The organism is Aliidiomarina minuta (assembly GCF_003987145.1).
GTDB lineage: Bacteria > Pseudomonadota > Gammaproteobacteria > Enterobacterales > Alteromonadaceae > Aliidiomarina > Aliidiomarina minuta.
Genome location: NZ_PIPL01000001.1, coordinates 805,013 through 861,343 on the forward strand (window position 1 = coordinate 805,013; position 56,331 = coordinate 861,343).

Consider the following 56,331-nt stretch of genomic DNA (forward strand, 5'->3'; position numbering starts at 1 on the left):
TGACTTGAAATCAGACGTGGGTTTATTCCCACCGGGGGTTCGAATCCCTCCCTCTCCGCCAAATTAAAAAGAAAAGGCCCCACCTTGCGGTGGGGCCTTTTCTTTTTGGTTTTGTGAAGTGGGAGGTTTTGATGAGAACCCCCCGGTTCGACCAAACGGCAGGACGCCGTTTGGGACGTTGCCAACGGCAACGCCCGCAGGGCGAAGCCCATGGATAGCGCGAGATCACAAAACGGCAGGACAGCCGTTTTGGACGTTGCCAACGGTAACGCCCGCAGGGTGAGCGCCAGGGATGGCGCGAATCAATCCCTCCCTCAACAGCGCACAGCGCTGTGAGCACCACCCCTAATCATAAAAGCGAAGGGGCTTTTTTGTTTGATTTGTTGGTGAAGGCGGATTGGTTCGAACCCCTCGGTTCGACCAAACGGCAGGACAGCCGTTTTGGACGTTGCCAACGGCAACGCCCGCAGGGTGAGCGCCAGGGATGGCGCGAATCAATCCCTCCCTCAACAGCGCAAAGCGCTGTGAGCACTATCCCTTCATTCTAAAATATCACCGCCGTTTTAAACATCGCCACGGCAGGTAAAACCTGCCCTACCTCCAATTCTGCCGTAGGGCAGGCTCAGCCTGCCGTGGGAACCTCCCGGTATCCGGTGGGATCGGACGGCAGGTGGAACCTGCCCTACCTCCAATTCTGCCGTAGGGCAGGCTCGGCCTGCCGTGGAAATCTCCCGATATCCGGTGGGATCGGACGGCAGGTGGAACCTGCCCTACCTCCAATTCTGCCGTAGGGCAGGCTCGGCCTGCCGTGGAAACCTCCAAAGCAAGCCAATCACCAGCCCCTACGCTTCGCCTTTTGATGCAACTTCTCCCAATCAACAACCCCCTGTTTATAACGCAACTCATTCTGCTGACGGGAAGGAAGCGAAAGACCCGCAGTTTCATCTTCAATCGGCGCATCCAGCGTATCCAGAACTGTCGAGTGGCATTCAAAATCAAACCATTCACGAAAGAGTTTATAACTGCGATGTTGCGGCCAGGCTCCCTGATCAGCAAAACGACTTTCCAGCTCAGCCACAAAAACCTCTTCATAATTAAGTTTTAACCAGGCCTCCGGCGCTTCCGCGTCCTCAAGACTAATCAGGTAAACAAGCCGTTGCTGGTTTAAATCCGCTAAAGTTAATTTAGTTGCACCGGTTTCTTTACCGCTCAGATCATTAATCCAGTCCAAAGCAGGTTGTCTGTATTTAAGCAATAAAACACCACGGTTAATCATCTTTCCTCCGTTATCACCCTGTCCTGCAAATCGACTTGTACACAAGGGGTTATTATAAGGTAGAATATGGGAACTAAATGAAGTGAGTTAAGTCAGTATACAAGCTCATATGTGCAAGGAAACTGGAGTATAACGACTATGAACAATCCAACAGTCCATACAACTCGTCAGGACGCTGCGGCGGTCGAGACAAATAAAGTACTGCGTAACACTTATTCATTGCTGGCTCTGACTCTGGCATTCAGTGCCATCGTTGCTGGTGTCAGCAGTGCCATGAACCTGCCACACCCTGGCATTTTACTGATGCTGGTTGGTTTTTATGGCTTATTGTTTCTGGTTCATAAAACCGCTAACAGTTCAGCGGGTCTACTTTCTGTATTTGCTCTGACCGGTTTCATGGGATATACGCTAGGCCCTATTCTGAACATGGTCTTAGCCGGCGGTGGTGGCGACATCATTATGCTTGCGATGGGCGGTACCGCGCTTATTTTCTTCGCTTTATCCGCTTATGTGCTGACCACCAAGAAAGACATGTCTTTCCTGGGCGGTATGATGGTTGCTGGTTTCGTGGTTATCGTAGTTGGTTTTGTCGCTAACCTGTTCCTCGCTATCCCGGCCTTAGGCCTGGCGCTGAGTGCATTGTTTATCCTGTTCTCATCAGGTGCCATTCTGATGCAGACCAGTGCTATCATCCACGGCGGTGAGCGCAACTACATTCTGGCGACTGTGACTTTGTTTGTATCGCTGTACAACATTTTCATCAGCTTACTGAACCTGTTAATGGCATTTACCCGCGATTAATATAAGAGTTTAATGCCGAATAAAACGCCTCGTCTACAGACGGGGCGTTTTTGTTTATACTTCTACTTATTAAAATCTTAGCCGGTATTCTTTATGGCCAGTTTTACCTTAATCATTCAGCATGGCCCTCATCAGGGGCATCACAGTTACAGTGCACTGCAGTTTGCCAAAGCGGCGCTGCAAAAGCAGCATGAAATCAAGCAGGTGTTCTTCTACGGCGACGCCGTACAACACGGCAATGCTCTCGCCCACCGTCCCGGTGATGAACAGGACAGCGGTGCTCTGTGGCAGGCATTTGCGGAACAACATGGGATTGAACTAGTGATCTGCGCGACCGTCGGTGCACGCCACGGTGTAGTACCAGCCAATGATTTACCAGACTTTGCTCAGGGCAACCTGACGCCAGGTTATCAGGCTGGCGGGCTGGCTGAGTACATGGCAGCTCAGGCTGAAAGCGACCATCTGGTACAGTTTTAGAGGATCCTATGCTGACATTTATCAATACACAGACCCCGCACAGTAGCGATGTCGCCCGTAACGCACTGGATATGATCATGATGGCGGTAAGCATGGACCAGCCGGTGCAGGTGTTTTTTATGCACGACGGCGTCTGGCAGCTTATTAATCAGGATACCAGTGCAATTGAACGTAAAAACGCGCTGGTTAAGTACCGTATCCTGGCTGAAGTCTTCGAAATGGAAGAGCTCTATGTCTGCGCTCAGTCGCTTGCTGAACGAGGGCTGAACGCTGACGCTTTAAGCCTTCAGGCAACAACGCTGGATAGCGCGGCATTACAACAAAAACTGGCGCTAAGCACTAAAGTGGTGAGGTTTTAATATGGCCCTGTTGCATGTCTTCTCTTCATTTGAAAGTTTTCAGCGCGGGATCAGCGTGATTCACAGTATGTCCGATGAGGACAGTGTTTTACTGCGCGCCGATGCCCTCTATCAACTGGTGGGCGACGCTCAGTTCGGGCCCCGCTGCCATGCGCTCAAAACTGATGCCCTGGCACGCGGACTCAATCCAGAGTTATTTGCCAGTGTGCAGTGGATCGATTATGCGGACTGGGTTGATTTAGTCGTTGCCCATGATGCCAGCATTGACTGGTAAGAGGTTATTTCGTGATTGAATTTAACGGCACTGAATATGCTACAGATAAACATGAATATCTGCTACATCTGGACGACTGGTCGCCAGAGCTGGCTGAATATATCGCGAGTCTTGAACAGATTGAGATGACGCCTGCACACTGGGAAGTGGTGACTTTTGTGCGCGAGTTCTATAAAACTTATGACACCAGCCCCGCTATGCGGGTGCTGGTCAAAGCGGTCAAACAGAGCATGGGCGAAGATAAAGGAAACAGCCGTTATTTATACAAGCTGTTTCCTAAAGGGCCGGCTAAGCAGGCAACCCGGATTGCCGGGCTGCCTAAACCAGCCAAATGCATCTAACTAAAAGTGCATTTAACTGGCTGCAATGACCTCAGTACCACCCATGTAAGGGCGTAATACTTCAGGCACTATGACCGAGCCATCCGCCTGCTGATAGTTCTCCAGCACAGCTACCAGCGTGCGGCCTACCGCCAGCCCGGAGCCATTCAGGCTGTGCAGCAACTCCGGCTTTTTCGCGCCCTGACGGCGGAAACGAGCCTGCATACGACGCGCCTGAAAATCGCCCATATTAGAGCAGGAGCTGATTTCACGATAGGTATTCTGCGCTGGTAACCAGACTTCTAAATCGTAAGTCTTGCGGGCACCAAAACCCATATCACCAGTGCATAACAGCATTACCCGGTAAGGCAGCTTAAGTAACTGCAGCACTTTCTCAGCATGTCCGGTCAGCTCTTCTAAAGCCGCCATCGAATGTTCAGGTTGTACTAGCTGTACCAATTCGACTTTATCAAACTGGTGCTGACGAATGAGTCCGCGGGTATCACGACCATGGGAACCGGCTTCGGAACGAAAACAAGGCGTATGCGCGGTCAGTTTCCACGGCAGCTCTGATTCGTCGAGAATTTCATCACGGGCCAGATTGGTCAAAGGCACTTCAGCGGTAGGAATCAAGGATAAAGCGACCCGATCCTGGCTTTCCCCTTCCACATGAAAGAGATCTTCGCCAAACTTAGGTAACTGGCCTGTGCCGTACAAAGTGTCATGATTGACGATATAAGGCACGCTGGTTTCTTCATAACCGTGTTGTTGGGTATGCAAATCCAGCATAAACTGAGTCAAAGCACGATTCAGACGTGCTACGCCGCCTTTCATGACCACAAAACGGGCGCCGGTCAGCTTAGCACCGCTATCAAAGTCCAGACCATTGCCCAGACCCGCCGCCACATCAACATGATCTTTGACTTCAAAATCAAACTGACCTGGTTCACCAAAATGGCGCACTTGCTGATTTTCATCTTCATCGGCGCCCACAGGTACCGACTCGTCCGGCAAGTTAGGCACGCCCTGAAGGATACTTTGCAGCTCGCCCTGTAATTCATTCAACTGCTGCTTAGCCTGATCCAGCTGCTCGCCAAGATCGCCAATAGCATCCAGCAACGGCTGAATGTCTTCGCCTTTAGCTTTCGCCTGACCAATGGCTTTGGAACGCGTATTACGTTCGTTCTGCAGCTCTTCGGTTTTCACCTGCAAGTCTTTGCGCTGGGTTTCCAGCGCCGCCAGTTTTGCCGTGTCCAATATAAAACCACGGGTTTTCAGGCGCTCTGCGGTTTGTTCTAAATTATTATCTCGAAAAAGTTTTGCGTCTAACATCAAGTTCTCACGTGTCGGCTAGCCCAATAAAAACCCAGCCCGGCCGCTGCAATGCTCAGCAGTACCGAACTAAAACCATAAATGCTCATTAACAACCAACTGCCGTGCTGGGCAATCAGTACAATATCCAATGCGAAACCAGAAAAGGTCGTATACGACCCCAGACAGCCTACCCCAAGCAACAACCAGAGCCCTTGTTGGCCGCTACTGGCAATACGAGAAGCCAGGTAACCCAGTGCCAGTGATCCGGTGATATTCACCGCCAGCGTCGGCACCCATACCCATATTACACTTGTAGTATCCGTCGATAACCAGCTGTATGCGGTTAAGGTTACCAATAAGCGCGCGGCGCTGCCAATAAAAGCTCCGCAACCTACCAGCCAGGCAATGCTTAACTTGCCACGCCAACTAGCGGGATTAATCTCTCTGGGCAGGATCCGGCTCATCATAACAAAGCTCCGAGCTGATACCCAAATAACAAGGCCAGAACACAGGCAAAGACACTGCTGCCCACATAGAGTACAGCGCTCAGCCAGCGGCCTTTTCTTAATAATTTCAAGCTTTCCAGAGAGAAAGTAGCAAAGGTGGTGTAAGCCCCCAGTACGCCCAGTTCCCAGAAATAAAATGCCAGGGTGAAGCTTTCATTAGCCCACAAGCCAGTGCAGAAGCCCAGCGCTAGTGCGCCGGTGACATTGACCAGCCAGGTCGACCAGGGCCAGCGCTCACTGTAGCTTAGTGTTAGCTGAGTAATTGTATATCTGAGGATAGCTCCAACGCTGCCGCCCAGACAAAGCGCGGCAAGCTGCCACAATTCAATTTCAGGTAACGAGTTAATCACCATCACGTTTGTTTCCGCTGCTTTCATCCAGCGCTTTTAAACGACGCATTTTCTCTGCAATCTGCTTCTCCAGCCCACGCTCTGAGGGCTGATACCAGTCCTGATTAGCCAGCTCTGGCGGCAAGTAACGCTCACCAGCGGCATAAGCATGCGGTTCGTCATGGGCATAACGATAGCCAGCACCAAAGCCTTCATTTTTGTGCACCTGGGTGGGCGCATTGCGTATATGTTCAGGAACCGGGTAATCAGGCCCTTCTTTCGCCTGTGCCAGCATGGCATTAAATGCTTTATATACAGCGTTGCTTTTGGCGGCACTGGCACAATAAATAACGGCCTGGGCAATGGCCCGTTCGCCTTCTGATGGGCCTACCCTTGTATAGGTATCCCAGGCATTTAATGCCAGTTGCAGGGCTCTGGGGTCGGCATTGCCGATATCTTCAGAGGCAATAGCAAGCAAACGCCGGGCGACAATTAAAGGGTCGCCACCACCGGCCAGAATACGGCAGTACCAATAAAGCGCGCCGTCTGGCGACGAGCCCCGTACCGACTTATGAAAGGCCGACAGGAGGTCATAATAAAGTTCGCCCTGATTATCAAATTGAGTGGTTTTTTCACCAATGGCATCGCGTAGTACCGGTAAGTCCAGGCGCATGCTATCACCATGCGGTTCTGTAAAATCAGCGCCTACTTCAAGGTAATTTAAAAGCCGGCGTGCATCGCCATCTGCAGTTTGGATCAGATAGTCACGTGCGTCGTCCGTCAGTTCAATATGCAAGCTGGCTAAGCCTCGCTCAGTGTCCTGCAAAGCCTGCTGCAGTACCTTGCCAAGGCTTTCTTTATCCAGCGAGCGTAAACGGTACACACGAGCTCGGGAGAGCAAAGCGTTATTCAGTTCAAAGCCCGGGTTTTCGGTGGTGGCGCCAACAAAAACTATGGTGCCATCTTCAATAAAAGGCAGAAACGCGTCCTGCTGACTTTTATTAAAGCGGTGCACCTCGTCTACAAACAACAATGTACGAACACCGCTTTTGCGGCGCAGAGAGGCTTCATCTATGGCTTTACGGATATCTTTAACACCGGAGGTTACCGCTGATAAACGGGCAACGTGGGCATTGGCAGCATTAGCAATGATTTCCGCCAAGGTGGTTTTACCGGTACCTGGCGGTCCCCAGAAAATCATCGAATGCAAATGGCCCTGCTCTATCGCGGTGCGTAGCGGTTTACCGGCCGCCAGCAAATGCTGCTGACCTATATATTCATCTACTGTACGCGGGCGCATACGAGCCGCTAATGGGGCCGTTGGGTCAAAGCTTAATGCGGAATCAGGCGCCGAGTTATCAGCACCCAGATCCAGGCTCAGGTTATCGGCCACAATGAACTCCTTTAAGCGGGCGTTTAAGGGTTCGTCCGCTGATCGTCTATTTCTGCCCCTTCAGGCGCGCTGAAAGTGAACTTATCCGCGGCGACATTCTGATTTAAAGTAACTTCAGAAAGTTCAAACACACTGATTTGGCCCTGACCATCGTCTACACGCAACCGATTCAGCAAACCTTCTTCGTCAAAAGCCACCGACAAAGCCACGGTAACCTGACCCTGCGTACGGTCACGGATGATCCAGTAGTCGTTTTCCCGGGTCACTGCAAAATCGCTCCAGGCTTCATCACTGTCGCTTAATAAAACCAGCATCGGATTCTGCTCCAGGCTTTGTGCCTGATCGAAAATACTCAGCTGCTCAATAAATGAATTGTAATACCAGACACTTTCGCCATCGGCTACCATCACTGAATGATCCGGCTGCGAGGTTTCCCAATGCAAATAATGAGGGCGTTTCAGAGTCAACTCGCCCTGCAGTTCTTCCTGCAACAGATCACGCTCATCATAAACACGCTGCTCAAACTGAGCCTGCAAAGTGTCTATCTCCTGCAAACGATCACGCAGTTCAGCGGTTTCATCGGCACTGGCAGCGCTGACTGCAAAGAATGACAAGGCTGCCATCAGGCTTACAACTGTTTTCATCTTAATCCCTCGGTGGTGGTGGAGCTAATACTTCACGGGCGCCATTATGGCCTGCGGTAGATACGACCCCAGTCATCTCCATTTGTTCGACAATGCGCGCGGCGCGATTGTAACCAATACGGAACTTACGCTGCACACTGGATACAGAAACGCGACGGCTTTCAGTCACAAAAGCCACAGCTTCATCAAATAAAGCATCCGCTTCTTCATCACCAATGCTTGGTTGCTCACCCGGCAATAACCCATCTTCGTTACTGTCTCCGGCTAAAATTTCATTCAAATATTTAGGTTTCTGCCGCGATTTCCAGTCCGCCACAACCGCGTGTACTTCATGGTCGTCAACAAAGGCACCATGCACACGGGTTGGTACACCACTACCAGGTGGTAAATAAAGCATATCGCCCTGCCCCAATAACTGCTCGGCACCGGACTGATCCAAAATAGTGCGCGAATCAATTTTTGAAGACACCTGGAACGCAATGCGGGTTGGAATATTGGCCTTGATAAGACCGGTAATCACATCCACGGAAGGACGCTGTGTGGCCAATATTAAGTGAATGCCCGCTGCCCGCGCTTTTTGCGCAATGCGGGCAATGAGCTCTTCGACTTTTTTACCGACAATCATCATCATGTCAGCAAATTCGTCAACAACCACCACAATGTGCGGTAAGTGCTCCAGCTCCGGCACGCTTTCATGCATGCTATCGCCAGGTTTCCAGGTAGGGTCTTTCAGCGGCTCACCGTCGGCAATACCCTGTGCCACCTTCGCGTTGTAACCTTTCAGATTACGTACACCAACCGCTGACATCAGTTTATAACGACGTTCCATTTCACCGACACACCAACGCAGTGCATTGGCGGCATCTTTCATATCAGTCACTACTTCGGTTAACAGATGCGGAATGCCTTCATAGACCGACAGCTCGAGCATTTTAGGGTCAATCATGATCAGCCGCACATCTTCCGGCTGCGACTTATACAGCAGACTCAGAATCATGACGTTAACGCCCACAGATTTACCTGAACCTGTAGTGCCGGCCACCAGTAAGTGAGGCATTTTTGCCAGATCAACAACCACAGGCTTTCCGGCAATGTCTTTGCCCAGCACCATAGTTAAGGGTGACGCTGATTTTTGAAAAGCATCACAGGAAATAACTTCGCGCAGCCAGACTATTTCGCGGGATTTATTCGGCAATTCCAGACCCACATAAGATTTGCCTGGTATCACTTCAACCACACGTACCGCCAGCGCAGAAAGACTGCGGGCAATGTCTTTTGCCAGGTTAGAAATTTTGCTGACCTTAACCCCTGGAGCCAGGTCCAGTTCAAAACGAGTAACTACAGGGCCAGGCTGTACCCCAGCGACCTGAACTTCAACGCCAAAGTCTTTCAGGACAGCTTCCAGCGTGCTGCTAATCTGATCCAGCTCTTCCTGGGTCAAGGGATTAGTGGTTTTATTAGGACGATCGAGTAGCTCAATAGTAGGTAGCAAACGCTCCTGCAAATCAGTCTGATCCCGCTGCACTACCGGTTTAGGCTTCGTTTTTGTTGGCGAGCCTGCATCCATTTTTACGCTGCGTTTTGCCGGTGATGCCGTTTTACCCTGCGTAAAAGGTTCATCTAAATCAGACAGATCAATATCATCTGCCTCGTCATACGCTTGCAGTGAAGGCAGGTTATCGGGCTCTTCATGAAAATCTGATGTTGCCGATGGCATTTCATCCCAGCTGTAGTCTGTGTCCCGTTGTTCGCGATTGATACGCTCTTTTTTAGCGGGCAATAAACGTTTCCACCAACTTTTCTTATCAGACTTCGGCTTACCGCTGAAATCATCATCCAGCGTAAAGTCAGCTTCACCGTGATGTTCCAGCGCAAACTCCGGATCCTGAGCCTTTTTATCCGAAGTCTTTATTAAAGAGGTTCCAGTTCTATGACCGCCCTGCCCACGAACTTTATTCACCAGCCATAACGAAGCAACAATGCAGTAATGACCAATACGGTCAACGATAGTTAACCAGGACCAGCCCGTCACCAGAGTGAAACCTGTCATCATGAAGGTCAGTAACAGCAAAGTCGTACCGAGCAGGTTAAAATAGGGCAACATAGCGCCACTAACCACATCCCCAAGCACACCGCCGGAGGAAAAATAATAAATATCAGAGAAGTTGAGGCTGGATAACGCCGCCGCACCAGTCAATAACAATAAGGCACCAATAATACGCAAGCTGACACCCAGGTAGTCCAGGCTTAACAGCTCATGAGGCCGATGGAAAAGCAGATAACCAAAACTGATCACCACAAAAGGCATCAAGTAGGCCACAAAACCCAGCACAAACAATAATATATCAGCACACCAGGCACCAATAGCGCCCGCTGCGTTCTGAATATCGCCGGTATGCCCTGACTGCGACCAGCTCGGATCAGCCGGATGAAACGTCACTAAGGACACCAGCAGAAAGACTGCCAGTGCTCCGGAGAGCAATAGCCCAACTTCCAGTAATCTTTGCACACCTGTCATATACTTTCCGTTTGCCATAGGCGCTTTTTAATTCCTGTCTTGATTGTAACTGAATGAGGCATGAAATCAGCCCTTTATCAGGACTTTATTTTCCTGCTTTATTGCTTCCATCACCACATAAGTACGTGATTCATTAACACCAGGCATATTTAGAATAGTCTCACCCAGTAAACGGCGGTAGGCAGCCATGTCTGCAACTCTGGCTTTTATCAGGAAATCAAAATTCCCTGACACCAGGTGGCATTCCAGTATTTCGTCGGTCTTACGTGCTGCATCGCTAAATTCCGCAAAAGAATCGGCTGAAGTCCGGGTTAAGGTGATTTCGACAAAGACCAGCAGCGGTGAGCCTAGTTTATCAGGATTTACCCGGGCAAAATAACCCTCAATAACGCCTAACCGCTCCAGCTTACGAACCCTTTCCAAACAAGGCGTTGGGCTTAACCCCACGGCTTTAGCCAGGGCTACGTTTGAAATTCTGCCATCTCCCTGCAGGATGCGCAAAATTTTACGGTCGGTCCTGTCAATAGTCATTTTATCCAACCTATTCGCTTTTTAGGGTTTATTGTACTGATTTATTCTATATTTATAGCATTTTTACCTAATTTTAACCATAAAAAAAGTGAGTAAGTCCGGCCCTCTGTAGGCTATACTTTTGCCAAGTTTTTACACGTCTATTGAGGCAATTTTTATATGTTAATTGGTGTACCAAAAGAGATTAAAAACCACGAATACCGTATCGGCCTTTCGCCAGCAGCAGTGCGCGAATATGTTGAAAACGGTCATCAGGTTATCGTGGAAACCAATGGTGGTACCGCCATTGGTTTTACCAACGAAGACTACATTCAGGCCGGTGCCAGCATTGCTGATACACCGGAAGAAATTTTTGCCTCAGCGGACATGATCGTAAAAGTAAAAGAACCGCAGCCTAATGAGTGCAAGCAACTGCGCGAAGGTCAGATTCTTTATACCTACCTGCATCTGGCACCGGATCCTACACAAACTAAACTGCTGGCTGAAGCTGGTGTTACAGCAATTGCATATGAAACGGTTACTGACAACCGCGGTGGTTTGCCACTGCTGGCTCCGATGAGTGAAGTGGCTGGCCGTATGTCTATCCAGGCCGGTGCCCACCATCTGGAAAAAGCCCATGGCGGCAGCGGTACTCTGTTAGGTGGCGTTCCTGGTGTGGCCCCTGCTGAAGTACTGGTTATCGGTGGCGGCGTGGTAGGTATCAACGCCGCGAAAATGGCCATTGGTATGGGTGCTGAAGTCACTATACTGGACCGTTCACTGCCACGCTTGCGTGAGCTGGATGATATCTTCAACGGTCGGGTTAAAACTATCTACTCAACAGTAGATGCCATTGACCACTATTCCAGAACTGCAGACCTGGTAATTGGCGCTGTGCTTATCCCCGGCGCTGCAGCACCTAAGCTGTTGACCCGTGAACACCTGAAAAACATGAAGCCTGGTTCAGTAGTGGTTGACGTTGCTATCGATCAGGGCGGCTGCTTTGAAACTTCTAAAGCCACCACGCATCAGGATCCTACTTATGTGATCGAAGATGTAGTGCATTACTGTGTTGCCAACATGCCAGGTGGTGTAGCGCGTACCTCTACTATCGCGCTGAACAACGCCACATTACCTTACGGTATTGCTCTGGCTAACCACGGCCTGGAAGCTATGCGTAACAATAAAAACCTGCTTGACGGTCTGAATATGCACAAAGGTAAAATCACCTATAAAGCTATTCATGACGACCTGGGTGAAGAACTGAATCTGCAATATATAGACCCGCTTGAAGCTCTGGGTTAATCCGTTCATTTTTCTGCACTAAAAAGAGCCAGTGATTATTATCACTGGCTCTTTACCCCCCCTGCATAAGCCCCTACAATGAGTCCACTTTTTTGTAGATTGAAGATAGTGGAGTAGACTCTTCATGGCTGATGCAAAGCATTGTAAATTACTAATCCTTGGTTCCGGACCTGCTGGCTACACTGCCGCTGTCTATGCCGCCCGCGCCAACTTAGACCCCGTACTTCTTACCGGCATTGAACAAGGCGGTCAATTAACCACTACAACAGATGTAGAAAACTGGCCTGGTGATGCGGAAGGCCTGACCGGCCCCGACCTTATGGTCCGCATGCAAAAACATGCCGAGCGTTTTGATACTGAAATCATTTTTGACCACATCAATGAAGTGCAGTTGAAGCAACGCCCTTTCGTACTCAAAGGCGACAGTGGTGAATACACCTGTGATGCGCTGATTATCGCGACCGGTGCCTCTGCTAAATACCTGGGACTGCCTTCAGAAGAAGCATTCAAAGGCAAAGGCGTCAGTGCCTGTGCTACCTGTGATGGTTTTTTCTACCGCAATCAGAAAGTCTGTGTCGTTGGTGGTGGTAATACTGCCATTGAAGAAGCTCTGTATCTGTCAAATATTGCCAGTGAAGTGCACCTCATCCATCGTCGTGACACTTTCCGTGGAGAAAAAATACTCATCGACCGTATGATGGATAAAGCTAAGAATGGCAACATTACTCTGCACCTGCATAAAACTCTGGATGAGGTATTAGGTGACAATATGGGTGTTACTGGCGTGCGCATTAAAGATACCCGCAGTGACGAACTGAATGAACTTGAAGTTCAGGGTGCCTTTATTGCCATTGGTCATCAACCTAATACCGATATGTTCGCCGGGCAGCTGGATATGGAAAACGGCTACATCAAGGTACAAACCGGAAGTCATGGCAACGCCACTCAAACCAGCATCGAAGGTGTTTATGCTGCAGGTGACGTCAGTGACCATGTTTACCGTCAGGCGATTACCTCTGCCGGTACTGGTTGCATGGCCGCACTGGATGCCGAACGTTTCCTTGATCAGCTTGAGCATAATAAATAAGTGCGAGGCTAACAATCTATGTTAGCTCAGCTATCCAGCCACCAACACCTGTTTCCTGACCCCAGGACAGCGCTGCCAGAACCCAATGGGTTGCTGGCGGTTGGTGGCGATTTATCCCCACAACGACTATTAAAAGCCTATCATCAGGGCATTTTCCCCTGGTTCAGCCCGGAAGACCCTATTCTTTGGTGGAGTCCAGACCCCCGCGGCGTGATTATGCCCCACCAGCTGCATGTTAGTCGCAGTCTGCGTAAGTTTCTTCGTCGCTGTAATTATCAATGTTCTATCAACAAAGCTTTCCCGGAAGTTATTCAGGCCTGCGCCGATCAGCGAGCTGAACTGGAGGGAACCTGGATAACCGGTGAAATGGAACATGCTTACACACAGCTTCACGAAATGGGCCATGCACACTCAATCGAAGTCTGGCAAGGTGACAGACTTATTGGTGGTTTATATGGTGTGTTGGTAGGCCAGACATTCTGTGGCGAAAGCATGTTTCATCGTGCTGATAATGCGTCTAAAATTGCCTTACTGGCGTTGCGCGAACACTTATTAGCCGGCGGCTTGCGCCTGATTGATTGCCAGCTGCCCAGTCTTCATTTAAATAGCCTTGGTGCTATCGAAATGCCTCGTGAGCGGTTTTTACACACGCTGGCACTAGGTGTAGATCGTCCTATGGACCCGAATTTACTGGTTCCTCAGGCAATAGACTGTGCTTTCATTGGTAATTCTGTTTAAAAAGCGTTAGAATTCCTCACAGTTTTTTCCAGCGCGATTTTTAATACAAAATTTAGAGGGTTTAATGGCGAAAGAAGATAGCATTGAGATGCAGGGCGTGATCCTGGATACCCTGCCGAACACTATGTTCCGCGTTGAACTGGAAAACGGTCACGTTGTGACTGCTCATATTTCCGGTAAAATGCGCAAAAACTACATCCGTATCCTGACTGGTGACAAAGTTACAGTTCAGCTTACGCCTTACGACTTAACAAAAGGTCGTATCGTTTTCCGTGCCCGTTAATTAACAGCACCTTGCAAGATAAAATCAAAAAACCCGGCTGACGCCGGGTTTTTTACGTTTTAAGCTTCACTGTTAAGCTTTAAGCTAATGCAGCTTCACTTTCATTGTCATAGGTGAAACTCAGGGTTTCCGAGTTTTCACTTTCAACAGTAACCTCGACATTACCGCCTTTGAGCAATGAACCGAATAAAATTTCATTCGCTAGCGGTTTCTTAATGTGTTCCTGTATGACACGGGACATCGGCCGGGCACCCATTTCTTTATCGTAGCCCTTAACTGCCAGCCAGTCGCGAGCAGCAGAGTCCACTTCCATAGAAACGCCTTTCTTATCCAGCTGCGCCTGTAGTTCACATATGAACTTGTCCACCACCTGCTCAATCACCTGAGTATCCAGATGATTAAACCAGACAATGCTATCCAGACGATTACGGAACTCCGGTGTAAAGACTTTATTAATTTCCGCCATGGCATCGACGCTGTGATCCTGTTGCTGGAAGCCGATCGACTTACGTACCGTTTCACGAACACCAGCATTGGTTGTCATCACCAGAATCACATTACGAAAATCAGCTTTGCGCCCATTGTTATCGGTTAAAGCACCATTATCCATGACCTGCAACAGGATATTAAAGACATCGCTATGCGCTTTTTCGATCTCATCCAATAGCACCACACTGTAAGGTTGCTTAATGACAGCGTCGGTTAATAAACCGCCCTGCTCATAACCCACATAACCTGGAGGTGCACCTATCAATCGGCTCACCGAGTGACGCTCCATATACTCCGACATATCAAAGCGTAGTAACTCCACGCCCATCGCCTTAGCTAGTTGCTGCGTAACCTCAGTCTTACCCACACCGGTAGGACCCGCAAACATGAAGGAACCCACAGGACGGTTCTCACTGCCCAGACCGGAACGCGAAAGGCGGATCGCAGCGGTCAGATTATCAATCGCCTGATCCTGACCAAAGACCACCATTTTCAGGTTACGGTCCAGTTGCTCCAGCATACTTTGATCGGTGCGTGACACTGACTGTTCAGGAATACGGGCAATGCGCGATACTATGAGTTCAATATCCGAAACACCAATGGTTTTCTTACGCTTAGAAGGTGGTAGCAAGCGTTGACTGGCGCCCGCCTCGTCCATCACGTCAATCGCCTTATCCGGCAAGTGGCGCTCGTTAATGTACTTGGCCGCCAGCTCTGCAGCGGCGCGAATCGCCGGCTGGGTATAACGAATGCCATGATGCGACTCATAACGCTCTTTCAGACCCAGCAGAATTTTGGTGGTGTCTTCAACCGACGGCTCAGGCACATCAATTTTTTGAAAACGACGAACCAATGCCCGGTCTTTCTCAAAAATATTTTTAAATTCCTGATAGGTGGTAGAACCTATGCACTTGAGCTCACCATTAGTTAGCAGTGGCTTCAACAGGTTTGACGCATCCATAACCCCACCGGATGCCGCCCCGGCACCAATAATGGTATGAATTTCATCAATAAACAGAATCGCGTTCTCTTGCTGATCCAATTCTTTTAATAAGGCTTTAAAGCGCTTCTCAAAGTCGCCGCGATACTTTGTACCGGCGAGTAATCCGCCCATATCAAGGCTATAGATAACCGCGTCTTGAATAACTTCCGGCACATCTTCATTAACAATGCGATACGCAAGACCTTCCGCAATAGCGGTTTTACCTACCCCAGCTTCGCCCACTAACAACGGGTTGTTTTTACGCCGGCGGCAAAGTACCTGAATGGTTCGTTCGACTTCTCTTTCACGGCCAATAAGAGGATCTATTTTACCCTTCTTCGCCAGGGCATTGAGGTTGCTGCAAAAACGCTGTAAGTAACTTTGTTCTTCCTCAGCACCTGCAACAGCAGCCTCTGGGTCCTGTTCGTCACCCGGCCCTTCTTCTTCAATGCGGGAAAAGCCATGGGAGATATAATTCACTACATCCAGGCGACTAATATCCTGTTTGTTTAACAGATAAACAGCCTGCGACTCCTGCTCGCTAAAGATAGCAACCAGTACATTAGCACCCGTTACTTCAGCGTTGCCTGATGATTGCACATGGAAAACTGCGCGCTGTAAAACACGCTGAAACCCCAGTGTCGGCTGGGTATCCAGGCTCTCGTCGTCATCCGCAAACTTAGGAGTGCTACGATCAATATAACTCAGCAGCTCTTCTTTCAGCTGTTCAAAGTTAAGCCCACAAGAGCGAAGAGCATCGGACGCATCCGGGTTGTCCAGTAACGCTACCAGCAGGTGTTCAACCGTCATCAATTCATGACGTCGCTCGCGTGCCAAACGAAAGGCATCATTCAGGGTTAGTTCAAGTGCTTTGTTCAGCATGGGCCACTCCTTACTGCTTTAAATTAGGCTTGCTCCATCGTACAGAGCAAGGGATGCTGGTTTTCACGGGCAAACTGATTTACCTGCACCACTTTAGTTTCAGCAATCTCAGCAGAATAAACGCCACAGACAGCTTTGCCTTGATAGTGCACTTTCAACATAACATCTGTTGCAGCCTCCTGATCAAGTTTAAAAAATCGTATCAGCACTTCAATAACGAAGTCCATCGGGGTGTAGTCGTCATTATTCAACAGCACCTGGTACATAGACGGCGGCGCAATTTCCTGCTCAACGTCTTCGTCCAGGTGATGCTGGGGTATTGAATCACTGAATCTACTCATAGTTACTACTATAGACCCTATTTGGCTCTCTGTTGAGAGGTTAAAGTTAATAAGAGGTTAAAAAAATGTTCTTTTTTTGCGATCTTTTCTTGACTAATTTTTGCACTTATCTATTGTAGATATTGTACCTTAATTGTATTAATTCAACGGGTGCTCCATAACAAAAAGAAGGCACTTTTAGCTTTCAGACAAAACAACTTGTTTAAAACAAGAAGGATGTAGAAGTATGGCTACCGGCAAGGTTAAATGGTTCAATAACTCTAAGGGTTTTGGATTCATTGAAAGCGAAACAAAAAGCGGCGACATTTTTGCGCACTACTCGACTATCGAAATGGAAGGCTACCGTACGCTGAAAGCAGGGCAGGAAGTTCAGTTTGACCTTGAAGAAGGTCCTAAAGGACTGCATGCCGTGCATATCGTACCTCATTCGACAGATATCAAGTCATAAAGTGCCCCAAGCCAACTCATAAAATGCCAGCCCTCTTCAGGCTGGCATTTTTATTTGCTTATCTCAACTACCCACACCACTCAACTATCTACACCATAAAAACGACGTAACTGATCACGTAAGTTAGGTGGTGTTCCGGTAACCGTCAAGGTATCTGTCTGCACATCATACTGCACCCGTTCACCTAACATGTTTTGTTCAAAAGCAAGGCTCAAGCCACCACCTTGCCCCTGAAACTTCATTAACTTACGTAAACTGGTACGATCCGCAGGAAACTCTTCTGCCAACTCAGACTCATTCTGCTGGGTAAAAGCACTGAATGAGGAAGTTGCACCCTGCCCGGTCAGGCGCTCATCCAAATCCGTTAACCGCACCTGCTCACCCTGTTGCCACTGCTCGCCACAATAGTCATAAACTTCTTTGCGCACCGCACTGGCCTGTTCCGGTTCCAGTTCTTCAGACTTCACAAAATCATGCACTGACTGTACCAACTGCTCCGTTTCTTTCTTCGCGTTAACACGCTCAGCACAGCCTAAGAAATCGAGGAAAAAGTCAGCAACTTTGCGTCCTGTGCGACCTTTAATAAAAGAAATATAGTGGCTGTTACTAATACCGGTCTGATAGTCACTTAAATTAATTCGCGCAGCTAACTGCACCTTACTGATATCAAGCTGAGATGAGCGGTCTACCGAAAGATCCGGCCCCACAGTCACACCATCTTTCACCGGTAAGAAGCTCACCAACAGGTAATCATCGCCAGTTTGCTGGTAATTTGCCAGGAGTAAAAAACCCGCATCCAGGAACTGATAATGCTCCAGTTCATTTCTAAGTAGCCGTGCTACCTGTTGTGAAAAATCAACAAATTCAACTTCCTGTTTCAACCAGCCATTCAGCAGTTTAGGGAACTCTGGTTCAGGTATGCTTTCTTCACCTTCCTGTTCCTGAAATATGGGATCATCCGCAGCCACGAAACTGGCATAACCTTTCGCTGGTTTGGCGTTATATACCTGAGTTAATTCTTCCAATAACACTTCAACTTCCTGCTCCACGCCCAGGCTCTCTGGTGCCAGACGTAATCCGAAGTTACCCTCAGGGTCCTGAAAAACATGGTGAACAATACTGTTCTCAAGGCTTAATTTCATAATATGGGTCTATCCTGCACAACTGGTTATGATATTATCAGGCTATTCTATCACGTAGCTAGCGTAGCCTTTATGCCCATTGTTTCAAAATATAGCCAACAACAGCAAGATCAGCTTTTAGAAGAAGTACTTGCTCCCCTTGAGAATAACCAGGTTCCTGTCGACCTTTGTATGATGACCCTGGGTAACGCGGTCAGCAACGTCATTAACCGCGGCATATCAGCCGATAAACGTGAAGCGGTTGCTGAACAATTCTCTCGCATCCTGCTACAATCAGTGCAAAGTAGCAAAAAATAACAATAATTCTTATGGGAAAACACCAGAAGCGCGACAGAATTGCTCGTCTGATCAGCTGGGGCCATTGGTTCACATTCAGCAACATAGTGCTGTGCCTGGTTATCGGGCTGTTATATATAGAAACTGCAGATGCCACAGGTAGCTTGCTGGGTAACCTGTATCTGTTTATCAACTGGATTGGTCATTTCGCTTTTCTGCCGTTTGTCTTTTTTATTATCCTCTTGTTTCCGTTCTGTCTTATTCTTCCATACTCCCGAGTGTTAAGAGGTTTAGGTGCACTGGTCGCTTCCTTTGGTATCTTTATCCTCCTGTTTGATGCCTTCTTCTTCCGACAATACGGTTTTCACCTGAATACCTATTCGCTGGCGCAAATGGCCCGCGACGCCGAAACTCTGTTTGCCGGTGCCAGTTTTGTTGGTCTGTTGGGTGTTATTTTTGGTTTTCTGCTGATTCTGATGCTGCAAGTGACGTTGGCCAACCTGACCTGGAAACGATTGGACAATATTCGCGATAATCACACTGGCGGCGCTATTACTGCAATACTGGTAAGTTGTTTTCTGGCTAGCCATATGATCCACATCTGGGCCGATGCCACCTTATATACCCCTATTACACAACAGGATGACCTGTTGCCGTTATCCTACCCAACCACTGCTAAGAGTCTAATGGCAAGGCACGGTTGGATAACACCAGAAACCTATCAATCACAGCGTGACCGACTAACTGATGGCGAACAACTGCGTTTGCGATATCCACTGAGCTCACTTTTGTGTGCCAAACAGCCCCAGGCCCGCTCAACCTTAATTGTTGCTTTTGACCAGCTCACGCCAGCTCAGCAAATTCAGATGAATAATCAGGTGGCGGGTATACAGCCGTTAGCCAGACAAAGCATTAGTCACAGCGATGTTGAGGCGGCCGCTTTCCAATTGGTCTACAGCCTTCCTGATTTATATCAACAACAAGTAAAACAAGCTGAAATTGCTCCAGCCTATCAGGAAACCATGCATAACTTTGGCCATCAGATACATTTTTACCACAGTCTGCAATGGCCAATAGACCAGGCCCCCAGTGCTATCCAGTCGCAGCTCGTACTGTGGCCGGAACAAAGCCCGGCAAGCCCGCACATGACCGTTATTTTTGCCACCCAGGGTGATTTTGAAGCCATGCTAACGGCTATCCGGGCTGCGCAACTGAATAACCAGCGTATTTTGATTACAGCACTGACCCCAGCAGCTGATTTGACCGAAGAACAGTCAGACTTTCCTGTCATAAGTCAGCAATTCACTGTACCCATGTGGAGCGCTAACATTGAAATGCCTGAGCATGAGTTCAGTCATATCAATGACATCATGCCAACAGCCCTGTCGGGGTTCATGTCCTGCGCTGAAGACTTCGATACCTTTACGTCAGGCCGGGACTTAACGCGAGAAGTTGGTCGTTTACCCCGAGTTCAAAGTATCAATTCACGGATTTTTATATTTGAACAGCAACAGATCACGCTGCTCGACAGAAACGGGGAAATGGCAGTCTACAGCACCGAGGGCGAACTTAAGCCGGGTGCCACCCCTCCGACCCCGGTTCTAATCCAAAGCTTGCAGGAACTGCAGCGCTTTAGCGCTCCAAATAACTAAAGTTGATGAGAAAGTAGGCAAACAGCCGCTAAACACAAACTGGCGCTTGTCTTTTTAACGGATTTCAGTAAGATACCCAGCACGGTCGGCGTGTGGCGCAGCTTGGTAGCGCACTGTCATGGGGTGTCAGGGGTCGGAGGTTCAAATCCTCTCACGCCGACCAATTAAAAACCTGCTTAAAAGCAGGTTTTTTTGTGTCTGGAATTTAGCCCCGACAACTTTCTTCATAGCTAACGCTGTTTATACTGCATTCAGCGAATTGCTTTCAAAGAACAATCCAAGCTGCCAGGAATCACGTATTTAAAAACATTAGCAATAATTTATTTAGGGCAAGTGCATGTTACGCAAAGAGCAGAAAACAAGAGTGGTCGCTGGCGATGCTAAGCGCGAACAGGAACTGGCCCGTTTTGACCAGATGGCGCAAGCCTGGTGGGACCCTGATGGCGCTTTCAAACATGTACTGGCTTTTAACGATGCCCGCCTGAAAATTATTTTACCCATGCTGCAGCAACACTTTAACGCCCCTCTTAGCGATAATGGTGAAGTTAATCTCAGCGGACTGCGTATATTAGACATAGGTTGTGGTGGTGGGCTTATCAGTGAGGCCCTTGCCCTTCATGGTGCCAGTGTCACTGGCATCGATGGCAGTGACGTAAGTATCGAGGTTGCCAAAGCCCATGCCCGGCAGAGCAATGTGGAAGTTGATTATCAGCATAAGTTGGCTGAAGAGCTGGTGGATGAAGGCTGGTCAGCTTTTGATGTGGTTTTGAATACAGAAGTGATTGAGCATGTTGCAGATCAACAGGGATTAATCGACACCTGCTGCACCCTATGCAATGCAAAAGGGCTCATAGTCATGGCAACACTGAACCGCACATTAAAATCATGGTTGTTTGGTATCATTGGCGCTGAATACGTATTGCGGCTGTTACCTAAAGGAACTCATGACTGGCGATACTTTGTGCGCCCTGGTGAGATGGCTGAAATGCTGGCAAAACATGACTTTAGCTTGCAAAGCTTGCATGGTCTGAGCTTCAATCCCTTCACTAAGCATTGGCGTGAAAGCGAAAACACTCAGGTGAATTATTTATTGAGTGCCAAAAATAACTCAGCACAGCTTAGAAGGCTGTAAAGACCCTCTAAGCTGTATGAGTAACTTAATCGAGTTCGCTACTTGCCAGCTCCGCTTCTTCACCGATATAGCGATTCAGAAAGTCTAGCATGCGCTCCCAGCGTTCGACGTTATTCTCAGGTTTGACAAAACCGTGTCCCTCACGCGATTTAACCAACCATTCATAAGGATGGTCTCGCTCCTCCAACGCGTCACGAAGACGGTTGGCATGCTCAATGGGAACCCGCTCATCCCTGGCTCCATGAATAATAAAAACAGGGGCTTTTAATTCGTCAATTCGATGTAAAGGCGACTGCCCTTCCAATGCTTCCTGATCATTACCCAGGACAAGATTTAAGTAGTTCTGGCCAAATCCGGACTCAGGAATATCGCCTGCATCAAACATCAAGGGCAGATCATAAACTCCCACGAAACCAATAGCGCACTTATATAGCTCCGGCTCTCTTACTGCACTCATTAACGCCGCATAGCCACCGTAAGAGCCGCCATACACACAAACGCGCTCCTGATTTACAGTTCCGCCTTCTATCAGGTGCATTACCCCATCGGTCATGTCATCAATCATGCTCGTGCCCCAGTTTCGGAAACCAGCTCTTAAAAACTCACCACCGAAACCTCCCGAACCACGGAAATTAGGCTGCAAAACAGCATACCCATGACTTGCCAATACTTTTGCATCACGGTCCATACTGCGAATACTGTCACGAACCCCGTGCGGGCCACCATGCGGTAGCATCACCAATGGCAAGTCTGAAGAAGCATTTACTGGCAGGGTTAATAACCCCTGAATTAACAATCCATCACGTGCTTCATAAGTTATGATTTCAGTCTGCGGCAATGCCTTTTCCGCCAACCAGGGACTACCTGTAAATAGATTTACGAGTTGGCCAGCCTCAATATCAAACAGATAAAACTGACGAATGTGATTTGCCGAACCTACTGACACCACCATCAGATTATCATCCCGGGTCGCCGACGTAATAGTTACTTGCTGATCGGGAAATGCCTGCTCCAAACCCTGATATGCCTGGCTGAAACTTACGTCTTCAATACCGCCAAAAAACACACTATCCAATACGTCGAATTCATAGGAAGCTCCGATAATCTCATTAGCACGGCCTCCACGAAGACTGAATATAGGTGACAAATCAACGTAAGGATGGCTAACTAAAACTTCTTCCTCCCCCGTCTTCAAATCAAATAAAGACAGTGCAGTGGTGTCTTGCTGTAGTTGGCTAAGTGCATAAAGACTTTGATTGTCCTCGCTAAAAGCCAGGGGTTCAAAAGAATTCTGAAAGCTCACTTGACGCTGCAGTTCTTCCCAGTCGGCATCCGGTTCCGGACGGAAAAGAATGACATTCTCATTAACTTCAGCGCTGCTATCCATCCCTATGGCTACTCTCAGGTTTCCATCACGATCCGTTAACACACGAACCCCACTACCACGACCAGCTCGCAACGGCGCGCGATCCACAAGGCGTTTATGACCCGTATCCACGCGCATGCGGTAAACTTCCATAACAGGTTCACGACTTTCCCAGGAAAAACTTGAGATCAGCACCCTTAAGTCATCATTTGGCAACCAGTCCAGCACAGAAGTTGATGCACGATCTCGTGATTCAGAACGTCGACCGGTCAGCATTACAGGCCGCGTACCATCGGCATTCATAGCATAAAGCTCGCCTGTTGGTCGCGCGCCTTCAAAAGTGCCTCGCTCACGAGCTACGTTAATAATCAGGCGTTCATCCGTTGCCCAGTTAAAGTCACTAATGGAATCATTACCTGTCAGTTCTGCATTTGACAGCGGCTCCATAGTTTCACGCTCAAGCACAGCGAGGCGCACTATTCCTTCGTCATCTCGATTAGTAAACGCCAGGTAAGTGCCATTAGGAGATATTTTCGCTGTTATTATATGGGCGTGACGTGCGTAGTCTTCAAGTGTAGGCACAGCCTGCGTTTCCGCTGAAGCAGTACTGGTTATAAGCAGGCCGGCCAGTAAACTTAATATTCGTTTCATAAGGAACTTCCTTGTTAACGGTTTTATTTATAATGCCAAAGATACTACTGAACTTTGTTCTATAAATCCAGATTGAGATACGACGCTTTTTAACAGAATATTGACATTAATTTAAGCTAAAGCCTAAATAGAAAGCATCTTTCACTTACCCGCTACTTCCGCTTCAGCGGCCGATTCGCGTTTTTCTTCTTCCTGTTCCTGTAGCTGACGTTGTTCTGAAAAAGCAGTAATCACCGCTTTTACCAGACTGGCCAGGGGTATAGCGAAGAAAACGCCCCAAAAACCCCAGAAAGCACCAAACACCAGCACTGCTGCAATGATATACACCGGGTGCAGACTGACCGCCTCGGAGAACAGTAAAGGCACCAGCAGATTGCCATCCAGCGCCTGAATAATAAGGTATGCCGTAATTAACCAGAATAAGGTGCCAGAAATACCAAATTGAAACAGCCCGACTAACGCCAGCGGTACAGTAACTACCGCAGCACCGATGTAGGGGATTAATACAGAAAAACCAACCAGAGTTGCCATTAATGCCGCATAACGCAGGCCAAACAAGGTAAGCACTATATAAGTAACCACGCCGACAATGACAATTTCCAACGCCTTACCTCGAATATAGTTGCGAGTTTGCACGTTCATTTCCCAGCCAACCTGAGAAATAAGACGCCGCTGAGCCGGCAGGATGCGGTTAAAATGCTCCAGCAGTATGTCTTTATCTTTCAACATAAAGAACACTAACAAGGGCACAATAATTACATAAATCAAAATAGTGAATACATTGACCAGCGAAGTTACTGACTGAGCCAGCAAAGTCTCACCAAAGCTTAATAACCGGTTGGTTATAGTTTCTGTAAATGCCTGTATTTGTTGCGGCTCAATAAATGCGGGGGCATACTCCTGTGCCTGGTCCATTAAATCATCCCAGGCCTGGGCTATTTGTGGCAGCTCTCTGATAAGATTAAAACTTTGTTCCCAGACAACAGGCACGAGGAAAATAGTCAGCAGTAACATCAGGGTGATGAAGGCGATAAAAACCACCATGGCCGCTATAGTGCGTCTGATACCCAGACGCCGCAAGCCACTCACAGGCCATTCGAGTAAATAGGCAAAAACAGCGGCGACCAGAAAAGGTGCGAGGATATTGCCCCAGAAGACAATCAAACTGAAACCAATTACCAATAAAATCGTCAGAGTTATGGTATTAGGGTCAGAAAAGCGACGTTGAAACCAATTTCGAATATAATCGAACATAAGGCACCTGTTTAAAATCCAATAACTACATCTTAACACCGAGCTATCGACATCAGCCAGTAACAGTCTTAGACTTTTACATGTTTTAAAGGGAATCGAAGATCTGCATGGGTTTCAAACTAGCTTCAAAATTTATAGTCTTTGCTACGACTTATCTGCTGCTTATTCTGGTAACTATAGACCCAGTAAAAGCTAACCAACGCTCCGAGTTACCCACTATAGGTACCGCAGGTGCTGGCACTATGTCTATCGATCGTGAGCGATTGCTGGGTGATTTTTATATACGTCAAATACGAGCCCAGGCTCCGTTGGCAGAGGACCCAGTGTTGCGAGAGTACCTCAGCGATTTAGGCAACCGCCTGGTGCTGCATGCCGATAATGTGCGTTTTCCGTTCCATTTTTTCTGGGTTCGCGACAGCAGTATCAACGCCTTTGCCTTTCTCGGTGGGCATGTAGGCATTCATACCGGTCTTATTGAAAATGCCGAAGATGAGTCCGAACTCGCCTCCGTCGTTGCGCATGAAATTGCGCATGTTACCCAGCGTCATATAGCCCGTAATATGGAGCGTATGAATGAAGCCGCTCCAGTATCTTTTGCACAAATAATCGGGGGTATAGTACTCGCGATGGCTAACCCGCAACTGGGCATGGCGGTCATGACCGGTAGCATAGCGGGTATTCAGCAGCGACAAATAAACTACACCCGTCAGTTTGAGATTGAAGCCGATCGATTTGGTATGGCAACGCTAGCCAGAGCTGGCTTTGACCCCCATGGAGCCCCCCGCTTCTTTGGACGACTGGCTTCACGTTACCGTTATTCAACCCAGGTACCCCAGTACCTGGTGACCCATCCACTACCAGAATCGCGCATCGCTGATACCCGAGAGCGGGCACAGCAACTGGGACAACCGAACCTGGAACCCTCGCTACAATTCGAGCTGGCAAAAGCCCGGGTCAAGGTACGTTATACCAATACCAGCGCCCGCAATGCATTAAGTCAGGCTCGTACTAACGAAGAACGGGCTAGTCACTCTAATACTAAAGCAGCTGCGCGTTATGCTCAGGCGTTAGCGCTCTACGAATTAGAACGCCTTGCTGAAGCCGACAAAATTTTAATGGCACTGCATGAAGAAGACCGTCTGAATTTATTTTATATAGATACCATTACCGATACCTGGATAAAACAGGGGCGCTACGAAGAAATTGTCGAATTTCTGACTCAGGCCTATATACGACGTCCTAATAATCAGGTGTTAACACTTAACCTGGCTTTCGCTGCTAACGAAGCCCAGCAATATGACTTATCAGTGAAAATACTGAATGAATTTATTATGCGTAACCGCGATGACCGGGTCGCTTACCAACTCCTGCAGGAAGCACATCAGGGAGCAGGCGATGCGGTGTCTATGCATGAAGCGCAGGCTGAGATATTCGCATTAACCGGTAATTTTGAGCTGGCTATTGAGGAGTTGAACAACGCTCATAGCAAAGTAGCCGAAGACAGAACCTTGTCCCGTCAACGTATTCGCGGAAGAATCGAGCAAATGCGTAAATTAGAACGCGATCGTGAGCGCGTCATGCGCATGTAGTATTCAGCTATGCGCTGAAATCAGTTACCATGCACCTCTCATTCGTACTGAACGGTCCGGAGACACCTTATGAGCGACCTGATCATTTACCACAATCCACGCTGCTCTAAAAGCCGGCAGACGCTGGAGTTACTCAGACAACAAAATCTGCAGCCCGAGGTGGTTGAGTATCTGAAGAACCCACCATCAGAAAAAACGCTGAAAGATATTTTACAACGCCTGGACATGCGCGCCAGTGATCTGCTCCGCAAGAAAGAAACTATTTATAAAGAGCTGGAGCTGGCAAACAAAGACAGCAGTGATGCAGAACTTATTAGCCTGATGCATGAGCATCCAAAACTTATTGAGCGCCCTATTGTTCTGTACAAAGGCAATGCCCGCATTGGCCGGCCCCCGGAAGCTGTACTGGAGTTATTCGCCTGATGCCTGTTAACTCTGAGTTTTATCGCCGCCTCACCCTGATTAGTTACCCTGGTCTGCTGATTTTCGTCTTGTTATGGCACAGCTGGCTGGCACCCAGTGAGTTTTTATCCATGCCGCTGACATTATTTATGTGGGTGGTACCGCTACTATTTCCGTTGAAAGGTATTTTACAGGGTAAGCCATACACCCATGCCTGGGCTAATTTCATTCTGATGCTTTATTTCCTGCACAGTCTGACCGTTTTGTATATATACCCCGAGCAACGTTGGCTGGCCGCAATTGAACTAATACTGGTAACTCTGTCATTCATTGGAGCCACGTTTTACGCACGTTATGCGGGTCGAGAACAAGGATTAGGATTAAAAAAGAAAGACAGTGTCACCAATGCAGGTAAACAACCTTAATTTCAGATTGACAGTGTTTTTTTGACAAAAGGCACTGTCAGCCTTCTTTGTTCAGCCATGGACGCCTTATCCAGCCGATTCAGAACAGTCATTAATTCATGCATATCCCGGCTTAGCCGTTGCAGCATAAAATGCCCAACCTCCCCTTCCAACTGCAATCCTCGCGCTTCAGCATGAGTCTGTAAGGCCTTCACTTTAGCTTCATCCGAGAGCAACTTTATCGCATAAGGTGCTGCGGCCTGAAGTCGTGAGCGCAAATCCGGTAAGGCAACCTCTATGGCGGAAGCTGAATTACGGGCGCTGATTAATAATCGACACCCTTCACTATCTGACAATCGGTTATACAGCGCAAATAAAGCGTCGCACCAAACCGCAGAGTGAGTTACCGCATCGATATCATCCAGACACACCAGGTCGTAGTTATCCAACCCCTGTAATAAAGAAATATGTGCCGTGTCGGTAAGCTCCCGCAAAGGAATATACATAACTTGTTGTCCAGCCTGACTGGCAGCGGTACAAGCAGCATGCAGCAAATGTGTTTTACCACAACCCGTGCGTCCCCATAGATACAATAGCGGTGTCTGAGTCTGCACTGACAATAGCGCTTTCAGCGTCGCTATAAGTTCGCTGTTATTGCCTTCCTCAAAGGTGGTAAACAAAGCGTCATCCGGTAGTTGAACCGGGAGCGCCAGCTGGGTACCCGTTGTTGCTAACGCAGCCATCGATACTCCAGTACCGGGCTGGCCGTTACGCTCCAGGGATCTTCCACCCGCTGCATGCGATTATCCAATTCAAGAGCCTGCAAAGCACGCCGCATATCGCCAATCAGTTGCAACCTGAACTCGGCCGTGCCCTGGTGATAACGAGCAAGTGTCGCCTGCTCTACAGAAGCAAGTCGCCGCAGCAGGCTTTCAACTAATAATACGCTTTCCAGATCCTGCAGATTAATAATCCGAATAGTAAATTCACTGGCTTCGGTCTCACTATATGAGACCGCATATTCAGCCGCTACCCTATCAGTTACACTATCCACAACGGCCATTCCGATACCATTCAGATCTTCTGTATCCACCTGGCCACTGCGACGAGTATTACCTACTATCAAAGTCCATTGAGCAAGATAACCCTGCCCGTTATCGCCTTCCTGTACTCTTACCATGACCAAGCCGTCTGACGGATAACGCCGACTGGCCTCCTGTACTGGACGTTCAAAACGGCCCCACACATCACTGGCTGACAAATTGGACAAGTCAGTTAAATCCAGTAGAGGAAAAGAAATAGGTAGCCCACGCTGATGAGCCTGCCGACGCATAGCCGGAACAATCTCTGAATCGGCGTCACGACCGATCAGGCGTGCACCACGCTGTGTTTCCTGTGCAATCCAGAAGATAATGTTCGGCCTGCGCGCGCTCCAGTAACTAGCATTAGCCCGCCGCAGCAACTCTTCAATGCGCTGCTCATCAAACTGAGCACGTAAGTAGAGCTGTTGACGTTCTGTCACGTAGCTGTACTGAACCAGATAATTAGTTGCCTGACTAAGTTGACGACTTACCTCTGGGCGCTCTAATACATCACGTTGACCTGAAACTTTAATCAATACAGAAGAAAAAGCTTCACGCAAGGCGTCCTGCCTGTCATCCCGTGATTGGGTCGCTACTTCAATCCGGCTTTCATAAAGATCTGTTACTTCGTCTGCGCTTAGTGAAAAGCTCCAGCACGCAATCAGAATTAACCACCAATGCCGCACAATATTCGCCTATTTTTAAGTATCTTACAGGATAATAAACAGCCTGCGCAGCGGGGGCAAGTGACAACCTGTGGATAACCACTTAGCAAGCTAGCCTGTGCGCCCTGCAACTGCTAAAGTACCGCTATTGTTAGAGATTTTTGTTTGCTCAGGAATATGTAAATAATGTTAAAACAACAGTTGAAAGCTGTCAGCTCACTACTTAGCACCATGACGTTGATTGGTTTATGCGTCGGCATGACCAGTACACTGCTAAGTCTTAGAGCCACGATTGAAGGCTTTTCGACCATGACCACTGGCATTATTATGTCAGCCTACTTTATTGGCTTCCTGTTTGGAACCACCAGAGCACCTAAAGATATTCGCCGTGTCGGCTATATTCGTGCTTTTGGCGGACTGGCCGCGCTGGCTTCAATCGCAGTATTAATTCAGTCTATCTGGGTTGAACCAACAGTTTGGTTCGTCGCCCGTTTCCTTAGTGGTTTCGCGATATCCGCCATGTTTGTAATTGCAGAAAGCTGGCTCAATACCATGGCCGATAACCGCAACCGCGGCACTATGTTATCGGTATATCTGGTGCTTATTTACGGCGGTCTGATCGCAGGACAACTGATTCTGGGCATTGCTGATCCTGCCACCTTTGTGCCTTTTGTTATCATCGCGATGCTTATTAATCTCTCGCTGATACCTATTCTAATTGCTATATCAGTAGAACCCACCACCCATTCGCCGCGCAAGGTGCCTATTCGATTTTTGCTGAAACAGGCTCCCCTTGGTATCGCCGCTGCTTTTATTATCCAGGCCTGTTACGCCATGTTTTATGGCATTGGACCCATGTACGCCATTTATATCGGTTTGAGTGTGCCCCAGGTAACTATTTTTATGGCGGCTTTTATTTTTGGCGGCTTAGTACTGCAAGCTCCGGTAGGTTTGCTTTCCGACCGCATTGATCGTCGTATGGTATTGGCTGGAGTTGCCGCTGTTGGCAGCATTGCAGCACTAGTACTCTCTCAGCTGGATGGTACAACCCCACTACTGATATTCTTCTTTATGGCAATTTTAGGTGGCTGCCTGCTACCGGTTTACTCACTGGCTATGGCACACACCAATGATTACCTGGAAACGGATCAAATGATTGGTGCCACTGGCTCTATTATTAAGGTAGGCGGTATAGGCGCCATTATTGGAGCTCCTTCAGTAGCGGCTTTAATGCAATTCGGTGCCGTTGAGGCGTTCTTTTTCCTAATTGCTGGCTTAACTCTGACTATCAGTCTTTACGCTATGTATCGCACTACACAGCGGGCCAAAGCAAAAGAACAAAGCCATTCAGTGCTTACCAACCTGGCGCCGGCGCAGCTGTCTGAAGAGTTGTTAAGTTCACTGGTAGAAGATGCGGGGGACGATCAGGATGAAGACGAACGTCCCCATGTTCCGGTTGACGATGCGCCTGAAATCAGACCCAGCACCAAACCGGAACAGGACTAAATAGAGTAAAATTAGCTAAGTAGTTTATCGACCAGAGCCTGTGCCTGCTGCTGAATCTGCGCTAAATGCTCAGCACTTTTCAGGCTCTCGGCATAGATTTTATAAAGCGGCTCAGTGCCTGAAGGACGAGCTGCAAACCAGCCATTCTCAATGACCACTTTAAGCCCGCCAAAAAGCGCTTTATTACCAGGCGCTTTGGTCAGTATTGCAGTCACTTTTTCACCGCCAAATTCGCTTAACTCAATCTTCATTTCAGGCAGTTTCTGAAAAGCATCCATCTGTTCAACACTGGCTTTAGTGTCGGTACGCGCATAATAAGAAGTGCCATGTTCAGCTTCCAGCGCCGCATAATACTGGCTTGCAGATTTGCCGCTGACAGCCTGAATTTCGGCGGCCAGCAAACACATAATAATACCGTCTTTATCGGTGCTCCAGGCTTCGCCTTTTTTATCCAGGAAACTGGCACCAGCGCTTTCTTCGCCAGCAAAGATTAAAGAACCATCTCCTAAGCCCTGGGCAAACCACTTAAAACCTACCGGTACTTCCATCAGAGGCCGGCCTAACGCAGCTACCACGCGGTCGATAATGGCGCTGGAGACCAGTGTTTTACCCACTGCTGCGGTCTGCTTCCACGACCGGTTGCGACCCAGATAATCTATAGCGACTGACAGGTAATGATTGGGCTTCATTAACCCATCAGGAGTTACTATGCCATGACGGTCATAATCCGGGTCATTCCCTACAGCAACGTCAAAATCGTCTTTCATCTGCACCAGGCTGGCCATCGCATAAGGTGACGAACAATCCATACGAATACTGCCGTCTTTGTCCAGTGTCATAAAAGAAAAAGCCGGGTCAACATGGTCATTGAAGATAGTAATGTCTAATCCCAGCGTATCGCGAATAGCACGCCAATAGGCGCTGCCAGAACCACCTAAAGCATCTACCCCAATACGAATACCCGCTTTGCGAATAGCTTCAATATCAATAACATCACTGAGCGCCTGCACATAACTGTTAATCCAGTTTTTGCGTTTACAGAGTTCAGAATCCAGCGCTTCTGCATACGACACCACATCCACCGCCATCAGATTACTGACAATAAGGGCGTTGGCATACTCTTCAATGCGACGGGTTACTTCACTGTCTGCCGGTCCACCGTGGGGAGGATTGTATTTAAAGCCACCATCCTGAGGTGGATTATGGGACGGCGTGATCACCACTCCATCCGCCAGGCCTTCTTTGCGACCGCGGTTATAACGAATGATTTGCTGACTGATAACCGGTGTGGGCGTGTAACCCAAACCTTCCTGAACATGAACTTCAACGCCGTTACCAATGAAGACTTCAAGTGCTGTAGCAAAAGCCGATTCTGATAAGGCATGCGTGTCTTTACCCAGCATTAAAGGCCCATCAATGCCGTTTTCCTTGCGATACACGCAAATAGCCTGGCTGATAGCCAGAATATGAGTTTCATTAAAAGAGCCGGACAAAGCACTGCCCCGGTGTCCTGAGGTGCCAAAACTCACTTTTTGTGACCGTTCACGCATATCAGGTTCACGCACGTAATACTGCGTCATCAATTGCGCAATATTCGTCAAATCATTTACCTGGGCTTTTTGCCCCGCTCTTGCATGCACACTCATATTATAAAAAGTCCCTGATTTTTTCTGCTTCGCTGTCACTGTAACCTAATTCCCGGGCGACAGACGTCAGCATTGATTTTTTCTTGGTGGTGTTATTATTGGTAATCACCCAGTACGGAGATTGCGGGATCTGCTTAGGGTTCGTGCTATTACCGCTAGTCAGCAATGCCTCTTCGCTGGTAGCAAAATAAATACGATCACGCCCTTTAATGTCCAGTACTGCACGAAAGTCTTCATTATGACTACGATAAAGCATAGACAAAATAAACAAAAAGCGGGCCACAGCGCTTTTTTCAGTCGCCAGGTCTTCGCTGGTCATGATATCAAATACCCGACCGGACTGGAGTGGAGCTGCACTCCCTACGGCAGCTTGCTGCGCAGAAGAGTTCTTCTCAAGCTTTAGCAGGCGGCGTAAAATGTCCGATGCACTCTCACCGATATGTTCAGTGTTAGCGGCTATGTAAGTGTAAATATCTTCATCAATTTCTATACGTTTCATGGACTGCTCACGACGGTTTTCCGAATGCGCGCAATTATACCTTAAGCAAGTCCCTGATTGCACCGTTGATTCAGCTGAGCGACAATGTAAGTTATTGATGGCGTATGCATACCCCAACAGGAGACTTCTTCCTATGCAACTGAATTACGAATCCAGCGGTTCGGGCACCCCGGTTATCCTTATTCATGGTTTATTTGGTGATTTGGACAACCTGAAAAGTATCAGCCGCAGTCTGAGCGATGATTATCAGGTAATTAATATTGATGTGCGCAACCACGGCCAGTCACCGCATTGTGATGATATGGATTATGCCGATATGGCTGACGATGTCATCGCCATTACAAAAGAGCTCGATCTGGACAAATTTCACCTGCTTGGCCACTCCATGGGCGGTAAAATAGCTATGGAAATTGCACTGCGTCACCCCAGTCAGGTGCGCTCCCTGGTTATCGCTGATATTGCGCCGGTAGCCTACGACGCCCGCCACACTGAAATTATCGACGCTTTATGCGCCATTGACGTGGAAAGCCTGGAAAACCGACAAGAAGCGGATAAAGAGCTGGCAAAAACGATCAACGAAAAAGGCGTACGCCAATTTTTGCTTAAAAATCTGCGTAAGGACGGCGACAACTGGTTTTGGCGCTTTAATCTGGCTGCGCTGAAAGCCAATTATGAAAAATTAATCGGCGCCCCCACCAGCGAAGGACAATACAACGGCCCGGTGCTTTTTATTCGGGGCGAGAAATCTGATTATGTTCAGCAAAGTCACCGTGACGAAATTGCGCCCCGCTTTCCGCGAGCAACCGCAGAGACTATTGAAGGTGCAGGCCATTGGCTTCATGCTGAAAAACCCACGGAATTTAATCGTTTGGTTGCTGATTTTATCGGCCAACATTAGTCCTGAGCTCTCGCTTCAAAATCAGCGTTGTGCTACTATATGCGCCGATTTGATTGAGGTAATGCCATGTTATCTGAATATTTTGAACAAATTGAAGGGCTGCTGACCAATCTGGCAATTGCTGTCCTCTTTCTGTTGATAGGCTTAGCCATTCAGGACGTCCTGAAAAAAGGCGATGTCCCTAAGTTCGGCCGCATTGCGGTATGGATAGTGCTCTTTCTTGGTATGGCCGGTTTCCTGGCGAAAGGCATCATTCAATTTGTTATAGAATCCGGTTTAGACTAATACATGGCAAAAGAAGCAACGGACAAGGTCACTATTGACCTGTTTCAGCATCAACGCCGGCCTGGGCGGCCGAGAACCAACCCGCTCACCCGCGCTGAACAAATGAAGCTGAATAAAAGGCGCCAGCTTAAACGTGATAAAGAACGGGGCTTGCGTCGTATTGAACTGAAAGTTGAAGAGTCTGTCTACGAAGCATTGAACGAACGTGCTGAGACTTGTGGTTTAAGCCGCAGTCAGTTAATTGAAAAACTACTGACTGAAGCGCTGGCAACTGAGACAGACAAAGATATTTAATTAAACATGCGGGTATAACTGATTTATGGCAACCGTTGGACTTTTCTTTGGAAGCGATACCGGCAACACAGAAGCTGTTGCCCACATGATCCAGAAAGAACTGGGTAAAAATCTTATCGATGTCAAAGACATTGCTAAATCCAGTAAAGAAGATATTGCCGGTTATGATTTGCTATTGTTCGGAATTCCGACCTGGTATTACGGTGAAGCTCAGTGTGACTGGGATGACTTCTTCCCTGATCTGGAAGAGATTGATTTTACCGATAAACTGGTAGCTATTTTTGGTTGTGGCGATCAGGAAGATTACGCCGAGTACTTCCTGGATGCCATGGGCATGGTACGCGATATTGTCGAAACCAAAGGTGCTATCGTAGTCGGCCACTGGCCGAGTGAAAGTTATAACTTCGAAGCTTCTAAGGGGTTAGTCGATGACAGCCACTTTGTTGGCCTGGGTATCGACGAAGACCGTCAGCCTGAACTCACTAAAGAACGCGTCAAAGCCTGGTGCGCACAATTGCAAGAAGAAATGTATTTAGCTGAGCTGGCAGACTGATTTCAATAATTCAGAAGGAAAAGCCGACCTAAAAGGTCGGCTTTTTCATTTCATCCAGCGCTCGTTCTGGCTATAATCAACTTACCACGCACTAAACTGAGTAGAACATGCCGAGTACTGACGCAGAACTAAAAAAAGCGGGTCTTAAAGTAACGTCTCCGCGCATTAAAATTCTCGACATCCTGAAGAACCCGAATCATCAGCACGTTAGTGCTGAGGAAGTATATCGGATCTTACTCGACCAACAAGACGAGGTCGGTTTAGCTACTGTCTATCGCGTACTCAACCAATTTGACGACGCAGGCATTGTCACGCGTCATCACTTTGAAGGTGGACGTTCGGTCTTTGAATTGAGTGAAAAAGAACATCACGATCACCTGGTTTGTCTGACTTGCGGTCGGGTTATTGAGTTTGAAGACAATGTCATTGAGCGTCGACAACTGGAAGTTGCCGAAGCAAACAATATAAAGCTGACCAACCACAGTCTTTACCTGTACGGTGAATGCAAGAAACCGGATACCTGTGAATACAACTCGGCCGACGCATCTCATCACCGTATTGAGGTCTGATAAGCAATGAAATGGATGATATATGGAGCCACCGGTTATACCGGTGAGCTCATCACCATGCACGCCCGTCGTATGGGCTACAAACCTGTACTAGCCGGGCGCAACAAACAAAAAATAGAAACCCTGGCGAACCGGGCTGAACTGCCCTGGCGGGCTTTTGAATTAGATACCCCAGACTCCATTGCGGAACAGCTAGACGATATCGATTTGATTATTAATTGCGCCGGTCCCTTTGAGATCACCGCCCCGCCCATGCTCGAAGCCTGTCTGAAAGCACAAACCCATTACCTTGATATCACTGGTGAAATCAGTGTTTTCGAACTTGCCTACAGCCTGCGTAAACGTGCAGTCGAGGCCGGTATCATTATCTGCCCCGGAGTCGGTTTTGACGTTATTCCTACCGACTGCATTGCAGCACGACTAAATGCTCAGATGCCCAATGCCACTCATCTGGCGCTTGGTTTTGACTCCAGTTCACGCATGAGTCGTGGTACTGCCCTCACCGGCATTCGCCGTCTGGGCGATGGTGGAGCGGTGCGTGAAGATGGTAAAATCAAAGACGTGGCATTAGCGTTTAAAACTCGCCGTATCAATTTTGGCGATGGCGATAAAATGGCGATGACGATTCCCTGGGGCGATGTCGCAACAGCCTACTACACCACCGAGATCCCCAATATCGAAGTCTACGTACCGGCCAGCCCTAAGCTTATCAAACGTATGAAACGCCTTAACTGGATACGCTGGGGTTTCAAAATACCTTTAGTGCGTCAGCGCCTGGAAAAGAAATTAGCTAAACAACCGCCAGGGCCCGATAAAAAAGAGCGGGAACAACACTATACCTGGGTTTGGGGTGAAGCGCGTAATGCACAGGGCGATATCATTACCCTGCGTGAGAAAGTAGAAAATGGCTATACCCTGACCAGCAGAGGTTCCGTAGAACTCACTATTTATATTTTACGTAATAAACTACAACCTGGTTTTTATACGCCGTCTCGCCTCTACGGCGCCAAACTTATTGACCGTTTTCTGGTTACTTAAAACATGGTTACTTAAAACATGGTTACTTAAAACATGGTTACTTAAAACATGATTACTTAAAACATGATTACTTAAAACATGATTACTTAAAACAAAAAAGGGCATGCTTATTAGCATGCCCTTTTTAATGTGACCTATAAATCTGAGTAGCCTTATGACTGGTCCATTTTCGCCCAGCTGTCGCGTAAACCTACCGTGCGATTAAACACCAGCTTATCTGCTGTGCTCAATTCGCTGTCGATGCAAAAATAGCCTGTTCGTTCAAACTGAAAAGCATCTTCGGCTGCAGCTTTGGCAACAGAGGGCTCAACCACGCCCTGCACTATTTGCAGCGAGTTCGGGTTTAACGCATCGGCAATATTTTCTTCCGCTGCAGGATTAGCCACCTGGAACAGACGGTCATATAGACGTATTTCAGCAGGCACCGCGTGAGCGGCTGATACCCAATGAATAACGCCTTTTACTTTACGTCCGTCGGCAGGATCTTTACCTAAGGTATCCGCATCATAGCTGCAGTACACTGTAGTTATATTGCCTTCAGCATCAGTATCAAAACGCTTGGCTTTAATTACATAGGCATTACGTAGCCGTACTTCTTTATCCAGTACCAGACGCTTGAATTTCTTATTGGCTGACTCACGAAAATCTTCACGCTCAATCCAGATTTCTCTGGAAAAAGGCACTTCACGAGTACCCATATCCGGGTCATTCGGATGATTTGCCGCTTGCAGGGTTTCACTGTCACCTTCAGGGTAATTTTCGATAACCACCTTGATAGGATCCAGTACCGCCATCGCTCGTGGCGCATGTTCATTCAGATCGTCACGAATACAGGCTTCCAATATGCCCATTTCAACCTGGTTATCCATTTTAGTGACACCAATGCGATGCGCGAATTCACGGATAGAACCCGGGGTATAACCACGACGGCGCAAGCCCGCAATAGTTGGCATACGCGGGTCATTCCAGCCTTCTACATGCCCTTCATTGACCAGGTCATTGAGCTTACGCTTACTCATTATGGTGTATTCAAGATTCAACCGCGAAAACTCGATCTGCTGAGGGTGACAGTCGATACTGATATTATCCAGTACCCAGTCATACAGGCGGCGGTTATCCTGAAACTCCAGTGTACACAGAGAATGTGTAATGCCTTCCAGCGCATCTGAAATGCAATGGGTAAAGTCATACATAGGATAAACACACCAGGTATTGCCAGTCTGATGATGCTCAATATGACGAACCCGATAAATTACAGGATCACGCATGCACATGAATGGCGACGCCATATCAATTTTGGCGCGCAAACTGCATTCGCCTTCTTTGTACTCGCCAGCGGTCATGCGCTCAAAAGCAGCCAGATTGTCTGCCACTGAAGTATCACGATACGGACTATTAGTGCCCTTTTCCGTCAAAGTACCCCGTAGCGTTCGCATATCGTCCTGAGTGGAGAAATCAACATAAGCCAGGCCTTTCTCGATCAACTCAATCGCAAAACCATGCAAAGCTTCAAAGTAATTCGATGAGAAACGCGGCTCACCCTGCCACTCGTAACCCAACCAGTTCACATCGCGCTTGATGGAGTTAATATACTCGACACTTTCTTTCAGTGGGTTAGTATCGTCAAAACGAAGATTGCATACCCCCTGATAGTCTTCTGCAATGCCAAAGTTCAGCACAATCGACTTGGCGTGACCGATATGCAAATAACCATTCGGCTCCGGCGGGAAACGCGTATGCACCTGAGTATGCTTACCAGAGGCTAAGTCCTGGTCAATAATTTTACGAATAAAGTTCGTTGCACGTGGCGCGATTTCGGCCATGAAAGGTATTCTCCAACAGCGTGTTAGCAAAGGTTAGTATGATCGCAATATTATGCTCAGCTTACAAGCCGAAAAAACGCAGGTAACGGCGCATTTGCTGCTGCGCTGTCATCAGGCCTATATGAGCAAAACGCACTTCCGTGCCCGGCTGTCGCTGGGCCAGAGCATAACAGTCCAGCGGCAGTATATTGCCCAGTTTGGGGTATCCCCCCAGCGTCTGACGATCGTTCAGCATTACAATAGGCTGGCCATCCGGTGGTACCTGCACTGAAGCATAACTAATGCCTTCTGAGAACATGGCTAAATCCGGGCTGGCTATGGCATCGCCTAATAAACGAGCCCCCATGCGATCACTGCGGGTATCCAGTTCAAAGGGCTGCTTTAATACCTGACGCCAGGCTTCTTTACTGAATTCATTCTGCTGGTAACCCGGAATAATGTTCAGGGTTACCGGGCCCGTGTAATCGGGCATGAAGCGCTCGGGTAACTGTCGTGGCAACTGTTCTTCGGGTAAAAATCCCGCCGCTATAAAATCATCCTCACGTAAGGCAGATCCGTCCTGATGCAGCCCACCCAGAGCATCTCGCTTAACCGTTGCTGCACTACCCAGCGAAGCTGGTACCTGGAAGCCCCCCTGCACCGCAAGATAAGCACGAAAGCCTATACGGGGACGCGCAAAGCGCAACCGGTCTCCGGTTGAGACCCAAAAGCTGCGCCAGGGCGCCTGCGGTTCATCATTAATGGTCAGATTAAGATCCCCTCCAGTCACCGAAAGCATCGTTTGAGTACGGGCTTCAAGCTCCAGGCCACCAGCTGTAATTTCTATTAACGTACTACCGGCTGGGTTGTCCAGCAAACGGTTAGCCCAACTGGCTGCCATTTCATCCATAGCGCCGCCGCTGGTTACACCCAAGTGTTCATAACCACTGCGACCGGCATCCTGTAACAGACTGAAAAAACCTGGTTTTACAACCCGAAACCCTGTTATTGCTTCTCTGCTCATGTGCGCGGCATACCTTGTTTTTCAAGTGACTTCATTTCAGCTTCAGAGACTTTCACAAAACGTACGCAATCACCAACTTCCACGGGCGTCATCGGTTCTTCCTGCCAATTAAACCACTGCATTGGGCTAAACCCAATCAGATTCCAGCCACCCGGCGATTGACTGGGGTAAACTGCAGTCTGCTGCTCTGCAATAGCGACCGCACCTGCGGGCACTTGCTGCCGGGGGGTATCTAATCGGGGCACTTGCAAACGTTTATCCAGTTCTCCCAGATACGCAAAACCTGGCGCAAAACCCAGCGCATAAACCTGGTAATCAGTGGCCCTGTGAATTTCGATGACTTCATCCGTTGTTAATTTGCAATGACGCGCAACCTGCTCCAGATCCGGCGCATAGCTGGCCGCATAACAAACCGGAATCTCAACCAGTTTGCGACAACTGGCGTTTTCTTCATAAGGCATTTCCGCCAGTACTTTCTCCAGCAACTGCTGCAAATCATACATACGACAGGCACGCGGATCATATTCAACTAACAGCGTGTTATAGGCAGGAGTAACCTGGGTAATAAGTTCCCCATAATCGCGCAGCAGCAAATCACGAATTTGTTTCAGGTAGGTCGGCATTTCACTGCGCATCTGGTTACCCATTCGCACCAGCATTGCATTCACCCCAGCCAGTTCAAATTGCGGGGTTGGTTTATGACTACTCATTTAACTATCCTGTCGCTTTTGCAGCATGGCTTTTATCGCCCTTACGGCTTCTAAGGCTACTTCATTATCGCCATGCACACAGAGGGTACTTGCAGCAAGCTCAATGGTTCTGCCGCTGATACTAGTCACCCGGCCCTGCGTTGCTATCTGTTCTGCCTGGGCCAGCACTTTTGCCTGTTCATGATGCACAGCGTCTTTCTCTGCCCGCGATAGCAAACTGCCATCTTCATTGTAGGCTCGGTCAGCAAATGCCTCAAAACGCAGTGTCAGAGCATAGTTATTAGCTTCTTCCTGCAGTTTCTGGTTCTGTTCACTGGCAAGAACTACGAGATCGGGTTTCGACCAATAATCCGACACGGCTTTGAAAATTGCCTGGCGTACTTCCGGCTCCTGCATCATGGCGTGATAAAGCGCACCATGGGGCTTAACGTAACTAACCTGGCTGCCTTCCGTACGACACACCCCATCCAGTGCCGCTATTTGATAGAGCACCAGAGCTTCTACTTCAGAACCGCTTAACGCCATGGCCCGGCGCCCAAAACCTTCTTTGTCCGGGTAGCCGGGATGCGCACCAATTTCAATGTTATGAGCCACAGCCAGTTGTACCGTATTACGTAAGGTCACGGGATCTGAAGCATGCATACCACAGGCAATATTTGCCATTTCTATCAGCGGCATGACCTGCTTGTCCCGGCCCATACGGTAGGCACCGAAACTCTCACCCAAATCACAGTTTAGCTTAACCTGTGGCATCTATTTCTCCTGCTTTTTCTTCTTCTGCGCTTCTTTGTAACGCTCAGAGAAGCGCAGCTGCATCACCATGAAGGCATATAAGCCAACCGCCAGTGCTGCCAGCCATAAGGTTGGCAAAGCCAGTACCCAAAGCTGATGTTCAAAATAAATGGTCAGTGAGCCTATCACACCAAAAGTAAAAAGGGCGGTACTCAAATAGAGTATCGGCACAGTCGCTTTCTGGATGAAATCAAGACGTAAAAGGCCAGCAAAACAACCCAGTATAATACCCAGCGCCATGGGCTGAAATGCCTTATACCAGTCAAGCTGTGTAGCAACGATAATGTTCCATAACTGATCCATGTCGGAAACCAGAAAGATAAGACCGAGAGGAGCGGTTACAAGAGCAATGGTTTTTTGAATATTCATAGTCTGATTTCTGTATCCTGTATAAGCATCTGCAATTACTGCCTATGATGCCAAAATTCATTCAATTAACAAACCAGACCATGGTCGCAGAATTGCTAGAGTAAGTAACGTAACCATTTTAGTGGCAGACGTTTCATGACATAACCCAGAGGAGCCCAGGGCCACCAGGGCACATAAGCGCTACCGACTTCTTTCTCGATTTGTTTCACCATAGCTTTCACACCAGGCACCGTATCGACCATATATGGCGTGTCTTTCACTTTCTCATTCAGTTCTGAGCGAATATAACCAGGCATGATGCAACTCACTGCAATAGGTTTACGCATCACATCAGCTCGAATGCCTTCAGTCAGTGCAACCAACGCTGCTTTACTTGAAGCATAAGAGGTCATAGCCCCTGGCATGCCCCGTATCGCACTCATCGACGAAATAGTCACCAAATGGCCATTATTCTGTTCGCGGAATATTTCCATCGCCGCTTCACACTGAGCCATAGCCGCAATGTAATTAGTCTCCGCAGTCATTTTATTGGCTGCAAAATAACCTTTGCCAATACCGGCGCCTTTGCCCATGCCCGCATTTACAATCATGCGATCCAGTTGACCAAATTCCGCTTTAAACGCCTTAATAACCTCAAATACCTGGTCATGATCATTCACATCCAGTGCTTTTATCGACACTTTAATGTCCGGGTACTGTTTTTCCAGCTCAGCTTTCAATGCTTCCAGTCTGTCGGTGCGCCGTGCGCAAAGACCCAGATTACGGCCTTTAGCGGCAAATTGGCGGGCCATTTCTTCGCCCAGACCTGAACTAGCACCCGTAATGACTATATTTTTTCGCATCTTAAATCCTTGTTTATATTTATAATTAACGGGAAGTCAGCAATGAGCGTTGCTCACCACTGAAGTGCATATGTTCGTTGAGGCTAACCAACTGTGGGCCACCCTGCCCCAGACTGACTTTAGTAATACCTGCATTGACTAAACGCCAGTTAAGGCGCAATGCCGTTTCGGTATCCAGTTTTAGCAACTGCTGTACCACCATGGATATAGGCCCACCTGAGGTAACCACCAGAATGCGTTCATGCGCAGAGACCTGTTCTGCCAGTTGTTTGAACACCGCAGAAATACGCTGCTGAAAGTCACCCCAACTCTCTGTATAGCTGCTGTCATGCTGCCCTTCCACCCAACGTCGGATAGCGGCTACAAAGAGTTTTTGAAAACAGGCTTCTTTGTCATCTGCAACTGCCAACTGCTGGCGTAACGAGCCCTGCCCGCTAGTTTTTTCAAAAACCTGCAATACGTTTTCGTGATCAAACTCATTCCATGCAGGTTCCATATTAATGGTCAGATCGCCCTGCAAACCTTCCACAATACCCCGTGCCGTCTGTTGCTGACGTTGCAGACTACCGGCAAGAATACGCGTTGGCATAATGCCTTGTTGATGAAACACCTGACCCAGATGGCGCGACTGAGATTTGCCTAACTGACTTAAATCATCATAGTTGTCAGCACCAAATGAAGCCTGCCCATGACGGATTAAATAAAGGCTGGCCATCTTAGTGCTGCCTCTCATGTTTTGTTATGAGACGCTGACAGCGCCAGTGCAGGTAATGCACCAAAAACCAGAAATGCTTAAACGCTGGATTACGGGTTTGCTTGTGGTGATAGCGATAATAAATCTGTTGTGCGATAGCCGATAGCCTGAACAAACCATAAACTTCATAAAAAGCGAAATTACTGCTATCAAAACCCATTTTCTCACAATAATAGTCGATCACCTGCTGGCGACTGAACATACCTGGCAAGTGAGTGGGCTGACGCCTTGTAGAACGTGCAATGCGGTCATCCCCCGCCTCTATCCAGTAGGCCAGCATATTACCCACATCCATCAGCGGATCACCCACAGTCGCCAGCTCCCAGTCCAGAATCGCCATGATGTCGGTTGCATCGTCCGGATTCAGAATTAAGTTATCCAGACGAAAATCATTATGTGTCATGCACAGATGTTCTTCTGAAGGCAGGTTGGCGGCCAGCCAGCGGGTTATTTTTTTACCACCAGGGACGTTCCAGGTTTTTGCCTGCTGGTACCTTTTAGTCCAGCCGCTAATTTGCCGTTCCGCATAACCAGCACCTTTAGCAAATTTATCCAGGCCGGATTTCTCAATATCAATCTGATGAAGTGCTACCAGTTTATCCAGCATATTACGACATAACTGTTCGGCGTCTTCAGCGCTCAAATCCAGATCACGAGGCATGTTTTTACGCGGGATAATACCTGCGATACGTTGCATGACATAAAACTCACTCCCAGTGACCGCTTCGTCCTCACAATAACCAATCATGTCGGGTACCCAGGGAAAAACCGGCTTCAGGCTTTTCTGAATATGGTATTCACGGCCCATATCATGGGCGGACTTTGCCTTAGTACCCGCTGGTGGGCGACGTAATATAAAGTCGTGGTTATCGAACTCAAGCCGATAGGTCCAGTTCGACGCTCCGCCTGGAAATTGCGTCACTTCAGGTTCACCTTCCAGATCGGGTACCTGCTGCTGCAACCACTGAGTGACGGCTTTGACATCGAACAGCTCTTCTTCGCGCACGGCGACACCAGTATCTATGAAGCTTTTCCCGCTCATGCGCCCTCTCCTTTCATATAGTGTCTAAGCTCTGTACGGGCCACCATGGCACGATGCACTTCATCCGGACCATCCGCCAGGCGTAATGCTCTGGCCAGGGTAAACAGAGCTGTCAACGGCACATCCTGTGACAAACCGGCACCACCATGCAGTTGGATCGCATCATCGACCACCCGCTGCAGCACATTCGGCACGACCACTTTGATGCCGGAGATTTCACTCATCGCGTGTTTCACTCCCAGGCGATCAATTTTATCAGCGGCGTACAGAGTATATAAACGCGCTTGATCAATAGCCATCCGGTGCTCTGCAATACGCTCCTGGTTTCCGCCCAGCTTAATCAGCGGCTGTCCAAAAGCCTGCCGTTGCATGCCCCGACGAATCATCAGCTCAAGCGCTTTCTCTGCGGCCCCCAACGCCCGCATGCAATGGTGTACCCGGCCAGGGCCTAAACGTCCCTGGGCAATGGCAAAACCAGCGCCCAGCTCGCCAATCAGGTTAGCTTTAGGCACACGCACCTGATTAAAACTCACTTCGCCATGTCCGTAAGGCGCATCATAGCTACCAAATGCAGGCAACATGCGCTCTATTTCAACGCCTGGAGCATCCAGAGGCACTATGACCATACTGTGCTGGGCATGTTTTTTAGCCTCTGGCAAAGACACGCCCATCACTATTGCAAACTTAGCATCAGGATGACCGACACCTGTCGACCACCATTTACGTCCCTGCACTACAATCTCGTCGCCTTCTTCTTTAATAGTCGCCTGCATATTGGTCGCGTCCGAGGAAGCCACATCAGGTTCAGTCATGCAAAATACCGAGCGAATGTCGCCTGCCAGTAAAGGTACCAGCCAGTTCTGCTTCTGCTGATCAGAACCAAAGTGGTAAAGCACCTCCATGTTGCCAGTATCCGGCGCATTGCAATTAAAAATTTCCGGCGCTATCAGGCTGCGCCCCATAATTTCAGCCAGGGGAGCGTATTCAACCGTAGTCAGTCCCGCTCCCAGCTCCGCATCTGGCAGAAATAAATTCCACAGCCCCTGCTCACGCGCTTTGATTTTGAGTTCGTTAATCACCGGCTGAACTTCCCAGCGTCGCCAGTCAGCGTGTTCATGTTGTTGGTTTCGATGATGGTAACCATGTTCAGCGGGCGCTACATGCTCAGCCATAAAAGCTGTTAGCTGTTCCATGTAGGCGCGGGTTTTATCATTATGTTCAAAGTGCATAGTCTTCTGCCGTTATTAAACCTGTACTCAGACTAGCCTCTTGCGCATAATGAATGAAGTGAATTTCATTTAAGGTTCAACATGAATACCAGTCATCTTAACTTCAATCAGCTTGATCTGAATCTGTTGCGAATATTTGAAGCCATTTATCAGTACCGCCAACTCAGCAAAGCCGCAGATAAACTGGCGCTCACCCCTTCCGCGGTAAGCCATGCATTGCGCCGCTTACGTACTTTTTTCGACGACCCATTATTCACCCGTCATGGCCGGGTACTGGTACCCACCGCTACTTGTGAAAGCCTGGCGCCGGACTTGCTCGCCAGTATAAGTTCGTTACGCAACCTGCTCTCCGGAGCCCACACTTTCGAGCCAGGTCAAAGTCAGCAAAGCTTTCGTATCAGTATGCCTGAAGCGCTGGAAAACAACCTGCTGCCGGCCATCGCCGAAGCGAGCTTTCGCTCAGCCCCGCACATAAAACTGGAAAGCGTTGCTATAGATCGCACACGTTTAGCCGACAGACTCAGCAACCGCGAATTGGACCTGGCCATCGATGTAGCGCTTCCCTTATCAGAGCCGGTTTGCCATCAACCGATATTTAGTGACTCTTTTTGTGTACTCGGCCATAACTTGCCTGACACATTAGATGCCGATTTTTATCTGAAATCCCGGCATGTTGCTGTATCAACACGCGCAAAAGGCCTGGTGGTAGAAGACATTGGTCTGCTTAAGCAAGGTATGCAGCGTGACGTTCGTGTTCGCTGCCAGAACTATCACAGTGCTGCAGCTCTGGCACAGAAAAACCACTTTTTATTAACGGCTCCAACGCGACTGGCCAGTATTTTAGAGCAAAACTTCGACCTTCAGGTACGCCCAATGCCAGTAAAAATAAGCGCCATCCAGCTTCATCTGTATTGGCATCAGCAACTGGAAAAAGATCCAGCCACTTGTTGGCTGCGTGAAATTGTTACAAATTTGTATAAAGATGCTTTGCAAAATCGCGAAATCAGGGTTAAAAATAACGAATCCGATTATTCAAAATAGCCAGCCAAGGAAAGATATGACAATGCTACCCCGAATCTATGCAGCCTCGCTGTTCTTGCTCGCCCTCGCTGCGAGCGCCGTCTCGGCACAGGACTTTTTCCTGCCGGATGACGATGCTTTTACTGAGGTCATAGCGGCGCTGAAAGCGGACGACAATGACCGGGCGCAACAGGAACTGGACAAACTATCCAATAGCCATGCTACCTCAGGTGACTACCATTATATTCAGGGCACGCTCACTATGGCTGAGCTGCAGGAAGCGGGTCGCCTGCGTATGCCATTTATCGCCCGGCGCATGCGTGGTCACTTTGAAGAGGCGGTAAAATATGACCCGGAACATGAACTCGCCCATTTTGCTTTATTCCAATGGCATCAGTTTGCCCCCGGAATTATTGGTGGTGACAAAGAGGTGATGCAGGCGCATAAAGCCCGCCTTGATGAGCTGGACAGCTTCCTGCGTTTCCCAGCCCGGATTAGCATGACGGAAGACCTGGAAGCAGAAGAAGCTATTTATCAGGAATGGTTTGCTACAGAGCCTGAAAACCTGGATATTCGTTTCAATTACATAGCGTTGCGTATAAGCCAGCAACATTTTGAGCTGGCTTTAAGTGAACTGCAACATACCCGGACTTTGCTAACCGACTCAGAAGCGCACCAGGAGTTACGTAATGCATTAGATTATCAATGGGCCCGACTCGCTGCAGAATCACAAACCGAGCTCGACAATGGCTACTTTCTGCTAACTCAGCTTATTGCCGAACAACGAACGCCAGAAGGTATTGATCAAGACTGGGTTCAGTTTCGCCTCGCGCAGATTTACACTCACAAAGAAGAGTATGAACAGGCCCGTGAATTATTAGAACAGCTTGATGGCACCTCTGACAAACGATTAGAAACAGCCTTGAAGACATTTAACGAAGAGCATCTCAAAAATTGCTGTAGTTAGCTTTAGTGTCAGGTATCCGCCGCCTGATGCGGCGGATAATCATCCAGTTTAAAAACGTATATTCAGACCCGTTGCATATTCCCAGTGGGAATAGGACTGTCCATCCAACGGATTGCTTTCATTATTAAAGCTGATATCCAGGGTTAGCGAAAATAAACGAGTCACCCGGCTGGTAAGCCCCATATTAACAATACTGCGCACATCGCTCATGTTATCAACCCGCGGCTGAACGTAGAAACCCACTGCCCATTCAGAGTTTTCTGACAACGGGTAAACCGAGTCCAGATAGAAGTTAAAACGCCAGTCATTCGCCTGCTTGCGCCCTTCAATCAAGGGTGTCACAGAGCGTCGTTCATACATAATGCCCATGCCTGCATGCCCATTAAAAGGTGTCTGCTGAAGCCGGTAACGTGCATTGGTACCCAGTAACTCACGACGATAACTGTTATTCAAAGGTTCTTTCTGGTATTGAGCAAAAAGCTCCCAGCCCCAGTTTTCGGTTAGCTGGCGCGTGCGACGCACATGTGCGAAATACTCTTCAGAATAAGTAAAGCCCTCAGCCCGGTCGACAGCACTACTCAGCAAAAGCAAATAACGCCGATTCAAATCATCGGATATCCACTGAGAGGCGCCGTTTAAGGCGAATTTATCTTCATCAATATTGCCGCGCTGGCCGCTAAGATTCAACGTGGTGCTCATTTGCCATCCCGCCTCACTTTCATCCATGCGCAATTCTTCAATATTTATAATGGCCAGTGCTGGCGAAGAAAATAAACAGACCCATAGTATCGCCCAAAACCTCATATTACCCCCTGTTGTGTTGCTAAAAAAAAGGCGCCTTCCGGCGCCCTTTTTGTTCATTGCTAAAAGCCAGCTTACCAGCCAGTTTTTTCGCGCAATGCTTTTCCGATTTCAGCCAGGCTACGAACGGTTTTAACACCGGCCGCTTCAAGGGCTGCAAACTTCTCATCTGCAGTACCTTTGCCGCCTGCAATGATGGCACCAGCATGGCCCATACGCTTACCAGGAGGCGCTGTAACACCAGCAATATAAGAAACAACCGGCTTAGTGACATGTTCTTTAATGTACTCTGCCGCTTCTTCTTCTGCAGTACCGCCGATCTCACCGATCATGACAATAGCTTCGGTTTTAGGATCTTTTTCGAACATCTCAAGGATGTCGATAAAGTTAGAACCTGGAATAGGATCGCCACCGATACCCACACAAGTAGACTGACCGAAACCTTCATCAGTCGTCTGCTTAACCGCTTCATACGTCAAAGTACCTGAACGCGATACGATGCCTACTTTACCGGCTTTGTGGATATGACCCGGCATGATACCAATCTTGCACTCGTCCGGAGTGATAACACCCGGGCAGTTTGGACCAATCATGCGAACACCTTTAATATCCAGGTACTCTTTCACGTAAAGCATGTCGATAGTCGGAATGCCTTCAGTGATACATACGATCAGCTCGATACCTGCATCAGCAGCTTCAATGATAGAGTCTTTACAGAAAGGCGCCGGTACATAGATAACAGATGCCGTTGCACCAGTTTCGTTGACCGCTTCTTTCACAGTGTTAAACACTGGCAAACCTAAGTGAGTCTGACCGCCTTTACCCGGAGTCACACCACCTACCATTTGCGTACCATAAGCAATGGCTTGCTCAGAATGGAAAGTACCCTGACCGCCAGTGAAACCCTGGCAGATCACTTTAGTGTCTTTATTGATTAAAATGCTCATGCCTTGCCTCCTGCAGCTTCAACTACTTTGTGTGCTGCGTCTGTCAGGCTGGTTGCAGCAATAATGTTCAGGCCGCTTTCTTTCAGCTTTTCAGTACCCAGTTCTGCGTTGTTACCTTCAAGGCGAACAACCACAGGTACTTTAACGCCAACTTCTTCAACAGCACCGATAATGCCTTCAGCGATCATGTCACAACGTACGATGCCGCCAAAGATATTAACGAATACAGCTTTCACGCTGTCGTCAGAAAGGATGATTTTGAATGCTTCAGAAACGCGCTCTTTGGTAGCTCCGCCACCAACATCCAGAAAGTTAGCTGGCTCACCGCCGCTCAGCTTCACGATGTCCATAGTACCCATCGCCAGGCCTGCGCCGTTAACCATGCAACCAATGTTGCCGTCCAGTGCTACGTAGTTCAGCTCAAAGCTGGCTGCATGCGCTTCACGGGAGTCTTCCTGTGAAGGATCATGGAACTCTTTGATTTTAGGCTGGCGATAGATAGCGTTGCTATCGATGTTGATTTTACCGTCCAGGCAATGCAAATCGCCTTTATCAGTGATAACCAACGGGTTAATTTCTAACAGTGCAAAATCGTACTGTTCGAACATCTTCGCCAGACCCATGAAGATTTTAGTGAACTGCTTAACCTGATCTGGGTTCAGACCCAGTTCGAAGCCCAGTTGACGTCCCTGGTAAGGCAACGCACCAACTGTAGGGTCGATAGTAGCTTTAAGAATCTTTTCAGGAGTTTCTTCTGCTATTTTTTCAATATCCACACCGCCTTCAGTCGACGCCATGAAAACAATTTTACGTGATGCACGGTCAATAACGGCGCCTAAGTAAAGCTCTTTATCAATTTCAGTACAATCTTCTACTGAAATTTTGTTTACTGGCTGACCATTCTCATCAGTCTGAAAAGTAACTAAGTTTTTACCCAGCCACTTGTCGGCAAAGTCACGAACTTCGTCCAAGCTTGAAACCAGTTTCACACCGCCCGCTTTACCGCGGCCACCAGCGTGAACCTGACATTTAACTACCCACTTATCGCCGCCAATTTTTTTGGCCGCTTCAACAGCTTCTTCCGCTGAGTCACAGGCTATACCATCTGATACTGGTAAACCAAACTCACGGAACAGCTGCTTGGCTTGATACTCATGCAAATTCATGATGCTTTTTCCATCTGTTCATTCAAAATGAAAGCAGCCTAAGCTGCTTACCCGAATTTCGCGCCGGATTATAAGTCTTCAGGCGCAAAAAATACAGCCGCAGAAACTCTGCGGCTGCTTTTTCCCCGATTACACGTCCAGTAACAGACGCTGCGGGTCTTCCAGCAAGTTCTTCACGGTAACCAGGAATCCTACCGATTCCTTACCGTCAATGATGCGGTGGTCGTAAGATAACGCCAGATACATCATAGGCAGAATTTCAACCTTGCCGTCTACCGCCATTGGGCGATCCTGGATTTTGTGCATGCCAAGGATAGCGCTTTGTGGTGGATTCAGAATTGGTGTGGACAGTAACGAACCGAACACACCGCCGTTAGTAATAGTAATGTTACCACCCTGCATTTCGTCCATGGTCAACTTACCGTCACGGCCTTTAATAGCTAACTCTTTGATGCCTTTTTCAATATCAGCAAGGCTGAGCTTGTCACAGTCCCGTAGTACCGGAGTTACCAGGCCACGAGGTGTAGACACCGCAATGCTCACATCAAAATAGTTATGATAAACAACATCATCGCCATCCAGTGACGCATTGACTTCAGGGAAACGTTTCAGTGCTTCTACTATAGCCTTTACATAAAACGACATAAAGCCTAAACGGGTTTCATGACGCTCTTCAAAGTCCTGCTGATATTTCTTACGCAGGTCCATGATAGGTTTCATGTTGATCTCATTAAAGGTGGTCAGCATGGCCGTATCGTTTTTCGCCTGCAACAGACGTTCAGCAATACGCTTACGCAGACGCGTCATAGGCACACGCTTCTGAGTACGATCGCCGCCACCTACTGGTGCCTGCTCTTTTTTACTGCTGCCATCGGACTTCGCAGAAGACTTCGACTTGCTGCCAGAAGACTTCGCTTCTTTGACATGCTTCTCCACGTCTTCTTTGGTAATTCGACCGCCTTTGCCCGTGCCTTTTACGTCGCTGGCTTCAAGATCTTTTTCTTTCAGCAGACGACGCACAGAAGGACTAATGGCATCACTGCTATCTTTGTCATCCGACTTGCTTTCTTTCTTACTACTGGTTTCAGCTTTAGCAGAAGATTTAGAAGCCTTTTTAGCGCCACCTTTGGTGATTTTCCCAATCACATCCTGGCCGCCAACTGTGTCGCCTTCGTCATGAATAATTTCACTCAGCACACCGTCAGCTTCAGCAACCACTTCCAACACCACTTTATCAGTTTCAATATCAACCAGATTTTGATCTCGTGATACGTTGTCACCCGCTTTTACATGCCAGGTCGATATAGTAGCGTCAGATACTGATTCCGGCAGCTCAGGTACTTTTACATCAATACTTTCGCCGCTGGCTTCTTTACTGTCGCCATCATCCTCTGACTCTTCATCTGACTCTTCATCTGAATCTTCATCAGCGTCTTCATCACTGTCATCTGAATCATCAGCTTCATCTGAATCGTCTTCATCAGCTTCGCTATCAGCATCATCCTGGTCGGCATCGTCGTCGCTTTCGTCATCAGCGTCGTCGCCACCTTCACCTTCTTCAATGGTGCCAATCACAGCCTGACTCTCTACCGTATCGCCTTCTTCGGCAGTAATCTCTGCGATTACACCATCAGCTTCAGCTACGACTTCAAGCACCACTTTATCGGTTTCGATATCAACCAGATTCTGGTCGCGCGATACTTTGTCGCCTTTTTTTACATGCCAGGTTGCAATACTGCCGTCAGCAACGGATTCAGGTAATTCGGGTACTTTTATTTCAATCGCCATCGTTAAAGTTCACCTATTTAATGGTTAGCGCGTCGTTGACTAATTTCTCTTGCTGCTCTTTATGCACTGAGGCATAACCCACCGCCGGAGAGGCAGATGCATTACGGCCAGCGTAGTTCAGCTTTGCTCCATCAGGAATTGCTTCACGGAAGTGATGCTGACTACAATACCAGGCACCCTGGTTTTGCGGTTCTTCCTGACACCAGACGAAATCTTTCACATGCTGGTAATCTTCTAAAACTTTTGCCATTTCCTGATGCGGGAACGGATAAAGTTGCTCTACGCGAACAATAGCCACTTCATTCAGTTCCTGCTCACGGCGTGCTTTACGCAGATCGTAATAGACCTTGCCGCCACAGAAAACCACACGTTTCACTTTTTTTGTATCCTGCTTATCAATCTCACCGATTACATTATGGAATACACCTTCTGCAAGCTCTTCCATATTGGATACGGCATCCGGATGACGAAGCAGAGATTTTGGTGTCATCACAATCAATGGACGACGCACAGGACGGATCTGTTGACGTCGCAGCATATTATACACCTGAGCAGGCGTAGTTGGCGTGCACACCGACCAGTTATGGTCGGCGGACAGTTGCAGGAAACGCTCAAGGCGCGCTGAACTGTGCTCAGGTCCCTGTCCTTCATATCCGTGAGGAAGCAGAAGAGTCAGACCGCATAAGCGACCCCATTTCTGCTCACCGGAACTGAGGAACTGATCAATAACTACCTGAGCACCGTTGGCAAAGTCACCAAACTGAGCTTCCCAGATAGTCAGAGTATTAGGTTCTGCCGTGGCATAACCATACTCAAATGCCATAACGGCTTCTTCGGATAACACCGAATCATAGATATCGATATCTGCCTGGTTCTCCGCAACATGCTTCAGCGGCAAATAGGTTTCTGCATCTTTCTGATTGTGCAAAACAGCATGGCGATGGAAGAAAGTACCGCGACCACTGTCCTGCCCTACCATACGAATACGATGCCCATGTTTTACCAGACTGGCGTAAGCTAAAGTTTCAGCCATGCCCCAGTCCATTTTGCGCTCGCCTTCAGCCATTTTACGGCGTTCTTCATAGACTTTATTAACCCGGGAGTTAAGCTTGAAACCTTCAGGTATTTCACTGATTTTACGGCCCAAATCTTCTAACTCTGTAACGGTCATTTTCGAGTCGTAATCGACGTCCCACTCATTGTCTATAAAGGGCGACCAGTCAACAGAATGGGCCTTCATCGGCTGCCACTCGTCGACTACGCAATCACCTTTATCCAGTGCATCGCGATAATCCTGGACCATTTGTTTAACCGACTTTTCATCGATTAAATTGGCTTCGATCAGACGCTTGGCATAAAGCTCCCGAGTTACTGGGTGCTTTTTAATTTTTTGATACATCAGTGGCTGAGTCGCATTCGGCTCATCGGCTTCGTTGTGGCCATGACGGCGATAACAGACCAAATCAATAACTACATCACGTTTAAAGGTGTTGCGATAATCAATAGCCAGTTGCGAGACAAATAATACAGCTTCAGGATCATCCGCGTTAACATGGAAAATCGGAGCCTGAACCATCTTCGCGATATCAGTACAATACTGAGTAGAACGTGCGTCTTCGCGTTTTGAAGTGGTGAAACCGACCTGGTTATTAACCACAATACGTATGCTGCCCCCCACCGAGAATGCGCGGGTTTGTGACAGGTTAAAAGTCTCCTGCATCACGCCCTGACCAGCAATAGCTGCGTCGCCATGTAAGGTGATAGGTAAAGCCTGGCTACCATCAGTGCAACCTCGACGCTCCATACGAGCACGCACAGACCCCATAACCACCGGATTGACAATTTCCAGATGGGACGGGTTAAACGCCAGCGCTAAATGAACATCGCCGCCTTCCGTTTTGAAGTCAGACGAGAAACCCATATGGTATTTCACATCGCCAGATTTCTCACCAATACTGGCTTTACCGGCAAATTCGTTAAACAGTTCCTGCGGGTGCTTGCCTAATACGTTAATCAGTACATTCAACCGACCACGATGCGCCATGCCTACAACAACTTCTTTAGCGCCTGTTTCACCACCGCGGTGAATCAGAGCTTTCATCATGGAAACCAGGCTATCGCCACCTTCCAGAGAAAAACGCTTGGCCCCCGGGTATTTAGAGCCCAGATATTTTTCAAGACCATCAGCAGCTGTCAGCTCTTTTAATAAACGCAGACGCACTTCTTTGCTGAATTCAGGCTGCCCCAACTGAGATTCGACGCGTTGTTGAATCCAGCGCTTTTCTTCAGTCGAGGTAATGTGCATATATTCAGCACCGATGGAACCACAGTAAATTTTTTCCAGGGCCGAATGTATATCACCCAGTTTAGCGCTGTCTTTGCCTATTGCCAAAGACCCCACGTTAAACTCAGTGTCATAATCGTCTTTGCTCAATGCATGATGGTCCAGCGAAAGATCGGGAACTTCGTCCTGCTTCCACAAACCCAAAGGATCCAGGTTTGCATGTTGATGACCGCGAAAGCGATAGGCATTAATAAGCTGTAATACTTTGACCTGTTTTTCAGAGGTTTCAGAGTTACCACCCTGACTACCAGCCATCTTCAGCTTATTTTTCGCCATTTCGCGAAACTGATCGCGTATTTCGCTGTGTTTAACATCCTTGCCTACAGCAGGCATACTGTCAAACAACTCGCGCCATTCATCCCCGACAGCACTCGGGTCATCCAAATACAGCTCGAAAAGCTCCTCTACGTAACCGATGTTTCCACCCGCTAAGTGAGAAGACTCTAACCAGGCTTGCATTGCACCATCTTGCATTGCTTTTCCTTTCAATCTGTTACCACAAAAAAAAGCAGCGGCGGCCTAGACCGCGCGGCTCAACAGCATAGATTTAATATGACCAATTGCCTTTGTCGGGTTGAGTCCCTTAGGACACACGCTAACGCAGTTCATAATGCCATGACAACGGAAAACACTGAAGGCATCATCCAAGTCATCCAGGCGCTGTTCTGTCGCTGTATCGCGAGTGTCTGCCAGGAAGCGGTAGGCGTGAAGCAAACCAGCTGGCCCTACAAACTTGTCAGGATTCCACCAGAAAGATGGACATGACGATGAGCAACAGGCACATAAAATACACTCATACAGTCCATCAAGCTTAGCACGCTCTTCCGGAGACTGCAGGCGCTCACGCGCCGGTGGATTCTTATCCTCGTTGATCAAATAAGGCTTAACTCTTTCATACTGAGTATAGAACTGCTCAAGGTCTACAATCAGGTCACGAATAACAGGTAACCCCGGTAAGGGGCGTACCACGATTTTATTCGACTTCAATGAAGAAACGGGAGTAATGCAACCCAGACCATTTTTACCATTAATGTTAAAACCGTCTGAACCACATACACCCTCACGACAAGAGCGACGAAATGCCAGTGAGGGGTCCTGCTCTTTCAGTTTAATTAAAGCATCCAGAACCATCATGTCCTGATCTTCTTCAAACTCCAGCGTGTAATCCTGCATGCGAGGCTTAGCATCGACATCAGGGTTGTAACGATAGATAGAAAACTGCACTTTTTTCATCGTTTTAGCCCTTTTAATAAGTTCGCGCTTTCGGCGGGAACGCTTCACGAGACTTAGGTGACATATTTACATCACGAGTCGCCATGGACTCATCTTCAGGACGGTAAACCGTATGCACCAGCCATTTTTCGTCATCCCGATCCGGGAAGTCGGCACGACTATGGGCGCCACGACTTTCTTCGCGGAAACTTGCCGAAACAGCCGTCGAGTAAGCGGTTTCCATCAGATTGTCCAGCTCCAGACATTCAATACGCTGGGTATTAAATTCGGTGCTGTTGTCGTCCAGACGTGCATGCTTCAAGCGCTCACGGATTTCACCTAACTCTTTCAGGCCTTCGCTCATTGCCTTGCCTTCACGGAATACCGAGAAGTTAAGCTGCATGCAGGTTTGTAAATCTTTGCGAATTTGCACCGGGTCTTCGCCTTTCTGTGTGCTGTTCCAGCGATTCACACGTGACATAGCCGCTTCAAGATCGCTTTCAGAAGCTTCACGAGCCAGCGGAGTAGCCGCCAGTGCGTCTGCAAGATGTAAACCTGTAGCGCGACCAAATACCACTAAATCTAGCAATGAGTTGCCGCCCAGACGATTGGCACCATGTACGGATACGCAAGCTATCTCGCCGCAGGCAAAAAGCCCTTGCACAGAAGATGTTTTACCATTGGCATCAACCTGTAACACCTGGCCATTCACATCTGTTGGTATACCGCCCATCATGTAGTGGCAGGTAGGAACGACTGGAATAGGCTCTTCTGCCGGATCAACGTGAGCAAAGGTCTTCGCTAAGTCACATACACCTGGTAAGCGTGACTCCAGAACCTCACGTCCCAGATGATCAAGCTTAAGCTTAATATGCGGACCGTAAGGACCTTCACAGCCCCGACCTTCACGAATTTCGGTCATCATAGAACGGGAGACTACGTCACGTGACGCTAAATCTTTAGCGTTCGGCGCATAACGCTCCATAAAGCGCTCACCATCTTTATTTAGCAGATAACCGCCCTCGCCACGACAACCTTCGGTGACCAGCGAACCGGCACCGGCAATACCGGTTGGGTGGAACTGCCACATTTCCATGTCCTGTACAGGCACACCAGCACGCAGTGCCATGCCCACACCGTCACCGGTGTTAATGTGTGCGTTGGTAGTGGACGAGTAAATACGGCCCGCACCACCAGTTGCTAACACAACGGCCTTAGCTTTGATGAAATAGGTTTCACCGGTTTCAATGCATAGAGCCGTAGTACCTACGATAACGCCGTCCTGGTTTTTAACCAGATCCAGTGCATACCACTCAGACAATACGGTTGTTTTGTTTTTTACG

The 56,331-nt window shown here is 48.3% G+C and carries 58 protein-coding genes and 2 tRNA genes (2 of these 60 only partly in view); 27 read left to right on the forward strand and 33 right to left on the reverse strand.

Annotated features, from left to right (window positions below; translation table 11 throughout):
* Window positions 1–61: transfer RNA gene (locus CWE09_RS03830), tRNA-Ser, on the forward strand; it begins 31 nt to the left of the window's first position.
* A gap of 771 nt (window positions 62–832) precedes the next feature.
* On the opposite strand, the gene CWE09_RS03835 is transcribed toward CWE09_RS03830, so the two are convergent.
* Window positions 833–1,276, reverse strand: coding sequence for a hypothetical protein (locus tag CWE09_RS03835; RefSeq protein ID WP_126802685.1), 444 nt, complete (start codon window positions 1,274–1,276; stop codon window positions 833–835).
* Between the two features lie 138 nt (window positions 1,277–1,414).
* Between CWE09_RS03835 and CWE09_RS03840 the strand changes: the two genes are divergently transcribed.
* From CWE09_RS03840 to CWE09_RS03860, 5 genes are all read left to right on the forward strand, one after another.
* Window positions 1,415–2,077, forward strand: a complete 663-nt coding sequence (locus CWE09_RS03840; RefSeq protein WP_126802686.1) for a Bax inhibitor-1/YccA family protein — start codon at window positions 1,415–1,417, stop codon at window positions 2,075–2,077.
* Between the two features lie 93 nt (window positions 2,078–2,170).
* Window positions 2,171–2,554: a sulfurtransferase complex subunit TusD gene (tusD, locus tag CWE09_RS03845; protein ID WP_126802687.1), complete on the forward strand. Its 384-nt coding sequence runs from the start codon at window positions 2,171–2,173 to the stop codon at window positions 2,552–2,554.
* 8 nt (window positions 2,555–2,562) lie between these two features.
* Entirely contained in the window at window positions 2,563–2,913 is a 351-nt protein-coding gene (gene tusC / locus CWE09_RS03850; protein ID WP_126802688.1) for a sulfurtransferase complex subunit TusC, read from the forward strand.
* Window position 2,914: 1 nt separating this feature from the next.
* Entirely contained in the window at window positions 2,915–3,187 is a 273-nt protein-coding gene (locus tag CWE09_RS03855) for a DsrH/TusB family sulfur metabolism protein (RefSeq protein ID WP_126802689.1), read from the forward strand.
* Between the two features lie 11 nt (window positions 3,188–3,198).
* A complete protein-coding gene (locus CWE09_RS03860) occupies window positions 3,199–3,528 on the forward strand; it encodes a TusE/DsrC/DsvC family sulfur relay protein (RefSeq protein WP_126802690.1) in 330 nt (109 codons plus the stop codon).
* A 12-nt stretch (window positions 3,529–3,540) separates the two neighbouring features.
* Here the strand turns inward: CWE09_RS03860 and serS are convergent, their stop codons facing one another.
* The 7 genes from serS to lrp form a co-directional block, all read right to left on the reverse strand.
* On the reverse strand, window positions 3,541–4,839 hold the full coding sequence (serS, locus tag CWE09_RS03865) for a serine--tRNA ligase (protein WP_126802691.1): 1,299 nt from the start codon (window positions 4,837–4,839) through the stop codon (window positions 3,541–3,543).
* Entirely contained in the window at window positions 4,839–5,288 is a 450-nt protein-coding gene (locus CWE09_RS03870) for a FluC/FEX family fluoride channel (protein WP_126802692.1), read from the reverse strand. Before CWE09_RS03870 ends, serS begins: the two co-directional genes overlap by 1 nt.
* Entirely contained in the window at window positions 5,285–5,680 is a 396-nt protein-coding gene (locus CWE09_RS03875; RefSeq protein WP_241974345.1) for a fluoride efflux transporter FluC, read from the reverse strand. The genes CWE09_RS03870 and CWE09_RS03875 overlap by 4 nt, the downstream gene beginning before the upstream one ends.
* Window positions 5,670–6,956 (reverse strand): replication-associated recombination protein A, encoded by a 1,287-nt coding sequence (locus tag CWE09_RS03880; protein WP_126803905.1) that lies wholly within the window; start codon window positions 6,954–6,956, stop codon window positions 5,670–5,672. The genes CWE09_RS03875 and CWE09_RS03880 overlap by 11 nt, the downstream gene beginning before the upstream one ends.
* 116 nt (window positions 6,957–7,072) lie before the next feature.
* Entirely contained in the window at window positions 7,073–7,693 is a 621-nt protein-coding gene (gene lolA, locus CWE09_RS03885) for an outer membrane lipoprotein periplasmic chaperone LolA (protein ID WP_126802694.1), read from the reverse strand.
* A gap of 1 nt (window position 7,694) precedes the next feature.
* Window positions 7,695–10,211, reverse strand: a complete 2,517-nt coding sequence (locus tag CWE09_RS14320; protein ID WP_126802695.1) for a DNA translocase FtsK — start codon at window positions 10,209–10,211, stop codon at window positions 7,695–7,697.
* Window positions 10,212–10,277: 66 nt separating this feature from the next.
* On the reverse strand, window positions 10,278–10,742 hold the full coding sequence (gene lrp, locus CWE09_RS03895; protein WP_126802696.1) for a leucine-responsive transcriptional regulator Lrp: 465 nt from the start codon (window positions 10,740–10,742) through the stop codon (window positions 10,278–10,280).
* Window positions 10,743–10,901: 159 nt separating this feature from the next.
* Here lrp and ald point away from each other — a divergent pair, with 159 nt between their 5' ends.
* From ald to infA, 4 genes are all read left to right on the forward strand, one after another.
* A complete protein-coding gene (gene ald, locus CWE09_RS03900) occupies window positions 10,902–12,026 on the forward strand; it encodes an alanine dehydrogenase (RefSeq protein WP_126802697.1) in 1,125 nt (374 codons plus the stop codon).
* Between the two features lie 124 nt (window positions 12,027–12,150).
* Complete coding sequence (gene trxB / locus CWE09_RS03905) at window positions 12,151–13,113, forward strand: thioredoxin-disulfide reductase (protein WP_126802698.1); 963 nt, start codon at window positions 12,151–12,153, stop codon at window positions 13,111–13,113.
* Between the two features lie 18 nt (window positions 13,114–13,131).
* Window positions 13,132–13,851, forward strand: a complete 720-nt coding sequence (gene aat / locus CWE09_RS03910) for a leucyl/phenylalanyl-tRNA--protein transferase (protein ID WP_126802699.1) — start codon at window positions 13,132–13,134, stop codon at window positions 13,849–13,851.
* A 64-nt stretch (window positions 13,852–13,915) separates the two neighbouring features.
* Complete coding sequence (gene infA / locus CWE09_RS03915; RefSeq protein WP_126802700.1) at window positions 13,916–14,134, forward strand: translation initiation factor IF-1; 219 nt, start codon at window positions 13,916–13,918, stop codon at window positions 14,132–14,134.
* 79 nt (window positions 14,135–14,213) lie between these two features.
* On the opposite strand, the gene clpA is transcribed toward infA, so the two are convergent.
* On the reverse strand, window positions 14,214–16,487 hold the full coding sequence (gene clpA / locus CWE09_RS03920; RefSeq protein ID WP_126802701.1) for an ATP-dependent Clp protease ATP-binding subunit ClpA: 2,274 nt from the start codon (window positions 16,485–16,487) through the stop codon (window positions 14,214–14,216).
* A 23-nt stretch (window positions 16,488–16,510) separates the two neighbouring features.
* A complete protein-coding gene (clpS, locus tag CWE09_RS03925; RefSeq protein WP_126802702.1) occupies window positions 16,511–16,828 on the reverse strand; it encodes an ATP-dependent Clp protease adapter ClpS in 318 nt (105 codons plus the stop codon).
* 226 nt (window positions 16,829–17,054) lie between these two features.
* Here clpS and cspD point away from each other — a divergent pair, with 226 nt between their 5' ends.
* Window positions 17,055–17,276: a cold shock domain-containing protein CspD gene (gene cspD, locus CWE09_RS03930; protein WP_126802703.1), complete on the forward strand. Its 222-nt coding sequence runs from the start codon at window positions 17,055–17,057 to the stop codon at window positions 17,274–17,276.
* 80 nt (window positions 17,277–17,356) lie between these two features.
* Here cspD and yejK read toward each other — a convergent pair whose 3' ends face one another.
* Entirely contained in the window at window positions 17,357–18,418 is a 1,062-nt protein-coding gene (yejK, locus tag CWE09_RS03935; RefSeq protein WP_126802704.1) for a nucleoid-associated protein YejK, read from the reverse strand.
* Window positions 18,419–18,490: 72 nt separating this feature from the next.
* Here yejK and CWE09_RS03940 point away from each other — a divergent pair, with 72 nt between their 5' ends.
* The 4 genes from CWE09_RS03940 to ubiG all read left to right on the forward strand — a co-directional run bounded on the left by CWE09_RS03940 (window position 18,491) and on the right by ubiG (window position 21,478).
* On the forward strand, window positions 18,491–18,715 hold the full coding sequence (locus CWE09_RS03940) for a YejL family protein (protein WP_126802705.1): 225 nt from the start codon (window positions 18,491–18,493) through the stop codon (window positions 18,713–18,715).
* 11 nt (window positions 18,716–18,726) lie between these two features.
* Entirely contained in the window at window positions 18,727–20,346 is a 1,620-nt protein-coding gene (locus CWE09_RS03945) for a DUF3413 domain-containing protein (RefSeq protein WP_126802706.1), read from the forward strand.
* Between the two features lie 86 nt (window positions 20,347–20,432).
* A tRNA-Pro gene (locus tag CWE09_RS03950) sits at window positions 20,433–20,509 on the forward strand.
* Window positions 20,510–20,683: 174 nt separating this feature from the next.
* On the forward strand, window positions 20,684–21,478 hold the full coding sequence (gene ubiG, locus CWE09_RS03955; protein ID WP_126802707.1) for a bifunctional 2-polyprenyl-6-hydroxyphenol methylase/3-demethylubiquinol 3-O-methyltransferase UbiG: 795 nt from the start codon (window positions 20,684–20,686) through the stop codon (window positions 21,476–21,478).
* A 25-nt stretch (window positions 21,479–21,503) separates the two neighbouring features.
* Here ubiG and CWE09_RS03960 read toward each other — a convergent pair whose 3' ends face one another.
* Window positions 21,504–23,495 (reverse strand): S9 family peptidase, encoded by a 1,992-nt coding sequence (locus CWE09_RS03960; RefSeq protein WP_126802708.1) that lies wholly within the window; start codon window positions 23,493–23,495, stop codon window positions 21,504–21,506.
* Between the two features lie 141 nt (window positions 23,496–23,636).
* Window positions 23,637–24,749, reverse strand: coding sequence for an AI-2E family transporter (locus tag CWE09_RS03965; RefSeq protein WP_126802709.1), 1,113 nt, complete (start codon window positions 24,747–24,749; stop codon window positions 23,637–23,639).
* A gap of 107 nt (window positions 24,750–24,856) precedes the next feature.
* On the opposite strand from CWE09_RS03965, the gene bepA reads away from it, so the two are divergent.
* The 3 genes from bepA to CWE09_RS03980 all read left to right on the forward strand — a co-directional run bounded on the left by bepA (window position 24,857) and on the right by CWE09_RS03980 (window position 27,165).
* Window positions 24,857–26,338 carry a beta-barrel assembly-enhancing protease gene (gene bepA, locus CWE09_RS03970; RefSeq protein ID WP_126802710.1) on the forward strand — a complete coding sequence of 494 codons (1,482 nt, stop codon included), beginning with the start codon at window positions 24,857–24,859 and terminating at the stop codon, window positions 26,336–26,338.
* A gap of 69 nt (window positions 26,339–26,407) precedes the next feature.
* The gene (gene arsC, locus CWE09_RS03975) at window positions 26,408–26,761 is read left to right on the forward strand and encodes an arsenate reductase (glutaredoxin) (protein WP_126802711.1); all 354 of its coding nucleotides are present in this window, start codon (window positions 26,408–26,410) and stop codon (window positions 26,759–26,761) included.
* Complete coding sequence (locus CWE09_RS03980; protein WP_126802712.1) at window positions 26,761–27,165, forward strand: DUF2069 domain-containing protein; 405 nt, start codon at window positions 26,761–26,763, stop codon at window positions 27,163–27,165. Before arsC ends, CWE09_RS03980 begins: the two co-directional genes overlap by 1 nt.
* A 2-nt stretch (window positions 27,166–27,167) precedes the next feature.
* Here CWE09_RS03980 and hda read toward each other — a convergent pair whose 3' ends face one another.
* Together hda and CWE09_RS03990 are read right to left on the reverse strand one after the other, a co-directional pair.
* Window positions 27,168–27,887, reverse strand: a complete 720-nt coding sequence (hda, locus tag CWE09_RS03985) for a DnaA regulatory inactivator Hda (RefSeq protein ID WP_126802713.1) — start codon at window positions 27,885–27,887, stop codon at window positions 27,168–27,170.
* Window positions 27,875–28,912, reverse strand: coding sequence for a DUF2066 domain-containing protein (locus tag CWE09_RS03990; RefSeq protein WP_157982805.1), 1,038 nt, complete (start codon window positions 28,910–28,912; stop codon window positions 27,875–27,877). Before CWE09_RS03990 ends, hda begins: the two co-directional genes overlap by 13 nt.
* A 165-nt stretch (window positions 28,913–29,077) precedes the next feature.
* On the opposite strand from CWE09_RS03990, the gene CWE09_RS03995 reads away from it, so the two are divergent.
* Window positions 29,078–30,397: an MFS transporter gene (locus tag CWE09_RS03995; protein WP_126802715.1), complete on the forward strand. Its 1,320-nt coding sequence runs from the start codon at window positions 29,078–29,080 to the stop codon at window positions 30,395–30,397.
* An 11-nt stretch (window positions 30,398–30,408) separates the two neighbouring features.
* On the opposite strand, the gene pgm is transcribed toward CWE09_RS03995, so the two are convergent.
* Both pgm and seqA read right to left on the reverse strand, forming a co-directional pair.
* Window positions 30,409–32,043 carry a phosphoglucomutase (alpha-D-glucose-1,6-bisphosphate-dependent) gene (gene pgm, locus CWE09_RS04000; protein WP_126802716.1) on the reverse strand — a complete coding sequence of 545 codons (1,635 nt, stop codon included), beginning with the start codon at window positions 32,041–32,043 and terminating at the stop codon, window positions 30,409–30,411.
* A 1-nt stretch (window position 32,044) separates the two neighbouring features.
* Complete coding sequence (seqA, locus tag CWE09_RS04005; protein WP_126802717.1) at window positions 32,045–32,542, reverse strand: replication initiation negative regulator SeqA; 498 nt, start codon at window positions 32,540–32,542, stop codon at window positions 32,045–32,047.
* A 133-nt stretch (window positions 32,543–32,675) separates the two neighbouring features.
* Between seqA and CWE09_RS04010 the strand changes: the two genes are divergently transcribed.
* The 6 genes from CWE09_RS04010 to CWE09_RS04035 all read left to right on the forward strand — a co-directional run bounded on the left by CWE09_RS04010 (window position 32,676) and on the right by CWE09_RS04035 (window position 36,179).
* Window positions 32,676–33,440 carry an alpha/beta fold hydrolase gene (locus CWE09_RS04010; protein WP_126802718.1) on the forward strand — a complete coding sequence of 255 codons (765 nt, stop codon included), beginning with the start codon at window positions 32,676–32,678 and terminating at the stop codon, window positions 33,438–33,440.
* A 66-nt stretch (window positions 33,441–33,506) separates the two neighbouring features.
* Window positions 33,507–33,725: a DUF2788 domain-containing protein gene (locus CWE09_RS04015; protein ID WP_126802719.1), complete on the forward strand. Its 219-nt coding sequence runs from the start codon at window positions 33,507–33,509 to the stop codon at window positions 33,723–33,725.
* A 3-nt stretch (window positions 33,726–33,728) separates the two neighbouring features.
* Window positions 33,729–34,019 carry a LexA regulated protein gene (ybfE, locus tag CWE09_RS04020; protein ID WP_126802720.1) on the forward strand — a complete coding sequence of 97 codons (291 nt, stop codon included), beginning with the start codon at window positions 33,729–33,731 and terminating at the stop codon, window positions 34,017–34,019.
* A gap of 25 nt (window positions 34,020–34,044) precedes the next feature.
* A complete protein-coding gene (fldA, locus tag CWE09_RS04025; RefSeq protein WP_126802721.1) occupies window positions 34,045–34,572 on the forward strand; it encodes a flavodoxin FldA in 528 nt (175 codons plus the stop codon).
* A gap of 107 nt (window positions 34,573–34,679) precedes the next feature.
* On the forward strand, window positions 34,680–35,141 hold the full coding sequence (fur, locus tag CWE09_RS04030; protein ID WP_126802722.1) for a ferric iron uptake transcriptional regulator: 462 nt from the start codon (window positions 34,680–34,682) through the stop codon (window positions 35,139–35,141).
* Window positions 35,142–35,147: 6 nt separating this feature from the next.
* Window positions 35,148–36,179: a saccharopine dehydrogenase family protein gene (locus tag CWE09_RS04035; protein WP_126802723.1), complete on the forward strand. Its 1,032-nt coding sequence runs from the start codon at window positions 35,148–35,150 to the stop codon at window positions 36,177–36,179.
* Window positions 36,180–36,331: 152 nt separating this feature from the next.
* On the opposite strand, the gene glnS is transcribed toward CWE09_RS04035, so the two are convergent.
* The 9 genes from glnS to CWE09_RS04080 all read right to left on the reverse strand — a co-directional run bounded on the left by glnS (window position 36,332) and on the right by CWE09_RS04080 (window position 44,743).
* The gene (glnS, locus tag CWE09_RS04040) at window positions 36,332–38,002 is read right to left on the reverse strand and encodes a glutamine--tRNA ligase (RefSeq protein WP_126802724.1); all 1,671 of its coding nucleotides are present in this window, start codon (window positions 38,000–38,002) and stop codon (window positions 36,332–36,334) included.
* Window positions 38,003–38,063: 61 nt separating this feature from the next.
* Window positions 38,064–39,005, reverse strand: coding sequence for a 5-oxoprolinase subunit C family protein (locus CWE09_RS04045; RefSeq protein WP_126802725.1), 942 nt, complete (start codon window positions 39,003–39,005; stop codon window positions 38,064–38,066).
* Entirely contained in the window at window positions 39,002–39,715 is a 714-nt protein-coding gene (gene pxpB, locus CWE09_RS04050) for a 5-oxoprolinase subunit PxpB (protein ID WP_126802726.1), read from the reverse strand. The genes CWE09_RS04045 and pxpB overlap by 4 nt, the downstream gene beginning before the upstream one ends.
* Window positions 39,716–40,468 (reverse strand): 5-oxoprolinase subunit PxpA, encoded by a 753-nt coding sequence (locus CWE09_RS04055; RefSeq protein ID WP_126802727.1) that lies wholly within the window; start codon window positions 40,466–40,468, stop codon window positions 39,716–39,718. It abuts the gene before it with no gap.
* Window positions 40,469–40,876, reverse strand: coding sequence for a hypothetical protein (locus tag CWE09_RS04060; protein WP_126802728.1), 408 nt, complete (start codon window positions 40,874–40,876; stop codon window positions 40,469–40,471).
* A 95-nt stretch (window positions 40,877–40,971) separates the two neighbouring features.
* Window positions 40,972–41,718 carry an SDR family oxidoreductase gene (locus tag CWE09_RS04065; protein ID WP_126802729.1) on the reverse strand — a complete coding sequence of 249 codons (747 nt, stop codon included), beginning with the start codon at window positions 41,716–41,718 and terminating at the stop codon, window positions 40,972–40,974.
* 25 nt (window positions 41,719–41,743) lie between these two features.
* On the reverse strand, window positions 41,744–42,433 hold the full coding sequence (locus CWE09_RS04070) for a histidine phosphatase family protein (protein ID WP_157982806.1): 690 nt from the start codon (window positions 42,431–42,433) through the stop codon (window positions 41,744–41,746).
* Between the two features lies 1 nt (window position 42,434).
* Entirely contained in the window at window positions 42,435–43,514 is a 1,080-nt protein-coding gene (locus tag CWE09_RS04075) for a phosphotransferase family protein (RefSeq protein ID WP_126802731.1), read from the reverse strand.
* Complete coding sequence (locus CWE09_RS04080; protein ID WP_126802732.1) at window positions 43,511–44,743, reverse strand: acyl-CoA dehydrogenase family protein; 1,233 nt, start codon at window positions 44,741–44,743, stop codon at window positions 43,511–43,513. Before CWE09_RS04080 ends, CWE09_RS04075 begins: the two co-directional genes overlap by 4 nt.
* Window positions 44,744–44,824: 81 nt before the next feature.
* Here CWE09_RS04080 and CWE09_RS04085 point away from each other — a divergent pair, with 81 nt between their 5' ends.
* Together CWE09_RS04085 and CWE09_RS04090 are read left to right on the forward strand one after the other, a co-directional pair.
* A complete protein-coding gene (locus CWE09_RS04085; protein ID WP_126802733.1) occupies window positions 44,825–45,784 on the forward strand; it encodes a LysR family transcriptional regulator in 960 nt (319 codons plus the stop codon).
* Between the two features lie 16 nt (window positions 45,785–45,800).
* A complete protein-coding gene (locus CWE09_RS04090; RefSeq protein ID WP_126802734.1) occupies window positions 45,801–46,730 on the forward strand; it encodes a hypothetical protein in 930 nt (309 codons plus the stop codon).
* 48 nt (window positions 46,731–46,778) lie between these two features.
* On the opposite strand, the gene CWE09_RS04095 is transcribed toward CWE09_RS04090, so the two are convergent.
* From CWE09_RS04095 to sdhA, 7 genes are all read right to left on the reverse strand, one after another.
* Window positions 46,779–47,534 carry a DUF481 domain-containing protein gene (locus CWE09_RS04095; protein ID WP_157982807.1) on the reverse strand — a complete coding sequence of 252 codons (756 nt, stop codon included), beginning with the start codon at window positions 47,532–47,534 and terminating at the stop codon, window positions 46,779–46,781.
* A gap of 71 nt (window positions 47,535–47,605) precedes the next feature.
* A complete protein-coding gene (gene sucD / locus CWE09_RS04100; protein ID WP_126802736.1) occupies window positions 47,606–48,478 on the reverse strand; it encodes a succinate--CoA ligase subunit alpha in 873 nt (290 codons plus the stop codon).
* On the reverse strand, window positions 48,475–49,644 hold the full coding sequence (sucC, locus tag CWE09_RS04105; RefSeq protein WP_126802737.1) for an ADP-forming succinate--CoA ligase subunit beta: 1,170 nt from the start codon (window positions 49,642–49,644) through the stop codon (window positions 48,475–48,477). The genes sucD and sucC overlap by 4 nt, the downstream gene beginning before the upstream one ends.
* Before the next feature lie 129 nt (window positions 49,645–49,773).
* Window positions 49,774–51,432 carry a 2-oxoglutarate dehydrogenase complex dihydrolipoyllysine-residue succinyltransferase gene (gene odhB, locus CWE09_RS04110; protein ID WP_126802738.1) on the reverse strand — a complete coding sequence of 553 codons (1,659 nt, stop codon included), beginning with the start codon at window positions 51,430–51,432 and terminating at the stop codon, window positions 49,774–49,776.
* A gap of 13 nt (window positions 51,433–51,445) precedes the next feature.
* On the reverse strand, window positions 51,446–54,250 hold the full coding sequence (locus CWE09_RS04115; RefSeq protein WP_126802739.1) for a 2-oxoglutarate dehydrogenase E1 component: 2,805 nt from the start codon (window positions 54,248–54,250) through the stop codon (window positions 51,446–51,448).
* 45 nt (window positions 54,251–54,295) lie between these two features.
* Entirely contained in the window at window positions 54,296–55,009 is a 714-nt protein-coding gene (locus tag CWE09_RS04120; protein ID WP_126802740.1) for a succinate dehydrogenase iron-sulfur subunit, read from the reverse strand.
* A gap of 13 nt (window positions 55,010–55,022) precedes the next feature.
* Window positions 55,023–56,331: the 3' portion of a succinate dehydrogenase flavoprotein subunit gene (sdhA, locus tag CWE09_RS04125; RefSeq protein ID WP_420807987.1), read on the reverse strand. The gene runs 452 nt beyond the window's last position; the window shows 1,309 of its 1,761 coding nt (coding positions 453–1,761); its start codon lies beyond the right edge, outside the window; it ends in the stop codon at window positions 55,023–55,025.

Excerpts from the sequence above, each read along its gene's own strand:
- CWE09_RS03835 (WP_126802685.1), bottom strand. The coding sequence starts at position 1,276 with ATGATTAACCGTGGTGTTTTATTGCTTAAATACAGACAACCTGCTTTG.
- CWE09_RS03840 (WP_126802686.1), top strand. The coding sequence starts at position 1,415 with ATGAACAATCCAACAGTCCATACAACTCGTCAGGACGCTGCGGCGGTC.
- tusD (WP_126802687.1), top strand. The coding sequence starts at position 2,171 with ATGGCCAGTTTTACCTTAATCATTCAGCATGGCCCTCATCAGGGGCAT.
- tusC (WP_126802688.1), top strand. The coding sequence starts at position 2,563 with ATGCTGACATTTATCAATACACAGACCCCGCACAGTAGCGATGTCGCC.
- CWE09_RS03855 (WP_126802689.1), top strand. The coding sequence starts at position 2,915 with ATGGCCCTGTTGCATGTCTTCTCTTCATTTGAAAGTTTTCAGCGCGGG.
- serS (WP_126802691.1), bottom strand. The coding sequence starts at position 4,839 with ATGTTAGACGCAAAACTTTTTCGAGATAATAATTTAGAACAAACCGCA.
- CWE09_RS03870 (WP_126802692.1), bottom strand. The coding sequence starts at position 5,288 with ATGATGAGCCGGATCCTGCCCAGAGAGATTAATCCCGCTAGTTGGCGT.
- CWE09_RS03875 (WP_241974345.1), bottom strand. The coding sequence starts at position 5,680 with ATGGTGATTAACTCGTTACCTGAAATTGAATTGTGGCAGCTTGCCGCG.
- CWE09_RS03880 (WP_126803905.1), bottom strand. The coding sequence starts at position 6,956 with ATGCGCCCGCGTACAGTAGATGAATATATAGGTCAGCAGCATTTGCTG.
- lolA (WP_126802694.1), bottom strand. The coding sequence starts at position 7,693 with ATGAAAACAGTTGTAAGCCTGATGGCAGCCTTGTCATTCTTTGCAGTC.
- CWE09_RS14320 (WP_126802695.1), bottom strand. The coding sequence starts at position 10,211 with ATGACAGGTGTGCAAAGATTACTGGAAGTTGGGCTATTGCTCTCCGGA.
- lrp (WP_126802696.1), bottom strand. The coding sequence starts at position 10,742 with ATGACTATTGACAGGACCGACCGTAAAATTTTGCGCATCCTGCAGGGA.
- ald (WP_126802697.1), top strand. The coding sequence starts at position 10,902 with ATGTTAATTGGTGTACCAAAAGAGATTAAAAACCACGAATACCGTATC.
- trxB (WP_126802698.1), top strand. The coding sequence starts at position 12,151 with ATGGCTGATGCAAAGCATTGTAAATTACTAATCCTTGGTTCCGGACCT.
- aat (WP_126802699.1), top strand. The coding sequence starts at position 13,132 with ATGTTAGCTCAGCTATCCAGCCACCAACACCTGTTTCCTGACCCCAGG.
- infA (WP_126802700.1), top strand. The coding sequence starts at position 13,916 with ATGGCGAAAGAAGATAGCATTGAGATGCAGGGCGTGATCCTGGATACC.
- clpA (WP_126802701.1), bottom strand. The coding sequence starts at position 16,487 with ATGCTGAACAAAGCACTTGAACTAACCCTGAATGATGCCTTTCGTTTG.
- clpS (WP_126802702.1), bottom strand. The coding sequence starts at position 16,828 with ATGAGTAGATTCAGTGATTCAATACCCCAGCATCACCTGGACGAAGAC.
- cspD (WP_126802703.1), top strand. The coding sequence starts at position 17,055 with ATGGCTACCGGCAAGGTTAAATGGTTCAATAACTCTAAGGGTTTTGGA.
- yejK (WP_126802704.1), bottom strand. The coding sequence starts at position 18,418 with ATGAAATTAAGCCTTGAGAACAGTATTGTTCACCATGTTTTTCAGGAC.
- CWE09_RS03940 (WP_126802705.1), top strand. The coding sequence starts at position 18,491 with ATGCCCATTGTTTCAAAATATAGCCAACAACAGCAAGATCAGCTTTTA.
- CWE09_RS03945 (WP_126802706.1), top strand. The coding sequence starts at position 18,727 with ATGGGAAAACACCAGAAGCGCGACAGAATTGCTCGTCTGATCAGCTGG.
- ubiG (WP_126802707.1), top strand. The coding sequence starts at position 20,684 with ATGTTACGCAAAGAGCAGAAAACAAGAGTGGTCGCTGGCGATGCTAAG.
- CWE09_RS03960 (WP_126802708.1), bottom strand. The coding sequence starts at position 23,495 with ATGAAACGAATATTAAGTTTACTGGCCGGCCTGCTTATAACCAGTACT.
- CWE09_RS03965 (WP_126802709.1), bottom strand. The coding sequence starts at position 24,749 with ATGTTCGATTATATTCGAAATTGGTTTCAACGTCGCTTTTCTGACCCT.
- bepA (WP_126802710.1), top strand. The coding sequence starts at position 24,857 with ATGGGTTTCAAACTAGCTTCAAAATTTATAGTCTTTGCTACGACTTAT.
- arsC (WP_126802711.1), top strand. The coding sequence starts at position 26,408 with ATGAGCGACCTGATCATTTACCACAATCCACGCTGCTCTAAAAGCCGG.
- CWE09_RS03980 (WP_126802712.1), top strand. The coding sequence starts at position 26,761 with ATGCCTGTTAACTCTGAGTTTTATCGCCGCCTCACCCTGATTAGTTAC.
- hda (WP_126802713.1), bottom strand. The coding sequence starts at position 27,887 with ATGGCTGCGTTAGCAACAACGGGTACCCAGCTGGCGCTCCCGGTTCAA.
- CWE09_RS03995 (WP_126802715.1), top strand. The coding sequence starts at position 29,078 with ATGTTAAAACAACAGTTGAAAGCTGTCAGCTCACTACTTAGCACCATG.
- pgm (WP_126802716.1), bottom strand. The coding sequence starts at position 32,043 with ATGAGTGTGCATGCAAGAGCGGGGCAAAAAGCCCAGGTAAATGATTTG.
- seqA (WP_126802717.1), bottom strand. The coding sequence starts at position 32,542 with ATGAAACGTATAGAAATTGATGAAGATATTTACACTTACATAGCCGCT.
- CWE09_RS04010 (WP_126802718.1), top strand. The coding sequence starts at position 32,676 with ATGCAACTGAATTACGAATCCAGCGGTTCGGGCACCCCGGTTATCCTT.
- CWE09_RS04015 (WP_126802719.1), top strand. The coding sequence starts at position 33,507 with ATGTTATCTGAATATTTTGAACAAATTGAAGGGCTGCTGACCAATCTG.
- ybfE (WP_126802720.1), top strand. The coding sequence starts at position 33,729 with ATGGCAAAAGAAGCAACGGACAAGGTCACTATTGACCTGTTTCAGCAT.
- fldA (WP_126802721.1), top strand. The coding sequence starts at position 34,045 with ATGGCAACCGTTGGACTTTTCTTTGGAAGCGATACCGGCAACACAGAA.
- fur (WP_126802722.1), top strand. The coding sequence starts at position 34,680 with ATGCCGAGTACTGACGCAGAACTAAAAAAAGCGGGTCTTAAAGTAACG.
- CWE09_RS04035 (WP_126802723.1), top strand. The coding sequence starts at position 35,148 with ATGAAATGGATGATATATGGAGCCACCGGTTATACCGGTGAGCTCATC.
- glnS (WP_126802724.1), bottom strand. The coding sequence starts at position 38,002 with ATGGCCGAAATCGCGCCACGTGCAACGAACTTTATTCGTAAAATTATT.
- CWE09_RS04045 (WP_126802725.1), bottom strand. The coding sequence starts at position 39,005 with ATGAGCAGAGAAGCAATAACAGGGTTTCGGGTTGTAAAACCAGGTTTT.
- pxpB (WP_126802726.1), bottom strand. The coding sequence starts at position 39,715 with ATGAGTAGTCATAAACCAACCCCGCAATTTGAACTGGCTGGGGTGAAT.
- CWE09_RS04055 (WP_126802727.1), bottom strand. The coding sequence starts at position 40,468 with ATGCCACAGGTTAAGCTAAACTGTGATTTGGGTGAGAGTTTCGGTGCC.
- CWE09_RS04060 (WP_126802728.1), bottom strand. The coding sequence starts at position 40,876 with ATGAATATTCAAAAAACCATTGCTCTTGTAACCGCTCCTCTCGGTCTT.
- CWE09_RS04065 (WP_126802729.1), bottom strand. The coding sequence starts at position 41,718 with ATGCGAAAAAATATAGTCATTACGGGTGCTAGTTCAGGTCTGGGCGAA.
- CWE09_RS04070 (WP_157982806.1), bottom strand. The coding sequence starts at position 42,433 with ATGGCCAGCCTTTATTTAATCCGTCATGGGCAGGCTTCATTTGGTGCT.
- CWE09_RS04075 (WP_126802731.1), bottom strand. The coding sequence starts at position 43,514 with ATGAGCGGGAAAAGCTTCATAGATACTGGTGTCGCCGTGCGCGAAGAA.
- CWE09_RS04080 (WP_126802732.1), bottom strand. The coding sequence starts at position 44,743 with ATGCACTTTGAACATAATGATAAAACCCGCGCCTACATGGAACAGCTA.
- CWE09_RS04085 (WP_126802733.1), top strand. The coding sequence starts at position 44,825 with ATGAATACCAGTCATCTTAACTTCAATCAGCTTGATCTGAATCTGTTG.
- CWE09_RS04090 (WP_126802734.1), top strand. The coding sequence starts at position 45,801 with ATGACAATGCTACCCCGAATCTATGCAGCCTCGCTGTTCTTGCTCGCC.
- CWE09_RS04095 (WP_157982807.1), bottom strand. The coding sequence starts at position 47,534 with ATGAGGTTTTGGGCGATACTATGGGTCTGTTTATTTTCTTCGCCAGCA.
- sucD (WP_126802736.1), bottom strand. The coding sequence starts at position 48,478 with ATGAGCATTTTAATCAATAAAGACACTAAAGTGATCTGCCAGGGTTTC.
- sucC (WP_126802737.1), bottom strand. The coding sequence starts at position 49,644 with ATGAATTTGCATGAGTATCAAGCCAAGCAGCTGTTCCGTGAGTTTGGT.
- odhB (WP_126802738.1), bottom strand. The coding sequence starts at position 51,432 with ATGGCGATTGAAATAAAAGTACCCGAATTACCTGAATCCGTTGCTGAC.
- CWE09_RS04115 (WP_126802739.1), bottom strand. The coding sequence starts at position 54,250 with ATGCAAGATGGTGCAATGCAAGCCTGGTTAGAGTCTTCTCACTTAGCG.
- CWE09_RS04120 (WP_126802740.1), bottom strand. The coding sequence starts at position 55,009 with ATGAAAAAAGTGCAGTTTTCTATCTATCGTTACAACCCTGATGTCGAT.